The sequence below is a fragment of the Sphingobium sp. JS3065 genome, from assembly GCF_026427355.1.
Classification (GTDB): Bacteria; Pseudomonadota; Alphaproteobacteria; order Sphingomonadales; family Sphingomonadaceae; genus Sphingobium.
In genome coordinates this window covers 2,771,275-2,828,945 of the sequence record NZ_CP102664.1, presented here as the reverse complement: position 1 = coordinate 2,828,945, position 57,671 = coordinate 2,771,275, and the positions used below count along the sequence as shown (strand labels likewise).

Sequence of the window (57,671 nt, the reverse complement as noted above, 5' to 3'; positions counted from 1 at the left end):
ATATCGGCAGCGAGGCGCGGGTGAAGGAAGTGGTCGACGCGGCCAAATCCAACGGCTGCTCGATCCGCATCGGGGTCAACGCCGGCAGCCTCGAAAAGGATCTGCTCGAAAAATATGGCGAGCCTTGCCCGGAAGCGCTGGTCGAAAGCGCGCTCGACCATATCAAGCTGCTCCAGGACCAGGATTTCCACGACTATAAGGTGGCGGTGAAGGCCAGCGACGTGTTCCTGGCCGTGGCCGCCTATATGCAGCTTGCCGAAGCGGTGGATTGCCCGCTGCATCTGGGCATTACCGAAGCGGGCGGCCTGATCGGCGGCACGGTGAAGAGCGCCATCGGCATCGGCAACCTGCTCTGGGCCGGGATCGGCGACACGATCCGCGTCTCCCTCTCCGCCGAGCCGGAAGAGGAAGTGCGGGTCGGTTACGAGATATTGAAGTCGCTGGGCATCCGCACCCGCGGCGTGAAGGTCATTTCCTGCCCCAGTTGCGCCCGCCAGGGCTTCGACGTAATCCGCACCGTGCAGGCGCTGGAGGAACGGCTCCAGCATATCCACACGCCCTTGTCGCTCTCTGTGCTCGGCTGCGTGGTGAACGGCCCCGGCGAAGCGCGGGAGACCGACATCGGCCTGACCGGCGGTGGCGCGGGCAAGCATATGGTCTATCTCTCCGGCCTGACCGATCATACGATTCAGGACGAAGGGATGATCGACCATATCGTTCAACTGGTGGAGGCCAAGGCGGCGGAGATCGAGGCGGCCACCACCGACGCCGGCAAGGCGGAAGCGGCGGAATAAGCCGCTTTCCTTCCATGGATACGCCCCGCTCCTTCGCCATCCCCTTCGCGGTCTGTTGCCTGGGGGTCGCGCTGTTTTCCGTGATGGATGCGGCGATGAAGGGTTTGAGCCTCTCCATCGGCCTGTTCAACGCGCTGTTCTGGCGCGCGCTGGCGGGCAGCCTGCTGGGGCTGGGGCTGATGCTGCTGACGCGGCAGCGCTGGCCGAACCGGGCCGTGCTGCGGCTGCACCTGCTGCGCGGCGCGGTCGTCGCGGTGATGGCCAGCCTGTTCTTCTGGGCGATCATGCGGTTGCCGCTGGCCGAAGCCATCGCCCTGTCCTTCATCGCGCCGCTGGTCGCGCTCTATCTCGCCGCCCTGCTGCTGAAGGAAAAGATCGGGCGGCAGGCCATCGGCGCATCGCTGCTGGGGCTGGTCGGCGTGGCGGTGATCCTGTTCGGGCGCTTGCAGGGCGATTATGACGCGAATGCGCTGCTGGGCGCGGGCGCGGTGCTGGTTTCGGCGGTGCTGTTCGCCTGGAATCTCATCCTCCAGCGGCAACAGGCGCAACTGGCCTCTCCCATAGAGGTCGCCTTCTTCCAGCATATCGTGATGCTGGGCGTGTTCGCGCTCTTTGCCGGGGCCGCCCGATGGATGCCGGTCGTGCCGCAGGTCGGGTCATGGGCGTTGATCGTCCTTTCCGCGACCCTGGCCTTCACCTCGCTGGCCGCGCTCGCCTGGGCCTATGCGCGGGCAGAGGCGCAGCTTCTGATTCCGGTGGAATATACCGCCTTCCTCTGGGCCGCGATCATCGGCTGGCTGGTCTTTGGCGACCGGTTGGCCCTGACGACGGTCATTGGCGCGCTGCTGATCGTCGCGGGCTGCCTGATCACGGCCCGCACCGGTTCGGCCGAAGCGGCCCATGTCGAACCGTCCGTCGCCTGAAGGGAAAGACATGCCCGCCACCATCCGCGATGCCGCTCCTGCCGACATCGCGACAATTCACGACTTCATTCTTGCACTGGCCGACTATGAAAAGCTGTCGCATAAGGTGAAGGCGCGACCGCGCCTCTATCTGGAGGATCTGTTCGTCATTCCCGAAGCGCTCAGCGCCCTCGCGTCAGCGCATCCTGTATGCTGACCCCCAGCAGGACGGCGGTGAAGGCGCTTAAAGCGACGACGACAAGGGCGGGATAGAAGGTTGCGATCATGGCGAAGTCTCCTTTCGGACGGCTTTTGCGCCGACCCGCCGTTCATCGACATAAGGAATGTTACGGAGTCGACGGGACGAGCCGAAGGGCGGGACTCTTGACGGGGACTCCCCGCCCGGCGCATTGTCCCCGCACGGAACATTTAGGGGACAAGGACTTGCCATGGCTGTCAGCCGCGGAGCCAAGCACACGCCGGAGTGGCGCGAAATGCTGAAACGCAGCCTGATCCGCAGCGGTGCGCTGATCGGATCGATCGCGTTGATCCTGGCGACCCTGTTCCTCGCTCTGGCGCTGCTCAGCTATCAGCCGAGCGATCCGTCGATGAACACGGTGGCGGGCGACCATGTGCAGAATATCATGCAGGCGCCCGGCGCATGGGTGGCGGATTTCCTGCTCTGGCTGCTGGGCGTGCCGGTGGCGCTGGTGCTGCCGCTGATGGCGATCACGGCGCGGCGGCTGTGGGGCGATCAGGATATGAGCGGGTGGAAGGCGCAGTTCGGCAAATGCTTCGCCGGCATCGCGCTGATCGGCATCGCCCTGGCGCTGTTCCAGACCAATCCGCTGGTCGGCCTGCCCGCCGGATGGGGCGGCATCATCGCGCTGGCGACGGCCAAGGGCGTCATGAGCCTGACCGCGCAGGCCCCCGCCGCGCAAGGGTGGATCACCGGCATCTTGATCGCGCTCACGCTGATCGCGGGCATTGTCTGCTGGTATCGCAGCCTGGCGCTGGAAAAGCCGATCATCGCATTGCGCAGGCCCTCGCTGCCCCGTCTGGCCTTGCCGAAACCCGCTTTCGCCCTGGCCGGGCCCGCGCCGGTCGTCGATGCGGATGAGGAGGACGATGTTTTCGAGCGCGTCGCAACGCCGCGCAAGACCGTCAGCAACGAACCCAAGCCGCCGATCAACATCCAGACGCCCAAGCCCGCCCCGGTGCAGCGCTCCATGGCGCCGGTCAGCCAGGATGACCTGTTCGGCAACAGCTCCCTGCCCTCGCCCGACCTGCTGAATCCGATTCCCGCCAGCCAGGGCGCGAAGATCGACAAGGCCGCGCTGGAACGCAATGCGCGTCTGCTGGAGAGCGTGCTCGACGATTTCCATGTGAAGGGCAATATCGTCGAGGTCCGACCCGGCCCGGTCGTCACCATGTATGAACTGGAACCCGCGCCGGGCATCAAGGCGAGCCGCGTCATCGCGCTGGCCGACGACATCGCCCGCAACATGTCGGCGCTCTCCGCCCGCGTGGCGACGATTCCGGGGCGCACGGTGATCGGCATCGAACTGCCCAACGCGAACCGGGAGGGCGTGTCTTTCCGCGAACTCATAATCAGCGAGCAGTTCGGGCACGAAGCGACCCTGCCGATCATCCTGGGCAAGAATATATCGGGCGAACCGATCATCGCCGATCTGGCGCCCATGCCGCATCTGCTGATCGCGGGCACCACCGGTTCGGGCAAGTCGGTCGGCCTCAACGCCATGATCCTGTCGCTGCTCTATCGCATGACGCCGGATCAGTTGCGCCTGATCATGATCGATCCGAAGATGCTGGAACTGTCGACCTATGACGACATCCCGCATCTGCTGTCCCCGGTTGTGACCGAGCCTGCCAAGGCGATCCGCGCGCTCAAATGGGCGGTGGAGCAGATGGAGGATCGCTATCGCATGATGGCGTCGATCTCCGTCCGCAATCTGGCCAATTACAATGAGAAAGTCCGCGCCGCGAAGGCCAAGGGCAAGCCCCTCGGCCGCCGCGTCCAGACCGGCTACGATCCCGAAACCGGCAAGCCGATCTATGAGGAGGAGCAGCTCGATTTCCAGCCGCTGCCGCAGATCGTGGTGGTGGTGGACGAACTGGCCGACCTGATGATGACGGCGGGCAAGGAAGTCGAATTCCTGATCCAGCGGCTTGCGCAAAAGGCGCGCGCCGCGGGCATCCACCTGATCCTCGCGACGCAGCGTCCCTCGGTCGACGTCATCACCGGCGTCATCAAGGCGAACCTGCCGACCCGCATCAGCTTCTTCGTGACGTCGAAGATCGACAGCCGCACCATTTTGGGCGAGCAGGGCGCCGAGCAGCTATTGGGCAAGGGCGACATGCTCTATATGCACGGCGGCAAGGGGCTGATGCGCGTCCACGGACCTTTCGTGTCCGACGATGAGGTGCGGGTGGTGGCGGATCACTGGCGCGCCCAGGGCCAGCCCGACTATATCGCCGCCGTCACCGAGGAACCGGAGGAAGGCAGCTTTGCACTGGACGGCGTCGACCTGGGCGACGACAGCCCGGATGCGCAGCTTTTCCGCAAGGCCTGCCAGCTCGTCTTCGAAAATCAGAAGGCGTCGACCAGTTGGCTCCAGCGGCAATTGCGCATCGGCTATAACAGCGCCGCCCGCCTGATCGAGCAGATGGAGGAGCAGGGGCTGGTGGGTCCGCCCAACCATGTCGGCCGTCGCGAAGTGCTGCGCGACGAGAGCGGCAACCCGCTTTGACGCAAGGGGCTTGAAAAAATTTCATTTGGCCTGATGCGAAAAAGTCACTGCCCATTTTGCTCTGAAACGGAATTTTGCGTGGCGCCTTGGGCTGTTGCATCCCCGTAAAAGCCCGGCCGCCCCGCAAAAATCCATGATTTCCGGGCATGATTGCGTTTCGTGCAATCGTCATTCGGTTCTTCGCATTTGCAGCGAGGATCGATTTGGCCGAAGAAGGCCCTGCCTTTCAGGCATCCTCTCCTAAAAACTTTCAGGCTGGTCTTCGGATCAGCCTTTTTTTTGTCCTCGCACCGGTCTAAGCAGAAGCCGCTTACCGCAGCGCCTAAAAAATAAACTTGGGAGAGGGGCCGCCGGAAAGACCGGCACTGGCGAAGCGGAAGCAGAGGGGGATTGAGCGGCCATGCCGCTCTCCCCCTTCCCGTTTCCGGATTGGACTCCATTGCCTTGGCGGAACGAGTGGGTTCACAGCGGGTTCAAGCCCTGCCACCTAAGCTCCTCATCCTGAACAACCGGAGATGACTGCATGAAGCGCATCCTTGCGCCCCTCACCCTGACGCTGGCCGCCGTGCCGGTCCTCGTGCCGATGATCCCGGCGGCCGCGCAGGCGGACCGGTCCGACCTGTCGAAGGTGAACGCCTATATCCGCGCCGTCACCACCATGACCGCCGACTTCGCCCAGACCGACCGCAACGGCCAGACGCTGACCGGCCAGCTTACCATCAAACAGCCGGGCAAGATCCGCTTCCAATATCAGAAGGGCGTACCGCTGCTGATCGTGGGCGACGGCAAGGCGCTGACCATGATCGATTATGAAGTGCGGCAGGTGCAGCGCTGGCCGATCGGCAATTCGCCGCTGGGCGCGCTGATCGACCCGTCGAAGGACTTGTCGAAATTCGGCAAGGTGATCCAGACCGGCGATCCGACCGTGCTGAGCGTTCAGGCGCGCGACCCCAGGCGGCCGGAATATGGCACCATCACCATGATCTTCAAACGCGATGCGGGCAGCCCGGCGGGCTTGCAGCTTTACGGTTGGGTGGCGCTGGATTCGCAGAATAACCGGACGGCGGTGAAGCTTTCCAACCAGCGTTACGGCGTGGCGGTGGCCGATTCCGCCTTCCGCTGGACCGATCCCCGGCCCAAGGGGCGGGCGGCCGGCGGTTAAGCGGGCCACAGACGCGACGGGCCGAGAAGTTTTCAAAACCGTTCATCTGAGGCTCATATCGCGAACCCTAGAAAGAACTCCACGGCGAGAGACGAAACCGGGATTTCCCCCCTGTTACCCGGAAGCCCGCTCCCGCCGCAAAGCGCTTCAAGGGCGCGATCGAGGCCCCCGTTCCATGCCCCCGGAGCGGGGGTCTTTTTGTTTGGGCGAGGATTAGGCCCAGGGAGGGCTGCAAATAGCGGCTTTCTGCGCTTCCGGTACTCACGACCTTTAAGGTCGCTGCGCGCCGGTTCTCGAATTCCACTATTTTCGCTCCACCCTGGGCCTAATCCCCGCCCAAACGGTCCGTTCTTGTCGCCCTTGCGTAGGAGGGCGGAGGGTCTTAGTGGATCAGCATGTCCCAGACACTCAGCATCGCCTCGTGGAATATCAACAGTGTCCGTGCCCGGCTCGATATCGTGGAGCGCTTCCTGACGGAGGAAGCGCCCGACATCCTCTGTCTTCAGGAAACCAAGGTGGTGAACGAGATTTTCCCCGCCGCGATGTTCCGGCAACTGGGCTATGTCCATCAGGTGCTGAATGGACAGCGGATGCACCATGGCGTGGCGATCATGTCCAAGGTGCCGATTCATGAGGACGACCGGTTCGACTGGCAGGCCAATGGCGAAGCGCGCCATGTCGGCGTGCGGCTGGACAATGGGGTCAGGATCGAAAATGTCTATGTCCCGGCTGGCGGCGACATCGCAGACCGGGAGGTGAATCCGAAATTCGGGCAGAAGCTCGATTTCCTGGAGCGCATGATCCAATGGTCCTCTGGGCTGGAGGACAAGCCGACCATATTGACCGGCGATTTCAACATCGCGCCGATGGAATGCGATGTGTGGAGCCACAAGCAGTTGCTGAACGTGGTCAGCCATACGCCCATCGAGTGCGAGATATTGGCGCGGTTGCAGGCGTCGAATGACTGGGTCGATATCGGCCGCCATTTCTATCCCGCGCCGCAGCGGCTTTATACCTGGTGGAGCTATCGCGCCAAGGACTGGGCGGAATCGGATCGCGGTCGGCGGCTGGACCATATGTGGATGACCAGGGATGTGGCGGGCAAGGCGATCGGCCATCGCGTGGTCGAACCGGCGCGCAACTGGGGCAAGCCGTCCGACCATATCCCGATCGTCACGGAATTCGCCTTCTGATGGGCGCGCGCGCTGCCGCTCGCGCCATCGACGCGCTACGCCGGGGCTGGCCGGTGCGGGTCCGGGCCGCCGACGGCGCGCTGCGGCTGATGGCGGTGGAAGGGGCGGATGCGGTGACGCTTGCGGGTTTCGACCCGGCGGCGAAGGCCGACATACTGATCTCCGCGGCACGGGCGCAGACGCTGAAACTTGCCAACCAGTTGGCGGCTGCCGATCCCGACATGCCGGTGCTGGTGGCGCGGGCGCCGTGGATCGACACCGATGTCGCGACGGCGATGTCCGACCCGGTTCTGGACCTGGCCTCGCCCCTCAAAGGCCCGTTCATGGCGAAGCCGCTGGCCGCGCCGCTGGCGGCCAAGGCGGCGCTGCGGCTGGCGCGGCTCGCGGGCATATTGCCCGCCTATTTCGCCACGGTCGACGGCGAAGTCGAGGCGGAGGTCGGCGCCGCCGATGTCGACGCCTATGACGATGCCGTGCATCTGGATATCGCGACGCGGGCGAGGCTGCCGGTATCGGCCAGCGAAACCGCGGAGATCATCGCCTTCCGCAGCCCGGACGAACCACGCGAGCATGTGGCGCTGATCGTCGGCCAGCGCGATTCGTCGCCGCCGGTGATCCGCCTGCACAGCGAATGCCTGACCGGGGATGTTCTGGGGTCGCTGAAATGCGATTGCGGGCCGCAATTGCACGAAGCGCTGCACCAGATCGCGGATTCCACCTGGGGCATATTGCTCTATCTGCGGCAGGAAGGGCGGGGCATCGGCCTCGTCAACAAGCTGCGCGCCTATGCCTTGCAGGATCAGGGTTTCGATACGGTCGACGCCAATGTGCGGCTGGGTTTCGCCATCGACGCCCGCGATTTTTCGGTCGCGGCGCGGATGCTGGACCTGCTCGGCGTGGGCGAGGTGCGGCTGCTCACCAACAATCCCAACAAGGTGACGGGGCTGGAAGCGGCGGGAATCAAGGTGGCGGAACGGCTGCCGATCATCCTGCCCGCCAATCCGCATAATGAACGCTATCTGGCCACCAAGCGCGACCGGACCGGGCATCAGCTATGAACGTCGTCCGCGTCGATGCAGGCGCGGGACGTCTCTCCTTCGGTGCAATCGAGATGGCCTGCACCGTCGGTCGCGGCGGTTCCTGCGCGGCGGCGGACAAGCGGGAAGGGGACGGCTGCACGCCGCTGGGGATCTGGCCGATCCGGGGCGCGTTGCTGCGGCCGGGCAAGGTGGAGGCGGCGGGCATCCGTCTGCCATGGCGCTGGGTGCGGGACGGGGATGGCTGGTCCGACGATGTGGCCGATCCGGCCTATAACCGGCCCGTGCATCTGCCGCGTGCCTTCTCCGCCGAAAATCTGCTGCGCGACGACGATGCCTATGATGTGATCGTCGTTCTGGGCCATAACGACGCGCCGCCGGTGCCGGGGCAGGGGAGCGCGATCTTCTTCCACCTGTCCGAAGGGAGACCCACCGCCGGATGCGTGGCGGTGGAGCGGGCGGATATGCTGCGCCTGTTGCCGTTGCTGGTGCCGGGCGACGTGATGGAGATCGTTTAGAGCAACATGCTCCTGCGATGCGTTCAAGCCCGCTCCAGTTCCGCCACTTCGCCTCCCGCCGCTTCCAGAAGCCGCCGTTCCAGCGTTTGCAGCCGCGCCTTGCTCTCGATCTTTCCGGCCAGCAGGTCGGTGACGTAGAAAGTGTCCACCGCCCGCTCGCCATAGGTGGCGACATGGGCGCTGTGCACCGTCACCTTCGACTGGAACAGCGCATTGGCCAGGCTGAACAGCAACGCCGGGCGATCCCGCGCATTCACCTCTATCACGGTGAAGCGGTTGGACGCCTTGTTATCGATCAGCACATTGGGTTGGATGCGGAAGGTTTCGGCGCGGGTGCGGGGCAGGGGGCGCGCCTCCAGCTTGGTGATCATGCGATGCCGGTTGGCCAGTGAATCCTCGATCGCCTTGCGGATGCGCGTCAATTGCTCCGGGCTGTGGAAAGCGCCGCCTAGCGGGTCCTGCACCAGGAAATTGTCGATGGCGACGCCGTCCCGCGTGGTGTGGATGCGCGCGTCGATGATGTTGCCGCCCGCCAGATGGATCGCGCCCGCGATCCGGTAGAACAGGCCCGGATGGTCGGCGGCATAGACCGTCACCAGCGTCGCGCCGCGCTGCGGATAATATTGCGCGGCGATGGAGAGGGGGGAATCGCCCGCCTCCAATATATGCTGCGCATTGTGGATGAGGATATCCTCCGGCTCCGCGATCCAGTAGCTTTCGGGCAGGCGCCTGCTCAGCTTGGCGAAATCCGCCTCCGACAGGCCGAGCGCCTGGCGCAGCCCGTGCTGCTTGGCCGTGACCCGCTCGCCGCGGCCCTTCTGCTTGTGGCCAAGGCGCAGCAACTCCTCGGCGGACTCATAAAGATCGCCCAGCAACTGGCGCTTCCAGCTATTCCAGACGCCAGGCCCCACGGCGCGGATGTCGACCACGGTCAGGCACAGCAGCAGCCTCAGCCGCTCCGGACTCTGCACCACGTCCACGAAGTCGAGGATCGTCTTGTAATCGGCCAGGTCGCGCTTGAAGGCGGTGGCGGACATCAGCAGGTGATGCAGCACCAGCCAGGACACGGTTTCCGTCTCCGCCGGGGTCAGGCCCAGGCGCGGGCAGAGATGCTCCGCCACTTCCGCGCCCAATATGCTGTGGTCGCCGCCGCGCCCCTTGGCGATGTCGTGCAGCAGCACCGCGACATAGAGGACGCGGCGCGACACCAGCTTGCCCATCAGGTCCGCCGCCAGCGGATGATCCTGATTCAGCTCGCCCTTCTCGATCCGCGCCAGCAGTCCGACGGCGCGGATCGTATGTTCGTCCACCGTATAATGGTGGTACATGTCGAACTGCATCTGCGCCACGACCCGGCGGAAATCGGGGACGAAGCGGCCGAAGACGGTCGATTCGTTCATCCAGCGCAGCACGGTTTCCGGGTCGCGGGGAGAGGTCAGCACCTCCATGAAGGCGGCGTTGGCGCGTGGATCGCGGCGCACCTTGGCGGTGATCAGGCTGGCGTCGCGGCTGGCGGCGCGCATGGCGCTGGGATGGATGGCGAGACCATGCTTGTCCGCCAGCGCGAAGATTTCCAGCAGGCGCACGGGGTCGTCCTGAAAGAAATCATCGCTCGGCAGCGCCAGCCGCCCGCGATCCAGCACGAAGCCGTCCAGCTTCTTGGGACGCCGGAAGAAACTGGGGATATAGCGCCGCCCGCGTTCCGCCATCTGGTCGTCCAGATGGGCGAGGAACACGGCGGTGAGGTCGCCCACCGTCTTCGCGTTCAGGAAATAATAGCGCATGAACCGCTCGACGCCCGACCGACCGGCGCGCCCGGTGAAATGCATGCGGGTGGCGGTTTCCAATTGCAGGTCGAAGGTCAGCCGATCCTCGGCGCGGCCCGTGATCATGTGCAGGTGGCAACGCACCGCCCAGAGGAAATCCTCCGCCTTCTGGAACTGGCGCAGTTCGATTTCGGTCAGCAGGCCGACATCGACCAGTTCCGCGACCGACTTCACGCGGTTCACATATTTGCCGATCCAGAACAGGGTGTGCAGATCGCGCAGGCCGCCCTTGCCCTCCTTCACATTGGGTTCGACGACATAGCGGCTGTCGCCCATGCGCTTGTGCCGCTCGTCCCGTTCCTCCAGCTTTTCGGTGACGAAGGCGCGGGCCGTGCCCTGCATGATCTCGCTGTCGAAACGCGTGGCCGTCTCCTCATAGAGCGCCCGGTCGCCCCAGATGTAGCGCGCCTCCAGCAGGGCGGTGCGCACGGTCAGGTCCGCCTTCGCCATGCGCATGGTTTCGTCGATCGACCGGCTGCTATGGCCGACCTTCAGCCCCAGATCCCACAGCGAATAGAGCATGGATTCGATCACCTGCTCGGTCCAGCCGGTGGGCTTCCAGGGGGTGATGAAGCCGATGTCGACATCGCTGTGCGGCGCCATCTCGCCCCGGCCATAGCCGCCCACCGCGATCAGCACGATCCGCTCGCCGGTGCTGCGATTGCCCGCCGGGTAGAGATGGTGCGTGGTGGCGTCGTAGAGCAGGCGTAAAATCTGGTCGACCAGGAAAGCGAAGGCAGTGACGGCTTCCCGCCCGCGGGTCGGTTTCTGGCTGAGGCGATGGGCGACATCCTCGCGCCCCGCGTCCAGCGCGTCCTTCAATTCCTTCACGATCAGGCCGCGCAGTTTCATCTGATCGCCGCGATGCTCCTGCGCCAGGGCGTTGATGCGGTCTGAAATGGCGCGCCGGTCGATGATGGCGCGCCTGGAACCCAATTTCGGAAACTGCATGACCATAGGGCTTTTCTAGTCTTCCTGACCGGCTGCCGCCAGTTGCTTGAGGCGGTAGAGTTGATCGAGCGCCTCGCGGGGGGAAAGCGCGTCGGCGTCGATGCCGTTCAGCGCGGCGCGAAGGGGATCGGCCTTTTCCTCCACCTGCGCGGTGGCGGCGGCGAACAGGGGCAGGTCGTCCAGCCCAGCCGCGATGCCGCCGGTCCTGGCCTTGCCCGCTTCGAGGCGGGAGAGGACGTCCTTCGCCCGCTTGAGGACCGCAGGCGGCAGCCCGGCCAGCCGCGCCACGGCCAGACCGTAGCTGCGATCCGCCGGTCCTTCCGCCACCTCGTGCAGCAACACCAGATCGCCCTTCCACTCCCGCGCCCGGACATGGTGGAGCGAGAGCGAGGACAGGGTTTCCGCCAGCCGCGTCAGTTCATGATAGTGCGTCGCGAACAGGCAGCGGCAGCGATTGACCTCATGCACCGCCTCCACCACCGCCCATGCCAGCGCCAGCCCGTCATAGGTCGACGTGCCGCGCCCGACTTCATCCAGGATGACGAAGCTGCGCTCCGTTGCCTGGGCCAGGATGGCGGCGGTCTCCACCATCTCGACCATGAAGGTCGAGCGGCCCTTCGCCAGATTGTCCGATGCGCCGACGCGGCTGAACAATCGGTCGACCAGCGTCAGGGTCGCGGACTGCGCGGGCACATAGGCTCCCGCTTGGGCGAGAATCACGATGATGGCGTTCTGCCGCAGGAAGGTGGACTTGCCGCCCATGTTCGGCCCCGTCACCAGCCATAGCCGGTCCCCGGTCACCAGCCGGCAGTCATTGGCGACGAAAGGCTGACCGTCGCGGCGGAGCGCGTCCTCCACCACCGGATGGCGGCCGCCCATGATTTCCAGGCACGGCCCCTCGCCGTCTTCGGGCAGGAAATGGGGCCGCTGCCAGCCGCCCTCCGCCGCCCGCTCGGCCAGCGCCGCCGCCACGTCGAGCCGGGCGAGGGCGTCCGCGGCGCGGGCGATCTCCGCCTTGCGGGCGAGGGTGGCTTCGATCAGCTCCTCCAGATGCGCGGCCTCGGCCACCAATGCATGAGCGCCTGCCTGCGCGACGCGGCTCGCTTGTTCGTGCAGGTCGACCGAATTGAAGCGCACCACCCCGGCCAGCGTCTGGCGATGGGTGAAGCCGCTGCCGGGCTGCATCAACGGGTCGGCGGCGCGGGCAGGCACCTCGACATGATAGCCCAGAACGCCGTTGTGGCGGATCTTGAGCGAGGCGATGCCCGTCTGCTCGCGATATTTCGCCTCCAGCGCGGCGATGGCGCGGCGGCCATCCCCGGCGAGACGGCGCAGCTCATCCAGCGCCGGGTCATAGCCGTCCGCGATATAACCCCCACTGGCGGTTTCGGTCGGCGGGCTGGGGACGAGGGCGCGGGACAGGCTGTCGACCAGCGCGCCATGGCCATCCAATGAGGGAAGCAATTGGGCCAGCAGCAACGGCTGGTCGGGCAGGCGTCCCAGCCGCTCGCGCAGCAGCCGCGCTTCGCCCAGCCCGTCCCTCAACTGGCCCAGATCGCGCGGACTGCCCCTGCCCATGGCGAGGCGGCCCAGAGCGCGCCCGATGTCCGGCAGAGCGCGCAAAGCCACCCGCAACTGGTCGCGCAGCATGCTATCGTCATGGAACAGTTGAACAAGGCCCAGCCGCGCCTCGATGGCCGCCTGATCCATCAGCGGCGCGGACAGATCCTGCGCCAGCAAGCGCGCGCCCGCGCCGGTGACGGTCCGGTCGACCGCTCCCAACAGGCTGCCCGCCCGCGTGCCGTTCATGGTGGCGGTGATTTCCAGGCTCTCGCGGGTCGCGGCGTCGATGGCGACATGCGCGCCGCTGGCCTTGGCGCTGGGCGGGGCGAGGAAAGGCAGGGTACCCTTGCCCGCATGGTCGAGATAGCTGAGCAGGCCGCCCATGGCCGCCAGTTCGGCGCGGCCGAACTGGCCGAATCCGTCCAGAGTGGCGACCCCGAAGATACGCTTCAGCGCCGCTTCGGCCCGGCTGCCGGAAAAGGCCGATCGGTCGAACGGGTGGGAATCGGGCAGATCAAGGTCCAGCCCGTCCGGCAACACGATCTCGCTCGGCCGCAGGCGCGCCAGTTCGGCGGCCATATCGGCCGCCCGCAAAGTCAGCGTCTCGAAGCGCCCGGTCGAAATGTCTGCGGCGGCCAGGCCATATTCGCCCGCCTCTTCGCCCCCCACCTGCGCCAGCGCCACCAGCATATTGTCGCGCCGGCTGTCGAGCAGCGTCTCCTCGGTCAGCGTGCCCGCCGTCACATAGCGGACGATGGCGCGGGCGACGAGGGATTTGGACCCACGCGCCTTGGCCTGCGCGGGCGTTTCGGTCTGTTCGGCGATGGCGACGCGATGCCCGGCCTTGATCAGCCGCGCCAGATAGGCCTCCGCGCTGTGCACCGGCACGCCGCACATCGGGATCGGCGCGCCGCCATGTTCGCCCCGGCTGGTGAGCGCGATATCGAGCGTGGCCGCCGCCGCCTTCGCATCCTCGAAGAAAAGTTCGAAAAAATCGCCCATGCGGTAAAAGAGCAGGCAGTCCTGCGCCTCCGCCTTGAGAGACAGATATTGCGCCATCATGGGCGTGGCTTGTTGCGTGGATGTGTCGATCGTTCGCGCCATGGCACAGCGGATAGCGTGAACCATCCGTGGAAACCAGAGCTTCGGGAAACAGCTGGAAAATTGCGCTTCTCGCACTTGCCCACAAGATATTCCTGCCGCTAGGGCGGTTCGGCATTCAGCCCATGCGGGCCTGCAAAGCGCGATTTTCTGCGCTTCGGTGCTCACGTACTTGAGTACGCTGCGCTCCGGTGCTCGAAAATCGCCCTTTTCGGCTCCGCCTGAACTGAATGCCGGACCGCCCTACGGGCGAGTTTATTGTTCCAAACAAGGGGTGGGTGCAGCCATGACCGACAAGTCGAATGTGGAATTTTCCGAGCGCGAGGCGCTGTTCTTCCACTCGACGGGACGCCCCGGCAAGATCGAGATCATCGCGTCGAAGCCGATGGCGACCCAGCGCGACCTCAGCCTCGCTTACTCGCCCGGCGTCGCGGTGCCTGTGCGCGCCATCGCGGAAGACCCGACGACCGCCTATGATTATACCGCCAAGGGCAATCTGGTCGCGGTGATCTCCAACGGCACGGCGATCCTGGGCCTGGGCAATCTGGGCGCGCTGGCGTCCAAGCCGGTGATGGAGGGCAAGGCGGTGCTGTTCAAGCGCTTCGCCGACGTCGACAGCATCGACATCGAACTCAAGACCGAGGATGTCGACAAGTTCATCGACGCCGTCGAACTGATGGAGCCGACCTTCGGCGGCATCAACCTGGAAGACATCAAGGCGCCCGAATGCTTCATCATCGAACAGACGCTGAAGGAACGGATGAACATTCCGGTCTTCCATGACGACCAGCACGGAACCGCGATCATCGCGGCGGCGGGCGTCATCAACGCGGCGATGCTGACGGGCCGCGAGATGAAGGACATGAAGGTGGTGGTGAACGGCGCGGGCGCGGCGTCGATCTCCTGCACCGAACTGATCAAGGCGCTGGGCGTCCAGCATGACAATGTCATCATGTGCGACAGCAAGGGCGTGATCTACCAGGGCCGCACAGAGGGCATGAACCAGTGGAAGTCGGCCCATGCGGTCAAGACCGACGCCCGCACCCTGGCCGAAGCGGTCAAGGGCGCCGACGTGTTCCTGGGCCTGTCCGTCGCGGGCGCGATGACGCAGGACATGGTGAAGTCGATGGCCGACAAGCCGATCATCTTCGCCATGGCGAATCCCGACCCGGAAATCGCGCCGCCCGACGCCAAGGCGGTGCGCCCCGACGCCATCGTCGCCACCGGCCGGTCGGACTATCCCAACCAGGTCAACAATGTGCTGGGCTTCCCCTTCATCTTCCGCGGCGCGCTGGACGTGCGGGCGACCGGGATCAACGAGCCGATGAAGCTCGCCGCCGCCAAGGCGATCGCCAACCTCGCGCGCGAACAGGTGCCGGAGGAAGTCGCCAAGGCCTATGGCCGTTCGCACAGCTTCGGGCCGGATTACATCATCCCCGCGCCCTTCGACCCGCGCCTGATGGAGGTCGTGCCGTCCGCCGTCGCCCAGGCGGCGATGGAAACCGGCGTCGCGCAGCGGCCTATCGCGGACATGGCGGCCTATCGCCAGTCGCTCAAAGGCCGGCTCAACCCGACCACTTCGGTCCTCACCACCGCCTATGAGGTGGCGAAGGCCAATCCCAAGCGTGTGGTCTTCGCCGAAGCGGAAGAGGAAGTGGTGCTGCGCGCCGCGATTCAGTTCCGCACGCTGGGCTATGGCATCCCCGTGCTGGTCGGGCGCGCCCATGTTTACGACAAGCTCAAGGAACTGGGCGTGCAGGATCCGGAAAGCTTCGAACTGCACAACAGCGTCAATTCGCCGCTGGTGCCGGATATGGTCGACACGCTCTATGGACGGCTCCAGCGCCGGGGTTATCTGCGCCGCGATTGCGAGCGGATGGTGAACCGCGACCGCAACATCTTCGGTTCGCTGCTGGTCAAGATGGGCCATGCCGACGCGATGATCACCGGCATGACCCGCCCGTTCGGCCAGACCCTGCGCGAGATCAAGCGGGTGATTGACCCGGCGGCGGGCCGCACCCCCTTCGGCATCCATGTGCTGGTGACGAAGGACAAGACGGTATTCCTGGCCGACACGACGGTCAATGAGCGTCCCACGGCGCAGGAACTGGCGGATATTGCGGAGGGCACGGTGGCGGTCGCCCGGCGCATGGGCCATGATCCGCGCGTCGCCTTCCTCTCCTATTCCAATTTCGGCAACCCGCCGGGCGGCTTCCTCGACAATGTCCGCGACGCGGTGAAGATGCTGGAAGAACGCGATGTCGACTTCGAATTCGAAGGTGAAATGACCGCCGATGCGGCGCTCAACCCGACGGTGATGAAGAATTATCCCTTCAGCCGCCTGTCCGGACCGGCCAACATATTGGTGATGCCGGGGCTTCAGTCGGCCAATATCTCGGCCAAGCTGCTGCGCGAACTGGGCGGCGCGACGATGATCGGGCCGATGCTGGTCGGCATGGACAAGTCGGTGCAGATCGCCACCATGGCGTCCAATGCTTCCGAATTGCTGACGCTGGCGGTGCTGGCTTCGGCAGGCGTCGCGGTCTGACGCTGCATGGAAGACACTCGTGCTCCCGCCTGCGGGAGCACGAGTGTCTCGACTATAGGTCAGCAGCGCCGCCAGATCGTCGTCCACCCGATTTGGGAAATATCGGATGGGGGATGATAGGGAAACTTATGGACATATCAGCGGGATTCGCTTGCCATGGTGCGCCAAGTCGAGACAAGAGACTGCGATGATGATCAGTGACGATATTCTTCCTCGTCGGGGGCTGTGCGCATGAGCGAAGCGGTCGCCTTTGACAGTGGCACCTTCCGCCGGGTGCTGGGCCATTATCCCACCGGCGTGTGCGTGGTGACGGCGGTGGAGGACAGCCAGGCGCCGACCGGCATGGTGGTCGGATCTTTCACCTCGGTCTCGCTCGACCCGCCGCTGGTCGCCTTTTTCCCCGCGAAAAATTCGCAAAGCTGGCCCCGGATCGAGAAAGCGGGGAAATTCTGCGTCAACATCCTCGCCAGCGACCAGAAGCCGCTTTGCCAGCAATTCGCGGCCAAGGGCGGTGACGACAAGTTCGCCGGCGTGACCCACCATGTCTCCGCCAATGGATCGCCGATCCTGGACGGCGTGGTGGCCTGGATCGACTGCCAGCTCGAAGCCGTGCATGAGGCGGGCGATCATTATATCGTGCTGGGCCGGGTGATCGCGCTGGAAGTGGAGACGCCGGGCAAGCCGCTGCTCTTCTTCCAGGGCGGCTATGGCGAATTCGCCCATTTGAACTGACGGTCAGAAGAAGCTGCTCGAATCCACGCCCGCCAGCGTGTTGACGCCAAGCAGCAGCACGCTTTGTTCGAAAGCCCCATCGCCATTGGCGTCGTAGAAAACCCAGCCATCGGTCGTTCCGGCGACGAAGGTCACATGATTGACCCCGGCGGTCGGGTTGGCGGCGGCCAGCGCGTCGGCAAAATTGTTGGTGGCGATCGCCCTCTCTGCATAATCGGCGGCCGGCAGGCTGCCGTTCAGGAAGTCGAGATCGATGCGGTCGCCCTCGCTGGTCTTGAAATCGGTGATCCGGTCATAGCTCGCGGTGTTGAGCGTCGTGTCGCCGCGGTTGAAGATGAACATGTCCGCCTCGGTCCCGCCGGTCAGCGCGTCCTTGCCCGCGCCGCCGATCAGCATGTCGCTGCCTGCGCCGCCCTTCAGCGTGTCGCCCGCCGCGCCGCCATCCAGCAGGTCGTTGCCCGCGCCGCCGTCCAGGCTGTCCTGCCCATCCTCGCCATAGAGCCGGTCGTCGCCGCCATTGCCCAGCATGGTGTCGTTGCCTGAACCGCCCCAGAGGCCGTTCTGGCCGCCATTGCCGGTGATGCTGTTGGCGAGGTCATTGCCGGTGCCGTCGATAGCGTCGGAGCCGGTCAGCACCAGCTTCTCGATCTCCGCCGCCAGCCTGTAGCTGACGGAGGCGTTGACCTGATCGGTGCCTTCGCCCGCCAGTTCGAAGATCAGGTCGTCATTGGCGCCGTTGCCGTCATCGGACCAGCTATCGACGATATAGTTGTCGTTGCCCAGCCCCCCGGTCATGCTGTCGGCGCCCGTGCCGCCATCCAGATAATCGTCGCCCGCGCCGCCGGTCAGCACATCATTGCCGTCGCCGCCGAACAGATTGTCATTGTCATCCCCGCCTTCCAGCCTGTCGGCGCCGCCCATGCCGTAGAGGATGTCCGCGCCCAGACCGCCCGACAGCAGGTTCGCCGCGTCGTTGCCGGTGATGCTGTTGGCAAGGTCGTTGCCGAAGCCGTTGATCGTCGCCGCGCCCGTCAGGGTCAATTTCTCGACATTGGCGGCCAGGCGATAGCTGACCGAGGCATTGACCAGATCGCTGCCGCCGCCCGCCAGTTCGACGACCTGATCGTCATTCCCGGCAAAGCCGTCGTCCGAAAAGGTGTCGACGTAGAAAATATCGTTGCCCGCGCCGCCATCCATATAATCCGCGCCCGCGCCGCCATCGATCGTGTCGTTGCCCGCCAGTGCATGGATGGTGTCGTTGAGCGCGGTCGTCTGATAGGCGAGCACGGTCGTCGTCGGGTTGATGAGGTTGTTGCCGGAGGAGCCGGTGATGGTCTTCCCGCCCTCCACCACGTCGGTAATGGTGATGGACAGCAACTGGTCGTCGGCATTGCTGCCGTCGGTCGCGCGGACCGTCACCTGATAAATGCCGTCGCCATCGGCATCGAGCCGGTTTTCAAAATCGGGCGGATTGATGAAGGACAGCGCGCCCGTCACTGCGTCGATGGTGAACAGCGCCGCGTCCGCTCCGCCCGATATGGCAAAGCCGGGCGTCGTGCCGTCGGCGTCGGTGGCGGTCACGACCGTCACGGCCCCGGCATTTTCCGCCATGACGATCGCCGCCGAAGCGCCCCCGCCATTGGAGGTGATGACCGGCGCATTGTCGTTGAGGTTGGTGACGGTGATCGCCAGGGTCTGCGCGACGATGCTGGCGCCGTCGCTGGCGCTGACGATCACATTGTAGATGCGGTCGCCATCGCTGTCGCCGGGCGCTTCATAATCGGGCGCGGTCTGGAAGCTCAGCGCGCCGGTCGCCGCGTCGATGGTGAACAGCGCCGCGTCCGCGCCGCCGCTGATGCTGTAGCTGAGCGCGGTTCCATCGGCGTCGCTGGCCTGCACCATGGCGGCGATCAGGCTGTTCTCCGCCACCGACAAGGTCGCGGAAGCCGCCCCGCCATAGGATGTCAGCACGGGCGCATTGTCGTTGAGGTTGGCGATGGTGACGGACAGCGTCTGCTGGTCGCTGTTGGTGCCGTCGCTGGCCTGCACGATCACGTCATAGACATTGTCGTGATCCGCGTCGGTGGGCGCTTCATGGTCGGGCGCGGTCTGGAAGCTGAGCGCTCCGGTCGTCGCATCGATGGCGAACAGCGCGGCGTCCGCCCCACCGACAATCGAATAGAGGATCGACGGCCCGTCGGCGTCCGTCGCCGTCACGCCGGTAACCGCGGTCGCATTCTCATCGACCGTGATCGCCGCCGAAGCGCCCCCGCCATTGGAGGTGATGACCGGCGCAAAACCGTCCGGCACGTCGCGCACGGTCACGGACAGCGTCTGCATGTCCACCCCGCCATTGCCGTCATTGGCGGCGACGGTCAGTTGATAGACATTGTCGCCATCGGCATCGGCCGGACTCTCGAAATTGGGCGGGACGATGAAGCGCAACTCGCCCGTCGCGGCATCGATGGCGAACAGCGCGGCATCGTCGCCGCCGACGATGGAAAAGCCCACGGTCTGCCCGGCGTCGGGATCGGTCGCGGCGACGGTGGTGACCGCCGTGCCGTTCTCATCGATGGCCAGCGCCGCGCTCGCGCCGCCGCCGTTCGATGTAATGACCGGCGGCGCGTTGAGTGCCGTCGAGGGCGTCGTCATGTCCGCGAACTGGAAGAACTCGACATTGCGGATCGTCTTGCTGCCTTCGGGCGATCCGGCGCGCTGGTCGACCGCGATGAAGCTGCCGTCGGTTTGCAGCGTGAAGGCATAGTCCATCCGGTTGCCGGAAAAGACGATGGTGTCGATATCGGCGCTGCCGTCGATCACGTCGCTGCCCGCGCCCGCCAGGATGGTGTCGTTACCGGCGCCGCCATGCATATAGTCGTTGCCGGTGCCGCCATCGATCAGGTCGTCGCCCGTGCCGCCATATAATTCGTCATTGCCCGCGCCGCCATAGAGCCGGTCGTTGCCCGCATCGCCGTTCAGCGTGTCGTTGCTGTTGGTGTCGTCATCGTCGCCATAAAGCGTGTCGTTGCCGCTCCCGCCCGACAGATTGTCGCCGCCCGCCTGACCGTAGAGGATATCGTCGTCATCGCCGCCGGTCATCTTGTCGCTGCCGCGGCCGCCATAGAGGATGTCGTTGCCCGTGCCGCCGTCGATCGTGTCGTCCCCGGCGATGCCGTTGAAGCCCAGATCGTCGCCATAGAGCAGGTCGTCGCCCGCTCCGCCCGATATGGTGTCGCTGCCGCGCCAGCCGAAGATGATGTCGTTGCCGCCGTCGCCCTGCAGATTGTCCTTGCCCGCGCCGCCGATGATGACGTCATTGCCCAGCCCCGCCTGGACCAATACGTCCTTCGCATAGTCGATGCCGCCCGCGCCGTGCGCCGTCAGGTCTATGATGTCGTCGCCGTCGCCCAGCCAGAACTGCTCGATATTGTCGAAACTGCCGAAACCGCCGGAAATCGCGCCATTATTGTAGAAGATCGCGTCGGCCAGATTGGACCCGTAGATGACGTCGGTTCCCGCGCCGCCCATCAGCATGTCCATGGAAATCTGGATATTCGTCGCGGTCAGTTGATAGGCCGGACCGCTGCCGGTGAGGATTCCGGAGTTCCAGACGAGCTGCGCCAGCACCGCGTCGGGGCGCACCATATCCAGATTGGCGAGGCGGGTGAAGGCGAAGAACTGGTCCTTTTCATTGCCCGCCACGATGGTCTGGCTACCCACCACGTTGAAGAAATTTGCCATGCCCGCCCCCTGTCCAGCATCCTCTTGAAAGGTCGCAAAGCTGTAGCTGCAAATAGCGCGGGAGCGGCGGGGGCATAGGGATAACGCCTACTTCATCGGGAGTGCGCCGATGGGTGTAGCGGCGTTCATTCGTCCTCTCTTCTTACTCGGCAGCACATGGCCGCAGCGCTTCGTAGATGGCGCTGACCTGGGCGGCATGGGCGGCTTCGCTGAAGCGGCGGCGCGCATCGGCCTGCGCCGCCAGCGCCATCGGACGGGCGTCGTCCAGGCCTTCGCAAGCCCGCGCCAAAGCGTCTGCATCGTCCGGTTCGACCAATATTCCGGCTCCCCCCTCCAGCGCCTCGATATTGCCGCCGGATCGCGCCGCGACGATCGGCGTGCCGACCAGCATCGCCTCCACCAGGGTCCGCCCGAACGGCTCTCCCACGGCGGGCACGACAAGCTGGTCGCAGGCCGCGATCCAGAAGGGACCGGGCGTGCGATAGCCCATCAACCTCACCTGATCCTCCACGCTCCTGTCCAGGATTCGCCTGCGCAGGGCGACGTCCATGGTGGGCAGGCGCGCCGCGCCGAACATCAGCCCCATGACCGGGCGCGCGGTCATCGCCCGCAACCGCGCGATCATGTCGACGAACAGCAAGGGCCGCTTCCTCGGCACGAAGGCGCCGAAATAGCCCAGCAGCAGCGTGTCCGGCGTGACCCCCAATTCGCGGACCAGCGCGTCGCGGGCGCTGGCCCGGTCCACCTCCAGTCCGGTGTCGAAGGGACTGTGCACCACCGAAGCCCGGCTCCGCGCCGACCATAGCCCCTCAGGCGGCAGCGCGAAGGACGACACCGTCAGCACCCGATGGGCGAGGGCGGGGGCCAGCAGGCGCAGGCCCAGCGCCCGGGGGTCGCCGCGATGGTGCCAGATCAGCTTCGCCCCGGCCAGCCGCGCCGCCAGCGCCCAATTGGCGCTGCTCCGCCCGTCATTGACATGGACGATGTCGATCCGGTTGCGCCGCAGGAAGCGCATGCGGGGCAGCACGCCGGTCAGCGTCCGCCCGAATTTCCGCAGGGTAAAGGCCTCGCCCGGCACGAACAGGCCGCGGGCGGCGGGATCGTCCAACGGTTCATGCGCCGCGAAGAAATTGGCGATCATGCCGCCGGGCACTTCGGTCACGACGATCGGCCGGTAGAGCGCCGGGTCGAGATGCTCCACCAGCCCGCGCACCGAAATATGGCTGCCGCCGATGCTGTCGCCGGAAAAGGGAAAGCAGATGCGCAGGCGATTGTCCTTCACCGCATCTTCGGGTTTCAGCCGGGGCAGGGGCGCGTTCATCCCGCACTCCCATCCATCAATTCGCGGGAGCGCTGATCGAGAAATTGGTCGAGATTGGCCACGCCGTCCCGATCTCCATCGCCCCAGGGATCGGCCTTGCGCGGGTCGCCGCCATGCTGCGCCTCCCATCTGTCGTCCATGCCGTCGCCGTCCGCGTCGGGATAGGGCGCGCCGGGCGCGGGTTCGTCTATAAGGCCGGGCTGCTTGACGATATGGCCCTTGCGCTCGCGCACCTGATGGACGATCCGCCGGTCGAACGGGTCGCGGGGGAAAGCGCCCGCTTCTTCCAGCACCGCTTCATAGGCCGCGTCCGCCGGTTCCGCCGCGATGGTGGTGGGGCAGGGGGGCTTGTCCACCTTCGCCTGCTCCATCAGCGGGGAGATAGGGACGAAATCGCCGACGAAGCGGTTGTCGGCCAGATAGACTTTGGCGATTCCCTTCGACCCCATGACGTTGCGCGCCACGCCGACCGCGTCGGGCCGGGTGTTCTTCCCCGCGATGAAGCTGTTGCCGATCAGCGAGACGGGCACGCCGCCGAAACTCTCCCAGATCTCGGCGAATTCCGACTGGCCGTTATAGAGGATGTTGTTGATCACTTCCGCGCAGGAACCGGGCGGAAAGTTCAGGTCCGGGTTGCGGTCGCCATTATGGGCGCAGATATTGCCGATGAAGCTCAGATGCTGCGGCCCCTTGGGATCGCTCGCCAGCAGCGCGCATTTGTCATGCTTGGGTATCCCCTCCGCGAAGATGCTGTTGCTGATCGTGATCCAGTCATTGTCGCCATAGCCGTTGATCAGCTCGTCCCGCGCCCAGCTTGCGCTGACATGGTCGATGATGACCTGGCGGCTGTTTTCGATGGTGAAGCTGTCCTCCGACCCGCGATGCGTGCCGGTGCGGTCGTTGCGCACGCGGATGTGGCGGATGACGATGTCGTGGCTGTCCTTGATCAGGATCGGCGTGCGCCCTTCCGCGCCCCCCGCATGGGTGATGACGATCCCCCCGCCCGGCGCGGTCTGCCCGGCGATGGTCAGCCAGGGATGGGCGATCACCGGTGGACGGCTGGTGAAGCGGATCACCCCGCTCACCCGGAACACGCACACCCGCGGTCCGGAGGCGTCGATGCAGGCGCGCAAGCTGCCCGGCCCGCTGTCGGCCAGCGTATCGACGGCGATGATCCGCCCGCCGCGCCCGCCCTTGGCCGCCGCGCCATAGCCCACCGCGCCCGGAAAGGCGGGTTCGCCCTTCACCGGCTGCGCCCGCGACTCGCTGCCTGCGCCCGAACAGCCCGCCATGACGACGGGCACTATGATCCCGACCAGCAGCCACCTCATGACGGATCCCCGCTGCGCAGCGGATAGCCGTAACGGCGCAGCAAGGGCGCGCACAAAAGGGTGAACAGCTTCCGCTTCCATCCCGGCATGTCCCGTTTCCATTTGTCGTCGCCCCGGATGGTGAGCGATTTCCGCATCCGGTGCCGGCTCCCCGCGACCTGATGGCGTGGTTCGAACGGGGCAAGGCGGGCGGCGGGCAGATGCGGCGCTTCCCCCACCAGCGCGACGATCCGCCCAATTTCCCGGCGCGGATCGTCCACGAAATCCTCATAACGCACGCGGATGGCGCGTCCCGGCCCGACCCGGCGGCACAGCATTTCCGCCGCCAGATTCACCATGGACCAGCGCAGCGCCGTGTAAAGCAGCGGCTTTGGCCGCAATTCGCGCTGCACGCCCTTTTCGACGCTGCGCCTATGCCCCTTCATCAGCGACCAGGCGACTCCGCGCCCGTCGCGCACCACATGCACGACATGCAGGTCGATGCCAGGCATCGCCGCCAGCGCGAAGGCGCGCCCCGGCAGCTTCGATGAATCCACCAATATCGGCCGCCCCGACACCATCGCCATGCCGCGCAGCAATTTCAGCGTGCTGCGCCGATGATCCCGCCATCCCGGCCACCGCAACCACCGCCCCGGCGCGACCAGCCCCTCGGTCCATTCCTGCGCCCGGCGATAGCCCGCCAGAAACCCCTTCCGCTCGCCCTGGGTCCAGCGCGCCACGATCGCCCTCCATTCCGGGCAGTCCCGCACCCGCGCCCCGCAGGCGCAATATTCGTCCCTGTCCCACACGTGCCGCGCCAGCGTCGTAACCTCGCCCGCGCCCATGATCGCCGGATGCTCGCCCAGCGCGATGTCCAGCAGGGTCGTCCCGCTCCGCCCATAGCCCGCCACATAGATCAGCTTGATCGTCGCCTGCCCGGCGGCGGGTGCGGCGGCTTCGATGGTCCGATCCGCGATCGAGGGCGTTTCGGCATCGTGCAGGGGCAGGATCGCATCCGTCACCAGGGTCATCCTTGTCGCACGAAGCGCCCAGCCGGTCCGGCGGCGCCCTGCGCATTTATCCCGTCAGTCCCACGGGCATTTCAACGGAACACAAGGCTGATCCACCGGCAAATTCGGATAGGCCCGCTGGCTGGAATCGTCCCCGGCCTCGTCCCGAAGGGCGTTTGCGCACCGCCCGCGCCAGGCGCAGCCTCCTGTCCCGTGACGACTCTCGCCAGCCCTGCTTCGCTCGCCCCGGCGGTTCCCATCCGGCCGGACGTCTTCGCCCCGCATGAGGCGCTCTGGGACAGGATCGCGCGCTATTGCCTGCTGATCGCGATTTTCCTCAGCGGCTGGGGCCTGCTGCGCGTGGGGCAGATCAACCTCACCTTCTCCGATCTCTTTTTCCTGATCAGCTTCGTGATTTCCGGGCTGCGCGGGCGGCTCAGCGTCACGCCCTTCCGCTCCCTCACCCCCTTCTGGCTCACCGGGCTGGTCATGATGCTGGGGGGGCTGTTCGTCGGATCGGTGATCAACGGCGATCCGCTGCGTTGGGTGAATATCGCCCTGCAATATACGGTCGCCTTCCTCTTCATCCCCATCCTGCTGATGCAGCAGGAGGAAAAGACGGTCCGCATCGCGCCGTTGATCTTCATGCTGGGCATCACCTGTTCGGAGGCGATCGGCATCACCGCCAGCTTCTTCCTCACCTTCAACGACACGCTGCATTGGCTGGGCGACGGGTTCATCACCGGCAATGGACGCCTGGGATCGATGGCGGGCCAGCCCAATCCCAACGGCGCGGTCGTCGCCTTTTCGCTGCCGATGCTGCTCTATTCGATGCGCCACCGGCTGATCGGCGGGCTGGGCGGCGTCGCCTGCCTGGTCGTGCTGCTCTGGGGGCTGATGCTCAGCGCTTCCTTCACCGGGTTCGCCGCGTCCCTGCTGGCGATCTTCACGACGCTGCTGCTGATGGGGGTGCGCTACATATTGCGGCTGGGCATGGCGGTGGCGGTGGCCGCCGGCCTGTTCCTGGCCAGCGGCGCGCCGTTGCCCAAGGCCTTTCAGGAACGAGTCGGCAATGCGGTGGAAAGCGGCGACATCGATCAGGCGGGCACCTTCATCAACCGGTCCCAACTCATGCAGGAGGCCTGGAGCTTTGCCGAGGAAAACACGATCATCGGCATGGGCGTGGACCGCTATCGCGAACTGTCCGCCTATGACAATCCGGTCCATAACCTCTTCCTGCTGATCTGGAACGAAGGGGGCGCCATCGCCTTTTGCGGGCTTATCCTGCTGTTGACGCTGATCTGCCTGCTGGCGGCGACCGGCCTGCGCGTCAGCCGAGACAAGGGCGCGATGGCGGCGGCGGTGGTGCTGGTGTTCCTGATCTACACCATGTCCTATCCCCACATGTATTCCCGCATGTGGGTGATGCCGGTCATGATCGCGTTGGCCGCCACCTATACGCAGCGCCGCCCCGCCCGGTCCGATGCTGTGCGGCTGATCTACGCCAGGCCGGTGGGTCCGCGGCAATTGCCGGAATTTTAGGACGGTATTTCGATCAGGCCGATCCGATCAGCAACGTCACATCGTCCGTGCGGGGATTGGCGGCCTGATCCGGCTGGATTCGTTCCTCATGCAATACCCGGTGCAGCACATGCCGCACGCCATAGGCCTGCGTCGCCATGCTGCCGGGAAAAACCGCCAGCGCGGCGCGATCTATCGGCAGGTCGATCCATCGCCCATCGGCGAAGATCTGCGTCAGCATATGATCCCGCTGGCCGCAAAGGGCGGAAAAATAACGATAGTCGAAATGCGCGCCCTCGATCAGCCTTTGTCCCGGCGCGATGTCCCGGCTGCGGTCGCGGGCCAGCGCCATGCGGTTGAGGCCGCGCACCAGCCGTCCGATGCCGGGCGCGTCCGCCAGCAGGCCGTAAAGATCGGACAATCCGCGTGGGCTGAGCATCCCCGCCGCCTGCCACCGCCGTTCGTCCAGCGCGCAGCCCGCCCGTCCCCACCGCCCCAGCGAATTGCGGGCAAGAGCGTCCAGCCGCGCGAAATCGGCGGCGCTTTCCTGATATTTCAGCCGCTGCACCACGACCTGGAAATGCTGGAACGGCGTCCCTTCGGGCGCCAGCGCGGCCATCAATCGCCCGCCAATCGCCCAGCATTGATCCAGCAGCGCCTGGCGTGGCGTATATTGCTGGTTCCCCTGCACGAAATAAGCCGGCTGCACGGTGACGTGCCCTTCCCCGTCGCTGCGCGACAGGGCCATTTTGCGCGCGATATAGCCATGGCGGCCGGGCTGGAAATAGAAGAGGTCGCCCAGGCTGGAGGTGATGTCGCCGCTGCCATGATAGTTGCGCGCAATGTCGATCAACGGCGCTTCCCACGGCATCTGTTCGGTCGAATCCTCCAGCAGCCCATGCCACAGTTCGGCTACGATCTCCGGACAGCGCACCAGCACCGCGGCATGACCGGCGCCGAACAGCCGGGCCAGCGAACCCGGTTCCAGATTCCGATACGCCAGTTCCGCGATCATTGGATGCTCCCCCTGTGCGGAGCGTTCTCATCCATGATCGACTCTCGCTCAATGGCGCGGAATGGACGATCCGGAATAGTCAGATACGCATCAGAAATGTTTAGGCAGGGTCGGGCCTAATCCTTCATCCGAAGTGTTAGCACCTATGCGCACCGCCCGGCCCCGATGCGCTTTTGCTCTGGCACGCCACAACCCGCAATATCGCCCGGATCGGAGAACGGCCTTTCGCATGGGCCGCGCTCACGCGCCTTCGCGATGCGACATGGGAGATTATCATGGCGTCCGCACAGTTGACACTGATCGATGGCGTCGCGCCGGGCGGCGGCGCGGAAAAGCCGCGCGACCTGTCCTTCGAACTGCAACAGATGTCGGCGCGTCAGATATGGTTCCTGCTGCGGCGGCACATGAAGCTGGTGGCGGCCATCGTCATCAGTTGCGTGGCGGTGGTGCTGATCGTCCAGTTGCAACTGCCCAACCGTTATGAAGCGACCGCGACGGTGCAGGTGGAACTGAACGATTCCACCGGTTCCAACCAGGCCGACGCCACCCGAAACCAGCAGCGCGTCGCCAATGAGGCGCGCATGTACCGGTCGCAGGCGTTGGCCGAACAAGTGGTGCGCGACCTCAATCTCAACCGCAATCCGGCCTTCACCCATAATGTGCCGATGACGGTGCAGCAGGCGGCGGCGCAACTCGCCAAGACCACCCGCGTCGCCAGTTCCACCGATTCCGACTTCATCGACATCACCGTCCAGTCGCGCAAGGCGGAACTGGCCTCCCGCATTGCCAACCGCTTCGTCGACAGCCTGCGCAAGATGCGCTCGCAACGCCGCCAGACCTGGCGCGACGGCCTCAGCGTCGCGCTCGACAAGGAAACCGCCCGCCTCGCCCATGAGGTGGAACTGGCCGAGCGCGCCGTCGCCGATTTCCGCCGCAAGCATCTGATGCCCATGGGGGCTGGCAGCGCGGAGGATTATCAGCAGATGAACCGCATCGCCGTGGAGGCCGCCTCCACCGCCGCGATGAGCAGCGCGATGCACGCGCAGGCCGCCGGCGTCAGCCGCGCCGCCAGCATGCGCACGGTCGCGGGGGCGACCTCCCCCGCGCTCGACAATCTGCAGAAGCAATATGACGACCTGTTCCGCCAGCGCTCCGAAATCTCCGTCCAGATGGGGGCGAACCATCCGCAGATGCAGGCCCTCTCCGCGCAGATCGCGCAGGTGAGCAAGGCGCTCGTCCAGGAACGCGCCGCCGTCGTCGCGACCCAGCAGACGAAGAATGCCACCGATGCCGGGCGCGAACGGGCGCTGGCGCTGGCGGAGGCGAGCGCCGCCTCGGCCCGTGCGGGGCAACTTCAGTCGAAGCTCAACGCGATCACCGGGGCGGCCTTCCGCAACAACGCCAACCTGGTCGACCTTTCCATCCTCGACCGGCGGGCGGAGGTGGCGCGCCAAGCCTATCTCACCACCGCGCAGCGCGCTCAGACGGTGCAGTCCGAATTGCAGACCACCGGCGTCAATTCGGCCTTAGTGTCCGCCGCCGCCGTGCCGCTCCAGCCGGTGGCGCCCGCGCCCAAGAAAATGGCGCTGGCCGCCTTCGTCGGTTCTTCGGTGCTGGCTTTCCTGATCGTGCTGGGGATCGAGATGTTCGACAACCGGCTGCGCAGCGGGGACCAGCTCCGCCGCCTCTTCGGCCTGCGGACGCTGGCGATGTTGCCGAAGCTGGAGGAATCGATCGGCGCCACGATCGAGGAAAATCCGGTGTCCACCCAGCCGCAATCGCTGTTCGCCGAAGTCGCCCGCAACCTGGCCAGCGAGATCGAAGAACTGCCGCACCAGGGCGCCAGCCAGCGGGTGTTGGTGACGTCACCGCTGCCCGGCGACGGCAAGTCCAGCGTCGCGCTGACGCTGGCGGCGGCCGCCGCCTCCATGGGTCGCCGCGCCATCGTGGTCGATCTGGACCTGCGCCGCCCCGGACCCAGCATATTGCGCTCGATCCAGGACGGCGCCGACACGCCGGACCTGATCGAGGTGCTGACCTATGCGGCCGAAAGCCGCAGGCTCATCGCCCAGCCCGAACGCCATGTGGAACATGACGCTGCGGAGGGCGCGGCACCCACCGCCCTGATGCCGGTGGTGCTCAGCACCCGCGAACAGATCCGCAATCCGGCCGCCGTGGTGCAGGGGTGGCAGGTCGCCCGCCTGCTGGACGATCTGCGCGACCGCTTCGACCTGATCGTCATCAACGCCCCCGCCATCCTGGCCGTGCGCGATGCGCGAACCCTCTCTTCCCTGGCCGATTCGACCCTGATGGTCGTGCGCTGGGGGCATACGACTGTCGAACAGTTGCGCGCCTCGCTCCAGATGGTGAACAATCAGGTGGTCGGGGCCGTCTTCAACCAGGTCGATTATGAGGACCATGCCCGTCGCGGCTATGGCGACGCGGTCCAGTTCTACATGGGATCGGCCGCTTATTATTCCGACGGTTTCCCGGCCCGGCAAAGTTGGGCGGACCGGGTCCGTCACGCCTTCACGCGCAAGGCCGCATGAGCGGCCCGCCGCCATCGCAGGAGGCGTCTTCGCCTCCTATTCGTTTCGAAAGCGTAATAGTGGAAGAGGATGCCCCCCGCCTCAATCTGTTGATCCTCGACGGGAGTTCGCTTCGCCGGGCCTGCATCGCCGTCGCGCTGGAGACGCCGGACACCCGGATATTGCAGCAATCGAGCCTGATCCGGCCGGAAACCGGCGAGCTGCCCGACATTGTGCTGTTCCAGACCGGCGATTCCGAACTGGAAAGCGACGCTCTGCCGTCGCAGATCGTCCAGGCGAAGCGGCTATGGCCCGCCGCCGCGGTCCTGGTGGTCGCCGACCATGGCGATGAAGCGCTGATGCAGACGGCGATCGCGGCGGGCGCGCAGGCCTTGCTGCGCTCCAGCACCGATATCGCCACCATGCGGCGCGTGCTCCTCCTGCTCAAGGAGGGGTTGGCTATCTATCCGGCGTCTCTCGCCGCGATTTTGCAGGCGCGCCTGCCCGGCGCGCCGGACAGCCTTGGCGAACGGGTCGCGGCGGCCGTGGACAAATTCAAATTGCTGACCAAGCGGCAACGCGATGTGTTGCGTCTGCTCGCGCAGGGGGCCTCCAACAAGGATATCGCCCAGCAGTTGAACATCAGCGAAAGCACGGTCAAGGTCCATGTGCGGGCGATCATGGCGGTCAACGGCGCTTCCAACCGCACGCAGATCGTCGCGCATCTGTTGAAAGGGGCCGGCGGCGGGGATTAGGCCGTCCCTGGCCGGACCCTGGCCCGCCTGAGCCAGCTTACGTCCAGCAGCACGGCGGTCACCAGGCCCAACAGGACATGCGCGATATTTCCGCCGATCGCGCCATAGCGCGGCACGGCATAGGCCGCGACCGCCACGAACAGCGCCGTGCCGAAGCCGGAGATCGCCAGCACTTTCCAGCTCTGGTTCATCGCCAGCATGGCCGACCGCGACGGGGCGGCGTGCAGCATCAGCATCACCGCCACCAACTGGGTCAGCAGCAGGATATAGGTTTCCGAATAGGCCGCGCCCGGACCCACCCGAATGAGCAGCGGCCCGAATGCCCAGGCCCCCGCCAGCATGGCGAAGCCCACCGCCGCCAGCGCCCCCTGCACCTGCAGCGTGGCGGCGCGGAAATTGCGGACATTTCCGTTCGCCCACATCCGCGCGACGTCCGGATAGACGACGGCCTGCACCTGCGCGCCGACCTGGGTCGCTACCTTGGCGATCCGCTTGGCGAGATAATAGACTGCCGCCGCCGAACTGCCCGCCACCGCGCCGACGAACAGCGAGTCCGCCTCCGTGGTGATGACGCGCAGGGTCAGCGACAGGTTGGTCGAGCAGGCGAAGCCGAAGAAGCCAGGGAAATCCTTCACCAGCCCTTTCAGCCGGGCATGGAACGGATTGGGTATCCCCATCTGCCGCAGGGCGCGGAATCCGACCCAGAAGACCAGCGCCGATCCCAGCGCCTGGGAAACCGTCCACGCCGCCATGAAGCCGATCACGCCCGCATCCGTCACCATGCAGACAAAGGCGAGCAGGATGCGCAACACATTGCCCGCGACCTGCGCATAGGCCAGCATCTTGAACTGGCCGGACAGGCGCAATGCGGCCGTCGGCACGCCCGCGACGTTGAACAGGGTCGCGACCGAATAGATCGCCACCAGTTCCAGATGCAGGGGCTGAAGGCCGAAGAGCGGCCCGAACAGCAATGCCAGGCCGATCGCGCTGGCGGCGGCCACCGCCGCCGCGCCCATGTCCAGCATCAGGCCGTAACAGTAAAGCCGCTGCAGGCGCCGGGGCGAACCCTTCGATTCTTCCTCCACGGCGAAGCGGATCAGCGGCTGCCAGGATTCGAAGCGCAGGATGCGCTCCACCACGCGATTATAGGACAGGACCAGCACCATGACGCCATAGGTCGCCGGTCCCAGGGATCGGGCCGCCATCGCCACGCTGACCAGCATGATCAGCGCGTTCAGGAAATTGCCCGACAGTAAATGTCCCACCGCGATCAGCCGGCCGCGGGTTCCCTTGACCAGGAAGCCACCGAACCGGCCGCGCAGCATCGGCAAGGCGCGTGCGGCCAGCACGCCCTTCATATCATATGCCATGACGATGCCCCATTGGGGTCGTGAAGATCAGGCGTGGCTGGCCACGCCCGCCAATTCCAGAACCGGCAGACGGGCCGGGTGGGGGATGGCGACGGGCAGTTCAGGTTCGACCTCCGTCACGCGCCCGCGCATGCCGTGATTGGCCGCCCAGATCGCCGCCTGGGTTCTGTTCTTGACGCGCAGCTTGCGCAGCACGGCCTTCACATGGACCTTCACGGTCGCTTCGCTGATACCCATCCGTTTGGAAATGACCTTGTTGGGGCATCCCATGATCAGCCAGCGCAGGATTTCCAGTTCCCGGTCCGACAGGCAGGCGGCGTCCACCGGCCGTTCGACTTCCATCGCGTCGGTCAGGCTGGGCCGCGATTGCAGCTCGTCCGCCAGTTGCGGCGGCAGGACACGTTCGCCCATGGCCACCAGCCGCAGAGTCGCCACCAGCCGGTCGCAGGATATCTCCTTGACGATATAGGCCAGCGCTCCAAGCCGGAACGCCTTCAGCATGATCTGGAAATCGAACCTGTCGGACAACAGGACGAGATAGGAACAGGGAAAACGTTTCTGCAAAACCGACAGCGTTTCGATATCCATCGCTTCCGTACCGGCATCGACCAGCAACAGGGATGGTCCCATATCCTCTTCCGGCACGTCAACTTGTTGGAGTGCCATGGCAATATTGGGATATTGGGTTACGCGGAAATCCCTCTCTATCAGGATGCGGCTAAGCCCCTCCCGAACGATTGCATTACCGCACAACAGACGCACATTGACTGGGTATGACATTGGGTGGTCCCCTCATGATCTCTTCCACCCCCATAAGCAGGCCCCAAATGGGATGTAGAAGACCAGTAATAAAATGCCTGTAGTGCGACCCTTTCTTTTCGTTTCAACGACTTATCATTACCATATTTGTGCAGCCGAAGTCCCGCAATGTACAATGGAAATTTGGGGTTGCCGCAATGAGATATTAACATGTTGTTAAGCTGCTAAATTTTTTCGGCTGTTAATATGTGATGCTGCACATGCGGCGACATTCCATACTACTTTGGGCGTATCGCTAAGGATATAAAAAGAGATATTTTACGCGGATTCACCTTTTGGGTGATTCGCAAGAAAGCTGATCCATGTTAGTGGATTTGCCGAATAAGAACAAAGGCTTCAGCGGCCTGGCGATGGGCCGTCGCCCCCCTCAGAACCGCCAGCGCGCGAATGGCTTCCAGCGACCGTTCATCGGGGCTGGGCTTCACCTGGGTCTGGAACATCCCGAAGGCGGCGATCTTCCTGTCGAGGGTCGCGCCGATATCCACGAATATGTTCGGGATGAAGGCCGGGGTGACGCCGGGGGCCAGCCAGTTCGTCTCCGACAGCGTTTCATAGGCCAGGACGCAACTGGGGCTGCTGCCGCTGCGCGGCCGGGCGTGGACCAGGGCGGCGTTGAAGACGATCTGGTGATCGAGGTGAATGTCGCCGATGAAGGGAATCAGCAGAAGATCGGGTTCGATCCGCGACAGCGCCGACGACAGGGCATGGTTGAGTTCACTTCGCGGGATCTGGTCCAGCCCGGCGGCGGGGAAATCCAGGAACTGGGTGCCGGTCACGCCGATCATGTCATGCGCCCGCAGCGTTTCGGCACGGATTCTCTCCACCAGCGCCTCGTCGAACAGGGGGGGCTGGCCGCGGGTGACGACGATCACATGCACCTCCGCCCCTGCGGCCGCGGCCCGCGCCATGGTGCCGCCGCAGCCCAATATCTCGTCATCCGGGTGCGGCGCGACCACTGCGACGCGGCGGGCGTTGAACGGCGGCGACATGGGCTATTCCCCTAAAATGGCGTGGAGTTTGGGCGGCTTGTCGATGCCGCTCCACCGGGTGACGGTCAGAGCGGTCGACTGGCCGCAGAGCAGGGTGAAACTGTCTGCCGCGCGCAGGATGACCTGCCCCGGCCGGGCGGCATGACGATCCCCCATGTCCGACAGCGCCGCCGCCCAGATGCGCAGGTCCGCGCCGTTCGACCGGGTGAAGGCGCCCGGATAGGGATGGCCCGTCGCCCGGATCAGCCGGAATATGTCCGTCGCGGACTGCCGCCAGTCGATCAGCCCGTCCATCGGCGTCCGGCGCGCCGCCCAGGTCGCGCAGCTTTCGTCCTGCGCCATGCGCGGCATTTCCCCGGCGGCCAGCCGGTCCAGCGAACGGTCCAGCATGATGGCCAGCGCCCGCATATGCTTGGCATAGAGCGATGCTGCCGTTTCCATCGGCGCGACATGGAAATATTGCTGGTCGACGATGGCCCCCGTGTCCGTGCCCGCATCGATCCAGAACAGGGTTCCGGCGGTGATCGGCTCCTGCTGCAATATCGTCCAGGGAATGGCCGCCCGCCCGCGCAGCCGGGGCAGGGCGGCGGGATGATAGCCGACGACCCGGTCGGGAAAGATGTCGCGAAAGGCGGCCCCGCAAATCTGCGACCAGCCCATGACGAAGGCGATGTCGGCGCCCGCGTCCCGGATGGCGGACAGGGCGTCCTCGCGGTTGATATTGTCGACATGGATGATGCGGCAGCCTTGCTCCAGGGCGGCTGGACGCAGGTCGACATAATCCGAATGGCGGGTGGCGTGGGCGGGATCGAGCGTGACGATCGCGGCGACCTCCCATCCCGGATGGCGCACGATCGCGTCGAAGGCGATCCGGGTGGTTTCAACCGCCCCGATGAGGAGGGCGCGCTTCGTCGGCATGCCAGTCGATCCTTTTTTCGCCCCCGATCACGACCAGCAGCGTGCGGGCGATGATCCACGCATCCAGGCGGGCGCTGCGGTTGCGGACATAGCGGAGGTCGAAGCGCAGCTTTTCCTCCACGGTGAGCAGGGTGTTGCCGCTGACCTGGGCCAGGCCGGTCAGGCCAGGGCGCACGAGGCCGCGCTCCACGCCGTCACGTCCCATGGCGCTGACGGTGTGGGGCAGCAGCGGGCGCGGCCCGACGAAATCCATCTCGCCGCGCGCGATGTTGATCAGTTCGGGCAGTTCGTCCAGGCGCGACCGGCGCAGGAACCGCCCCAGCGCCGTGACCCTCTGCTCGTCGGGCAACAAGGCGCCCTGTCCGTCGCGCAAGTCGCGCATGGTGCGGAATTTGATCATGGCGAAGGGCTGGCCGCCCCGGCCGCTGCGGAACTGGCGGAATATCATGGGCCACCCCATGCCGATCAGCACCAGGGCCGAAAGCAGCAGCAGCAGGGGGGACAGCAGGCCGAGAAGGGCGATCGCCGCCAGGCCCGCCGGACGGAGAAAGGCGATCATGCGCGCTCCGGCACCAGCAGGGCGGGCGAAGGCGTCGGGACGGGCGTGGGCATGCCGACGCCGCCCAATTGCATGACATCCAGCAGCATCGCATTCACCTTGTCGACGTCATAGATGTCGACCGCCGTTCGCCGCGCAGCCTTGGCCATGGCCGCCATGCGTGCCGGATCGGCGATCAGCCGCTCCATCGCCACCGCCAGGGCGGGTGCGTCGCGTGGCGGGACCAGCAGGCCGTTGACGCCGTTCCGGATCGGCTCGCGGCAACCGGGCATGTCGGTGGTGATGACCGGGCGTCCGGTCGCCAGCGCTTCCAGGATCGTGCGCGGCAGGCCTTCGCGATAGAAGGACGGCAGCACGAAGGCATGGGCCGAAGCGATGAAGGGCCGCACGTCGCGGGTTTCGGGCAGGAACTCGATCAGCCCGTCCCTGCGCCACTGGTCCAGATCGGCGGCGGTGTAGCCGGTGGGATTCTCCGTCTCCGGCCGGGTCAGCAGCAGGAATCGCGCGTCGGGGCGGCGGGCGCGGACGATCCGCGCCGCCTCCACATATTCGCCCACGCCCTTGTCGCGCATCAGGCGGCCCATCATCAGGAAGGTGAAGGGGCCTTCGGGCAAGGGGCGCTCCGCGAAATGCCGGATGTCGATGCCGGAACCGGGCACCTGCATCACCCTTTGCGCGGGGGAGACGATCCCGTTGTCCCGCATGACGCGATGATCGTCGCCGTTGAACAGGAAGATGCATCGCGCCCGGGCCACGCCGATCCGGTAAAGCCGCGACACGACGGTCCGCAGCCAGGGGCGGCTGTCGGCTTCCTCGCTGAAGACATAGCCAAGACCGCTCATGATCGCGAAATAGCGCGCCCGGCTCCACAGGCGCGTGGCCAGCCCGCCATAGATGATCGGCTTCTGCGTATAGGCGACGACGACATCGGGCCGCTCCGCCCGCATCAGCCGCCGGTAATGCAGCAGGGTGCGAACGTCATGCAGCGGGTTGGTGCCCGCCCGCGCCATGGGCGTCCGGCGGAAACGCGCGCCCATCTGCGCCAGCTTCGCCAGCACTTCGGGTTCTTCATCGGGGGCGCAGGCGACGACGTCATGCCCTTCCCCGATCATCCGGGCGATCAGCGCGCCGCGAAAATTGATCAGCGACCAGGACAGGCTGGAGAGGATCACGACTTTCATGGCGCCAACTCCCTGCCCGTGTTCAAATTTGATCGCGTTCCAGCCGGAGATATCACAGCCCGTCCCACGCCCTGGCGGTGCATCGGTAGATTACCCCTTTGAGGCAGGGCGTATCCCCTCCGCGCTCCGCATGGCGCGGCGGCGGCATGATGGCGCCCGCGATATAGCCATAAGGGGAGAGCATCCGCATCGGGCGGGCCGCGCATGGGATAAAGGATGATGTCCGGTCGACCGATTACCGGGAAGCCCCCGTTTCGATAGCCTTATGCCTACCGTCGGTTGCGGCGGCATGCAGGGTGGCGCCTTCAGGCAACCCTCTTCCCCCGCAACCGGCGGACCAAAGGAGACAAGCGGATGCCGAATATCGCGCCAGCCAGGCAGGACGGGACGGAAGCCGTTGCGGAAACGCCGTTCCTGCGACTGGACGCAGCCATACGCGCCTTCGCGGCGCGGGGGGCGGCGCGTTTCCAGGCGATCAGGCTGGCCGTCATCCTGATGCTGGACGCGCTGATCATGCTGGGCAGCTTCATGCTCTCCCGCCTGATCCTGTCCGATCTGCCGATGCCCCAGACGCTGTTCGACCCCTGGTTCATGGGCATGTTCGTCGGCGTGAACCTGGCGGTGCTGCTGGTCATCGGCACCTATCGGCAAAGCTGGCGCTTCCTGTCGATCGGGGACGCGCTGTCGCTGTCGATCAGCCTGCTCGCCAGCAGTTGGCTCATCTGGATGATCACCGCCGGGCTGATCGTGCCGCAGAAGATGATGCGCGGGGTGATGACCGTCTTCCTGACGGTGGATGTGCCGTTGACCGTCGCCGCGCTGCTGGCGGCGCGCGCGCTGCGCCGGGCGTTCTTCAAGCATGCGCGGTCCGCCCGCCTGCGCCGGACCGTGAAGGCGCATCGCCGCATCCTGCTGCTGGGCGAACTGGACTGGGCGCGGGTCATGGCGGACCTTGTGCCCACCGATGCCGGTTCGGGGCTGGAGATCGTCGGCGTCATTTCCTTCGACGGGCATGATCGGCGGTTGAATGTCGGCGGCCTGCCGATATTGGGACAACCCGACATGCTGCCCCGGATCGTCGCGGACCTAGACCGCGTGGGCAAGCGCCCGGTCAGCCTGGTCGTGCAGGAAAGCAGCGAACGGCTGGACCGGCAACAGATATTGCGCATCGCAAATCTGGCCGAGCAGGAAAATCTGGTCGTCTCGCGCTTTCGCAATCCCTGGACCAGCGCCCAATCCATGGACGGCGACCGCATGGCGATAGAGAAGATGCCGCTGGCCGAATTGCTGGGGCGGCCGGAAATCACGGTGCAGCACAGCTATCTGGAGCGTGTCGTCACCGGGGCGCGGATCATGGTGACGGGCGCGGGCGGCACCATCGGCGGCGAACTGGTGCGCCAGCTTGCCTATTATTCGCCGGCAGAGATCGTGCTGCTCGATCACAGCGAATATAATCTCTACGCCATAGAGATGGAGGTGCGGGAGAAATTCCCCCATGTCCGCTTCCATGCCGAACTCTGCTCGATCCGCCAGCGCCCCGCGCTGTGGCAGGTGTTCGAACGGCGGCGGCCGGAGATCGTCTTTCACGCCGCCGCCCTGAAACATGTGCCGATGGTGGAGGCCAATCCCTGCGCCGGGGTGCATACGAACATATTGGGCACGCGCAACGTCGCGGATGCGGTCTGCGAATTCGAAGCCCGCGCCATGATCCAGATATCGACCGACAAGGCGGTGAATCCCGTCGGCCTGATGGGCGCGACCAAGCGGCTGGGCGAGCTTTATTGCCAGGCGCTCGACCTGATCGGCAGTTGCGATCCGGACAGCCCGCGCTTCCTGACGGTGCGTTTCGGCAATGTGCTGGGGTCCAGCGGGTCGCTGATCCCGCTGTTCCAGCAGCAACTGGCGAATGGCAAGCCGCTGACCGTCACCCATCCGGATATCGAACGCTTCTTCATGACGGTGCAGGAGGCGGTGCTGCTGATCCTGCAAAGCAGCGCGCGCGCACTGGAGACGGATTCGGAGCGTGGCACCATCTTCGTCCTCGACATGGGCGAGCCGGTGAAGATCGTGGAGATCGCCCGCCGCGTCATCCGGATGGCGGGGCTGCGCCCGGAGATCGACGTGCCGATCAAGTTCATCGGCTTGCGCCCCGGCGAAAAGCTGTTCGAGGAATTGTTCGACACGTCCGAGGACAAGATCGAAAGCGCCATCCCAGGCATTTTCGAGGCCATGCCCTCGCCCATTCCGCTGGAGATGCTGGTGGAGGGTTTCGGGCAACTGGCCCGGCTGATCGCGGCGGGGGATGCGGACGAACTGGTCCGGCTGACCCATGAGATGGTCGCCGCATCGGCCAGTTCGCGCTGGGCGGAGATATTGCGGCGGCTGGCGGCGGAAAGTTCCGACACGCTGTTCATCATGCCGCGCCCGGCGGAAAGCCAGGCCGCCCTGCCGACCGGCCTGCCGCGCGATGTCGCCTGATTTCCAGGCCTGATTTCCGGGGGAACCATGATGCAATCCGCACCCGCCCAAGCCGCCCTCCCTCCGCGCCCCAGCCCGCTCGACGATCCCACATTGCGCTGGCCCCAGCATGAGGCGGATGAGGTCGCGGCTGTCATGCATGTGCTGGAAAGCGGCCGGGTCAATTCGATGGTCCATGGCGACCAGACCCGCCGGTTCGAGGTGGAGTTCGCGGCCTTTTGCGATATGCCCCATGGCGTCGCCGTCAGTAATGGGACGGTGGCGCTGGAACTGGCGCTGCGGGCGCTGGGCATCGGGCCGGGGGATGAGGTGATCCTGCCCTCGCGCAGCTTCTTCGCCAGCGCGGCCTGCATCGTCGCGGTGGGGGCGACGCCGGTCTTTGCCGATATCGATCCGGTCAGCAACGCCATCGATCCGGAATCGGTCCGCCGCATGCTGTCGCCGCGCAGCCGGGCGATATTGTGCGTGCATCTCGCCGGATGGCCCTGCGACATGGATGCGCTTCGGGCGCTGGCCGACGAAAAGGGGCTGTGGCTGGTCGAGGATTGCGCGCAGGCGCATGGGGCGACCTGGCATGGCCGTCCGGTCGGCGGCCTGGGCGATGCCGCCGCCTTTTCCTTCTGCACCGACAAGATCATGTCTACCGGTGGGGAAGGGGGCATGCTGCTGCTGCGCGACGAGGCCCATTGGAAGCGGGCCTGGGCCTATAAGGACCATGGCAAGAATCCGGACAAATTCTTCGCGCCCGCGACCGCCAGCGGCTTCCGCTATCTGCACGACAGTTTCGGCAGCAATTGGCGGATGACCGAAATGCAGGCCGCCATCGGCCGGGCGCAGCTTGCCAAGCTGCCCGGCTGGATCGCCCGGCGGCGGCGCAACGCGGAGGTGCTGATGCGCCTGCTGCGCGCCGATTCGGCTGTGGAGGTGTCGGAGATTCCGGATCATGTCGGCCATGCCTTCTACCGGCTCTACGTCACCATCGCCGCCAGCCGGCTGGGCGAAGCGGGAACCGCCCCCATCATCGACGGCATGGCGCGCATGGGCATGCCGGTCGGCAGCGGCTCCTGCGCCGACATGACGCGGGAAGCGGCCTTTGCCGGCATCGATGTGCGCCGGGACGGCATGCTGCCCGTGGCGCAGGATATGGGCCGCCGCAGCATCGCCTTCCCGGTCGATCATCTGCTGGACGAAGGCGACATGCACCGGCTCGCCAACTGCCTGGAGATCGCGATGGCGGAGCAGGATTACCGCCGAAAGGGGATATGAGACGATGAGCAACGACCGCCTGCCGCATTTCGTCATCATCGGCGCCGTCAAGGGCGCGACGACCTGGATCCACAACCAGCTTCAGGACAATCCGGCCATCTACCTGCCCGCGCCGGAACCGCATTTCTTCAGCCAGGATTATGACCTCGGCCTGGATCATTATCGCGGTTTCTTTGATGGGGCGCGGCCCGATCAGATGCTGGGGGAGAAATCCGCCGATTATTTCGCCCATCCCGCCGCCGCCGCGCGTCTCGCGGCCGCTTTGCCCAAGGCGCGGCTGGTGGTGCAGTTACGCAACCCGGTCGACCGCGCCTATTCGGATTACAAGATGCTGTTCCGGCGCGGCACGGTGACGGAGGGGCCGGAACATTATCTGGGCGGATGCCCCAACGATCAGCCGCGCTTTCTGGAGGATGGCCTCTATGCCCGGCATCTGCGCCGCTGGCTCGACCATTTCGATGCGGATCAGATCAAGGTGCTGCTGTTCGAGGATGTGAAGGCCGCGCCCGAAGCGACCGTCGCGATCGTCAGCGACCATATCGGCGCGCCCTGCCATTATTCGACGCAGGTGGGGTCCGATCCGCGCAACGACAGCAGCGAACGCTTCCTGCCCCTGCCGGTGCGCACCGCGCTCGCTCCGTTGAAGGAGGCGGTGCGCCCGCTGCGCGGCAATGCCGTCTTCGAACGGGTGCGCGGGGTGTTCGCCCGGCAGATCGCCTATCCGCCGCTTGCCCCGGCGCTGCGCCAGCGCATGGTCGACTATTATGCGCGGGACATGGCCGATCTGGAAAATCTGATCGGCCGGGATCTCAGCCATTGGCGGCGGGACCGGCGGCTGGCGGCTTAGAAGGCCTCTCTCCTTCGAATCATCCCCAAAGCGCCCGGCCTCTTGTCCCTATTTGCCCGCTGCCGATCCGTTATTGCCCGCCCTTGAATCAGCCGAAGGGCTTAAACTTCCGCTCAACCAATTGAGAGGGGACGCACATGCGCAACCGGCTTTATCATGGTCTTTTCCTTGGCCTTTTCGCCCTGACTACGGCCTGTTCGAGCGGGCTTTCGGGCCTCGCCAGCCTGCCGCCCGCGCCGACGGTCGCCTATCGCCTGGGCGCGGGGGACGAGGTGCGGGTGATGATTCCGGGCCTCGCCGGGACCGATTCCGGCGACAGCAGCTATACGATCAACGATCGCGGCCAGATTTCCCTGCCGGTGCTGGGCGACGTCGACGCAGGCGGCAAGACGGTTCCGGAATTGCAGGCCAGCATCGCCCGGCAACTGACCCAGCGCCAGTTGCTGAACGCGCCCACGGTCAGCGTCCAGCCGCTGAAGCTGCGCCCCTTCTATGTGCTGGGTGAGGTCAAAAGCCCCGGCGAATATCAATATCGCGCGGGCATGTCGGTGCTGGCGGCGGTGTCCGTCGCGGGCGGCTATACCTTCCGCGCCGAACAGGGCAGCGTCGCCATCACCCGCATGGTCGATGGCCGGCAGGTCGTCGGGCGGGCGGGCGAACGCGACATGATCCAGCCCGGCGACACGGTGCGCATCTATGAGAAGTGGTTCTGATGCGCGGTCTGGCTTCGGGGGGAGCGGCCGCCATATTGCTGTTGGCGGCGGCTGACGCCCATGCGCAGGATCTGGACTCCACTGATCCCATGCAAGGCGCGCCCGCCGCACTGTTCGAACCGACGCCGCTGACGCTGGGCAGTGCGACGGTCAGGATCGGCGGCAGCGCCCGGCTGGAATATGACAGCAATATCTATGCCCAGGCTTTTGGCGAGAAGGATGATTTCAGGCTTCAGTTCCGTCCCTATGTCGACCTGCTCCGCAAGGGCAGCGCACTGGAACTGACCGCCCGGGCGGAGGGGGATTTCCGCAGATATTTCCAATATGACAAGGAAAATGCGGAGGGCGGGCGCGTGTCCGCCGGGCTGAACTGGAACCCGTCAGCCGCGGACCGGCTGAACGTCGCCGCCAGTTGGCAGCATCTCATAGAGGATCGGGGCGAGCCGGAGGGCAACACCCTGCCCAGTATCGGCCCGCGTGAACTGAATATGGTGGATGGCGACCTGTCCTATCTGCATCAGGGTTCGCGTATCGGATTTTTGTTCAAGGCGACCGGCGCGCGGATGCGCTACACCCGCGTCATCGACGAGGAACGCGATCTGGACGCGGTCGGCGGCCTTGCGCGGGTGATGATGCGCGTTTCGCCGCTGGCGAGCCTTTTCGTGGAGGGGGTCGCGGCGCATCGCAACTTCCGGCTGGCTCCGACGCCGGGCCAGTTCAACCGCGATGCGTCGACCTATGGCGGCCGGATCGGCATCGCCATCGATCCGGGCGGCACGCTGCGCGGCGATGCCGCGGTGGGCGTCTATCGCCTGGACGCCAAGGACAAGCTGATCGAATCGCAAACCCGCATGTCGGTGCAGATCGGCCTGGCCTACGCCCCTCGGCCCCGCACCACCATCACGCTGGATGGTTTCATCGGCAATGTCGCCACCTACCGGACCGGGGTGCAGTCCCGTGAGGACATGCGCTTCCGGCTGGGGATCAACCAGGAAATCCGCCATAATCTGAATGGTCGGCTGGGCATTCTCTACCGCCGCAGCAAATATTTCGGCACTGACGACACCGACAATCTCTATGGCCTCACCGGCGAGCTGGAATATGCCGTCAACCGCCGCGTCGCCATCGCGGCGACGGCGCGCTTTTCCAAACGCGACAGCAGCGTCGCGCTGGACGAATTCGACCGCATTCGCGGGGGCCTGGAACTGCGCATCCATTATTGACGCGCAGTCGTGCCGGGGCGGGACGGCACTGATCCAAAGGGCCGCCCCCTAACCCCTTCGCGCAATAGACTTGAGACGCCTCGGCAAGGACACTGAACGGCGTAACGGCGTGATATATCGAAGGACTCCGCCCCCATGCTGGTAAGAGCATCCAGGCCGCCCATGCTCGCCTTCGTCCTGCCGGGGCTGGGCGCGGGCGGGTCTGAACATATCGTCAGCCTGCTCTGCAACCATTTCGCAGCGCAGGGCTGGGTCATCGCCCTGATCGTGTTCGAGGAGCCGTCGGCGCCCTCCTATTACGCCTATCATCCCGATGTGCGGATCATCCGGCTGGGCATGAAGTCGCGCCGCCGCTCCGCTGCGACCGGCGCGCTGGCGATGCTGCGGCGGCGGAGGCTGCTGAAGCGCGCGCTGCAAGAGGTTCGGCCCGAACTGGTCGTGAGCTTCCTGACGCGCACCAACATATTGTCGCTGCTGGCCGCCCGGACGCTCGGCATTCCGGTGATCGTGTCGGAACGCAACAATCCCGCGCTCCAGGCGGTGGGACCGGTCTGGAGCAGGCTGCGGCGGATGACCTATCCGCGAGCGGCGGGCCTGATCACCATGACGCAGGGGGCGATGGACTGGTTCCAGGCGGCGATGGATGTGAAGGGCTGGGTGATCCCCAATCCCGTGCCGCCTGCCGTCATGGGCGCGGAAGCCAGGCCCGGCGGCCGCACCATCGGCGCTGTCGGGCGGCTGGTGCCGCAAAAGGGCTTCGATCTGCTGCTGGACGCCTTTGCCCGGGTGGCCGGGCGCATCCCCGACTGGACCCTGACGATCTGGGGCGAGGGGCCGGAACGGGGCGCGCTGGAACGGCAATGCGCGCACCTGGGCCTGACGGAGCGGGTCAGCCTGCCCGGCGTGACGGAGAAGCCGGGCGAATGGGTTCCGCAATCCGACCTGTTCGTCCTGTCGTCGCGCTTCGAAGGCTGGGGCATCGTGGTGGGGGAGGCGATGGGCGCGGGGCTGCCGGTCATCTCCTTCGACTGCCAATGGGGTCCGGCCGAAATGATCGAGCATGGCAAAAGCGGCCTGCTGGTGCCCGTCGGCGAAGTGGCGGCGCTGGGCGAGGCGATTGCCGCGCTTTGCGCCGACGAAGCCCGGCGCCAGGCCCTGGGGGCCGGGGCGCGGGAACGGATGGCGCAGTTCGGCCATGATCAGGTGCTTGCCCGCTGGCAGTCGGTCATCGCCAGCGTCCTCGACCATCATCGCGTGAGGGCAGGATCATGAACATGATGTCGCTGAAGGGCTTTGCGCGGGCGATGCGGCGGCGGTTGCGGGACGAACCGCATCTGCGCCTGGCGGCGGCGCGGGCCGACGCTTTCCTCGTATCCTACCCCAAGAGCGGGCGAACCTGGCTGCGCTATCTGCTCTCCTGCTATTTCGCGGAGAGCGCGGGGCTGGGTTTCGAGCCTGACCTTACCAGCACCTTCCGCGTCCTGCCCAATTTCGACCGCGATCCGGTGCGCGGAATCGACGCCTTCGTCGGGCGGACCCGCGATGCGGGCATGCCGCTGATCCTGGTCAGCCATCTGCCCTATCGGGAACGGCTGTTCCTCGACCGGCCGGTGCTGTTCCTGGTCCGCGATCCCCGCGACGTGATCGTGTCCGCCTATTTCCATGCGACCCGGCACAAGAAGAGCTTTTCCGGCGACATGGCCGCCTTTCTGGATGAGCCGAAATATGGAATGGCGGCGCTGACCGGCTATCTGAACGGCTGGGCGGCGGGGCTGGAAGGGCGCCCGCATCACCTCATCAGCTATGAACATATGCTGGGCGAGCCGATGCCGACCGTCGCGGCCATCCTTGCTTTCCTGGGCGTGGAGCCGCGGCCCGCCATCCTCGCCCGCGCCGTCGCGGCGGCGCAGTTCGACCGGATGCGCGACAAGGAGCGCGACGGCGGCATTCCCGGCCATGATTATGACCGCAACGACGACCAGAGCCTGCGCATGCGCAGCGGCAAGGCGGGCGGCTTCGCCGAGTGGCTAAGCCCCGGCCAGGCCGATCTGGTTCTGGAGCGGTGCCGCACGGATTTGTCGCCGCGTGCCCTTTCCCTGCTGGCTGCCACCGGCGTCGATCTGTGACATGCGCATCTGTTCCATCCTCACCAGCTTCACTTCCGGCGGTGCGGAAATGCTGGTCTGCAATCTGGCGGAAGCCTTTGCCGGGGCGGGGCATGAGGCGGCTGTCATAGCCCTCAGCGATGCGGCGCAGGTGGGCAATGCGCCCGGCACCGAAGCGGCGATGATGGGTCGGGTGCGGCGGGGCGGCGCGAAGGCCCTTTCCCTGGGCCTGGCCAATCGCAACGACTGGCTGGGCGGGGCGCTGGCGTTGCGCCGGGCGCTGCGGACGATCCAGCCGGACGTGATCCATGCCCACAGCGCCCGCGCCCTGTTTCCCATCGCGATCGCCATGCCCCGCGTGCCGGTGGTGCTGACTCATCATAATAGCCGCCTGTCCTTCCCCCCTGCGGCGTTCGCGCTCTTCAACCGCATCGTCGACAGCTATGTCGCGATCAGCGACCAGTGCGAGGCGCTGTTGCGCGGCCATGCGCGCAAGCCCATCCGCATGATCCTGAACGCGGCCAGCACCCGGTTCCAGGCGCGGGAGCCGCGCGGGGCCGCCGGACGCGATCCCATGATCCTCGCCGTCGGGACGGTGTCGGCGCAGAAGGATTATCCGACCCTGTTGCGCGCCGCGCGCCCCTTGACCGAAGCATTGGCGGCGCAGGGCCGAACCGCCCGCATCTGCATCGCAGGCGGGGGGCCGGAGTTCGACCGGCTTCGGATGGAGGCGCTGGACGCGCCGGTCGAACTGCTGGGCGCCCGCGACGATGTCGACGCGCTGATGCGGCAGGCGGATCTGTTCGTGAACTGCTCCCTCTGGGAGGGTTTTCCCATCGCGATGATCGAAGCGGCGATGAGCGGCCTGCCCATCATCGCGACGGCGGTGGCGGGCAATCGCGAAATGGTGATGCCGGGCGTCAATGGCGTGCTTGTCCCGCCATCCGACCCCGCCGCGCTGGCGCAGGCGGTCGTGGAGACGCTGAGCGACGATGCCCGCTATGCCGCGCTGTCGCGGGGCGCGCTGAAGGCCGCCCGGCGCTTTTCCATCGAAGGGTGCGCGGCGGCGCATCTCGACCTTTATCGGGAATTGGTCGACGCTCGCCGTCCACGCTTCGCCATAGCTCCTCTGGCCCGTTCGGTGTCGCCATGCGAATAGCGGTATTGACCGATATCCATGCCGCCAGCGACCCGCTGCAACTCGCGCTTACCGCTGCGCGGCGGGAGGGGTTCGACCGGATGCTGATCCTGGGCGACCTGCTGACCTATGGCGTGCAGCCGCTGGAGACGCTGGAACTGGTGCAGGGCGCGGCGGCCCGCGACGGGGCGATCCTGATCAGCGGCAATCACGATATCCTCTATCAGGGATCGCCGGCGGCGGAGGCCTATCACGCTGAACTGCCCGACTGGCTGCGCGAGAGCGTCGACTGGACCGCCGCCCATATCCCGCCCGGCTGCATGACGGCGTTCGACTGGCGGGAAAGCTGGTCGCACGGGCCGCTGTTCGCCGCCCATGCCAATCCCTTCGATTTCGGCGACTGGCGCTATATCCGTTCGGTGCAGGAGGCGGAGGAGGCGGCCGCCACGGTGGCGGCGCGGGGTTTCCTCTACGGCCTGTTCGGCCATGTGCACCGGCATCGCCGCTATGATTGCGCCGCCGCCACCATCTTCACCCTCGCCGCGCTCGGCCAGCCCCGCGACGATGGGGACCGGACGCCGAAATGGGCGATGATAGAGATTAGGGGAGAGAGTGTGACCATCGAAAGCCGCGACATCGATTTCGATCCGGAGGACCAGATGCTCGCCATCCGCGCCACCACCCTGTCCGCCGCCACGCAGGAGCGGCTCTGCCGGTTCTTCGCATGAAGATTCTGGTGACAGGCGCGGGCGCCGTCCTGGGGCAGGGCATCATCAAGTCGCTGCGGCAATCGCCTTTGGAATGCAGCGTGATCGCCGCAGATCCCAATCCGCTTTCCTCCGGCCTCTATTGGGCGGACGCGGCCTATCGCCTGCCCTTCGCCGACGACCCGGCCTTTGGCGACCGCATCCATCAGTTGCTGGACCGGGAACGGCCGGACATGGTGCTGGTCGGAACCGATGTCGAATTGTCCTGGTTCGCCGCCGAACGGCACCGGCTGGAGGCGCTGTTCGGGACGCATGTGCTGGTCAGCGATCCCCGCGTGGTTGCTATCGCCGACGACAAGCTGGAGACGGCGCGCTTCTTCGAAAGCGTCGGCCTGCCGCACCCCGCCTCGGCCGCTGGCGAAGATGAGGCGGCGGTAGAGGCGCTGATCGAAACGGTCGGATTTCCGCTGGTGGTGAAGCCGCGCATCGGCGCCCGCTCGGTCGGGGTGTCGCTGGTCCATGACCGCGCCGGACTGGCATCGGCGCTGGAGGGGCGCAGCGGGCTGGTCGTGCAGCAATGCGTGGGCGATGCCGATTGCGAATATACCGCCAGCACGCTCGTCTTCGATGGGGAAGTGCAGGCGTCCATCGTGATGCGCCGCGACCTGCGCGACGGCAACACCTACCGGGCCTATACCGGCGATTATCCGGACCTCAACGAACAGGTGCGGACGCTTGGCCGGGCGCTGCAACCCCATGGCCCCGCCAATTTCCAGTTCCGCACGGACGCCGATGGCATCCCCCGCGTGTTCGAGATCAACGCGCGCTTTTCCGGCACGACTCCGCTGCGCGCCATGGCGGGCTTCAACGAGGTGGAGATGTGCGTGCGGAAGCTGCTCCACGGCACGCCACTGGTGCAGCCGCCGATCCGGTCCGGGGTGATCCTGCGCTATCTGGACGAAATGTTCGTGCCGCAGGAACGGATCGACGCGGTGCGATGAGCGCCGTCTCGCCGCTGTTGGCCATGACCGGCGGTTCGGGCTTTGTCGGCCGCCATTTCGCGACGGCGGCGCGCCGGGCTGGCTGGCGCATCCGCCATCTCGGCCGCCGTCGGCCTGTCGGAGCGGTGGATGAATGGGCGTTTCTCGACCTGTCGGATGTGGGGGAGGTGGCGCTGACCGGCTGCGCGGCGCTGGTCCATCTTGCCGCGCACATTCCCGCCGATCATGGCGACCTGGATGAAGCGGAACGCTGCTGGCGGATCAACGCGCTCGGCACGCTGAAGCTGGTCGATGCCGCGATTCGGGCAGGCGTGGGGCGGATCATGCTGGCGAGCAGCGCCAATGCCTATGCGCCGGCTCCCGATCCGCCGGACGAGCATGCGCCGCTCTTCCCGCGCAGCCGGGGCTATTATCTGGGATCGAAGGTCGCCCAGGAAATCTATGCGTCGGAACGCTGCCGGGGGCAGGATGTGCTGCTCCAGACGTTGCGGCTGGCTTCGGTCTATGGGCCGGATCAGCGAAGCGGCGCTGTCGGCGCGATGGCGAGCGCCGCCGCAAGCGGAAGGGCGATCCGCGTCCATGGCAGCGGCGCGTTCGGGGCAGATCTGGTCCATGTCGACGATGTGGCGCAGGCGATGCTGCTGCTGTTGGCGAGCGAGGGGGCCGGGCCTTTCAATGTCGGCAGCGGGGTTCGCACGACGATTGCGGAACTGGCGCGATTGCTGTCCGGGCAGACGGGCGCGCCGGTTTTTCATGAGACTGGGGCGGATGGGGAGGATTGGGGCTTTCCGGCCCTGAATATCGATCGGTTGCGGGCATTGGGCTATCGGCCGATGCCCTTGGCCGATGGCTTGCTCATGACGTCGTAAGGGGGTGCAAGCCCCCGCCGCCGGGCGTTCGGCGCTCCCGCCCTCGCGGGAACGGGCATCGAAAACCCTTAGCTGCCGTTCGGGCCGCCGGTGTTGCTGCCGCCGCCACCGCCGCCCATGCCACCTGCGCCGACCGCGCCGATATTGCCGAAAATCTCGTCGAACAGGCTGCGATGGCGGCCCAGCGTCGGCGTCTTGTCGCCGGAGGGGGAAATTTTCGCGACCTGCTCCAGCCCCATGCGGTCCACCGCCACGACGTTGCCCGCCGCATCGAAACGGACATGCAGCACTGTCTGTGCCACCGGCTTGGGATTGGAAAAGGCCAGTGCGCGCATGTCCCGCGACACATAATACCAGTCCTGGTCGCCGAACTGCGCGACGAAGGTCGGCCGGCCCAGCGTGCCTTCCACCGATGCGCGGTTGTCGATGCCCGGCTGCACCGAATCGACCAGCAGCTTGTCGACCTGATAGCCCTGATGGGTGCGGATGCGGGTGCAGCCCGACGCGCCCAGCAGCAGCGCGCAAAGGCCCGCGCCAAGCAGGATCCGCCCGCTGCGGGATTGGCGGCTGAACTGGCGCATGAACTTCTCCTGCGGGGGCATGCCCCGGACCTTGCCGAAAAACAAAGCCGCCATTGCATCGGGCGGCTGGCCGATCAATATGGAAATGCGCGAGCCTCGGCAAGGGGCCGCCTTTCGGTTCAGCCAGGAAACTATTTCGTCATGCCCAGCATCTTCCAGCGTCTGTTCGCGCAAAGCGACCCCAAGGACGCGATGCGCACCCTCTATAACGCCGTCGTTGCGGAGGGACGCCAGCCCCATTGGTATGTGGAGGGGCAGGTTCCCGATACGATGGACGGCCGTTTCGACATGATCGTCGCCATCATGGCCCAGGCGCTGATGCGGCTGGAGGCGCTGGGCGCCGCCCAGGAAAGCGTCTGGCTGACCGAGTTGTTCGTCGACGACATGGATGGCCAGTTGCGGCAGGAAGGAATCGGCGATGTCGTCGTCGGCAAGCATATCGGCCGCATGGTGAGCGCCCTGGGGGGGCGTCTGGCGGCCTATCGCGCGGCGTTGACCGGGGAAGCGGACCTTGGCGAAGCGATTGCGCGCAATCTCCATCGCGGCGAAGCGCCGTCCGCCGATGCGCTGGCCCATGTTGAATCGCATCTGCGCGCGCGCTGGATCAGGCTTGGCTGCATCAGCCGCGACGCGCTGATGGCGGGAGACCTTGGATGAGCGCCGCTCCCGAATTTTCGCGGCCCGTGCGGATCGATCAGCTTGCCCGCCATGCGCAGCCGGTGACGATCGCCGCCGATGCCGCCGAACGCGATGCGCTGGCCAAACGCTTCCACCTGCTCGCCCTTGACCGGCTGGAGGCGGATTATGCGCTGAACGAGGAAAATGGCGCGATTTTCGCCAGGGGGCGGGTGCGGGCCGCGCTGGCCCAGCCCTGCGTCGCGACCGGCGTGGCGGTGCCTGAAAAGGTCGATACCGATTTCCTCCTGCGCTTCGTCAAGGAGGGCGCGGAGGAGCCGGAAGGCGATGAGTTGGAACTGGACGCCGATGATTGCGACACCATCGGTTATGACGGCCTGGTCATCGACATGGGCGAAGCGGTTGCCGAGACGGTGGCGCTGGCCATGACGCCCTATCCCCGCTCCCCGAAAGCGGACGCCGTTCTGCGCGAAGCGGGCGTGCTGAGCGAGGAGCAGGCCAGCCCCTTCGCCGCGCTGCTGTCGCTCAAGGACAAGAAATGAGGCTGGCGCGGGCGGTGCTGGCGGCCACCTTGTTGTGGAGCGCCATGCCCGCCTTTTCGGCCGAAACCGCCACGCTGATCGGGGAAAGACGCGCCCGCGCCGAATGGGCCAAGGCGGAAAACCGCAAATTCTGCGCGCCGCTCGCCCTTGCCCGGCCCGGCGATCCGGAGGGGACGCCTCGCGCGGCCAGCTTCGGCGGTGGCTGGGGCGTTGCCTTCGATCTGCCGGGCCTGCGCAGCGCCTATGGCTTTGCCGGAACCGGCCTGCTGCCTGAAGACAAGGCCGATGCGCGGACCCGGCGTCGCAGGCTGGCGGCCCAATGGCCCTATATGCGTGAATTGACCCGCCTGCCCGCGCCGTCCTTCGCCGGTTACGGGCAGGAAGGCGCGCAGGCCTATCCCGCCGCAGATTCGGGCGGCAAGGGGCTGCATTCCCTCGCCTATGTGCGAATCGGCGGACAGCGCTGCACCTATAATGTGTGGAGCCGGATCAGCCGCGCCCATCTGGAATGGCTGCTCGACAATCTGCGCCTGCTGCGGCGCTGAGGGCTGCCTTCCGTTCCGCCCTGTGGCATAAGCACCGCCCATGGATACCCCGCCGCGCAAGATCATCCATATCGACATGGATGCCTTTTATGCGTCGGTCGAACAGCGCGACGATCCCGCGCTGCGGGGCAAGCCGCTGGCGGTGGGCGGCGGCGGTCCGCGTGGCGTGGTCGCCACGGCCAGCTATGAAGCGCGCAAATATGGCGTCCGCTCCGCCATGCCCGGCGCCAGGGCGCGGCGGCTCTGCCCGGACCTGCTGTTCGTCCGCCCCCGGTTCGAGGTTTATCGCGCCGTGTCGGCCCAGGTGCGGGAAATATTCTCCCGCTTCACCGACATCATCCAGCCGCTCTCGCTGGACGAAGCCTATCTGGACGTCACGTCGAACAAGCCCGGCATCGCTTCGGCCACGCGCATAGCAGAGGAAATCCGCCGCATGATCCGGGAGGAAACCGGCCTCACCGCATCGGCGGGCGTCTCCTACAACAAGCTGATCGCCAAGCTGGCGTCGGACCAGAACAAGCCCGACGGCATCTGCGTCGTCCGGCCGGAGGAAGGCGCGGCCTTCATCGCGAAGATGCCGGTGCGGCGCATCCATGGCGTGGGGCCGGTCACGGCGAAGCGGATGCAGGCATTGGGTATCGAGACGGGCGCGGATCTGCGGACTCGCGATCTCGCCTTTCTCCAGCATCATTTCGGCAGTGCGGCCCAATTCTACTATCGCGCATCGCGGGGCGAGGATGACCGCCCGGTGCATGATCGGCAGGAACGCAAATCGGTGAGCGTGGAGGATACTTTCTTCGACGATCTGATGACGGAGGATGCGCTGATCGCCGAAATCGACCGGATCGCGGAGAATCTCTGGGGCCGGATCGAAAAGAGCGGCGCCTATGGCCGGACGGTCGTTCTCAAAATCAAGTTCGCCGATTTCAGGATCATCACGCGATCGAAGAGCTTCGGCGGCCCGGTGCGCTCGCCCGATATGCTGGCACAGACGGGCCGGGCGCTGCTACGGGCGCAACTGCCGCTACGCATGGGCGCGCGGCTGCTGGGCCTCGGTGTGCATAATCTGGATCATGAGGAAGATGGCGAAGAGGCGGGCGAACAGCTCCGCCTCCTGCTGTGATGGTTCAGAAGGGCAACCAGTTCCGCTTTTCGGTGAACTTCATGTAACCGGCATTGACGCCCAGCCGGTAACCGACGCCCAGCCGGATCGGGATCAGCACCACGCTGCCCCAGCGCAGATAGCTGGCGGTGAAGCCGCCCACCAGATAGGCCGTCCCTTCCGCCGCCGGGAAGCGATGATAAAGATCCTGCGAATCATACAGGTTATAGACCAGCACGAAGGTATTGGCCGCGTTGCCGCCCACGTCGAAACCGATGGACGGACCGGTCCAGTAGACTTCCCGCTTGCCCTCGACCTTGTGATTGAGCGTGCCCGAGCCATAGCGCAGGCCGACCACGAACGCGCCCGAAGCCTCCCGACCGGCGATATAGGCGTTGGGGCGGCCCTGATCCTTCAGGATTTTCTCGATGATGCCGGCCAGCCCTTCCGCGCCCTTGCCGAACACGCCTTCGGCCGCGCCGATCAGATCGTCCTGCTGGTAGGAATCGCCGGGGGCGATCGCCGCAGGGGGAGAATTGGCTGTCACCGGCGCGCCGGTTGCGGTGGAACCCGTGCTGGCGGGGGGCGGATTATAGGCCGCGCCATTGTCGGCCGGGACGCTGCTGCCCGGCTGGACGGCGGGATCGACGCCGGGATCGGTGGGGGTGCCGCCCTGTTGCGGAACGGGCGCCAGATCGGAATCGATCGCGCTGTTGGGATCGACGGTGCGCACCTGCGCCGCGACCGGCGTCAGCGCCATGCCGGCCAAGGCGACCGCCAGAGCGCCTGCCCTTGTCGCGCGGCCCGAAACCCGCCCCAAAAACCCCATCATGCCCGCTACTCCCCAAAAGGCCCGCACTTCAACCATATTTCAGATTATCGGGGAACAAGCTGAAACGACAATGAACGAACGGCGACCCGAGTCGATTCCGCGCCAGTCCGAATCCTCTTTTCGAAATAAGCGCGATTTTTCTCCGCCGCGGACCGTTGCCATGCATGAAACCCGCCGCTATAGGCCGACATCTAGCCACTGCTTACCTCATCCGGTGGGCAAATCCGTGCGGAGACGTGGGTGAGTGGCTGAAACCAGCGGTTTGCTAAACCGTCGTAGCCTTAAGGGGCTACCGAGGGTTCGAATCCCTCCGTCTCCGCCACCTTTCTTTCTTCATGCCGCCAGATTTGAGGCCATAGACCCTGGAAAAGGGGCATTGCCTGCGTGCGATTGGTCCGCATTGGGTCGCGGGGAATATGCGTCGTCGGTACGCCGCTTCCTGGCCGCGGCAATGCAAAGCGATCAACTGGCAGCCGCGTCAACGACACTCTCCGTCACGACGAATCCAGCAAGCGAATCGTGAATTTAGGCGAAAAAAGAAATGTTACATTGTGATGACATTTATTACAGCGTTGAAATTACAGAATAATTAATTTTTTTACCCACTTCAACTTCCTGGCCCGCTTTGTCATCATCATGAAATATTACGCGCTATTGTGAAAAGTTTTTATCAGGAGAGATTGGATGGTGAAGGTTTCGACGATTGTCGGTTGCGCCCTGGCCTTCGCTGTACCGGGAGTGGCATCGGCCGCTTCGAACGAGGTCGTCGTAGTAGGGGTTCCTGACGGCGGTTTGGCCGCAACATCGCTGATGGCGAAGAATTTCGAGCTCGCCGCCCGCCGTCTCAGCGCCCCTCGCCCCGACGCGGCCAATGATCCTGCCCGGCTGATCAATCTCGGCAATGCCTATGCCGGTCTCGGCCGCCTGGCCAGCGCGCGCGAGGCCTATCGGTCGGCGCGTTTTGCGCCTGACACGATGTTGGTGCTCGCGAACAGCGAAGAGGTCTCATCGCGGGTCGTCGCCCGCCGCGCGCTGAAAAGGCTGGAAGCAAGCTACGCGATGCGTTGACCGGCCACGCAGGGATTCCTTGAAAAGCAGGCGCGGTCCATCGGGGCGGCGCCTGTTTCGTCCAGGGCGTGTCCGGCGTGGACGCCCAATGTCTTCAAACTGTCATTTCAACGTCTCCGATATGTCATCAATTAGACAACGGACTGTCACCCGGCGCGCCTAGTTGCGGCGCCTGAGGGCGACAGGGGGCGTTGTCCGATTCGAGTTCCCCTTGCGCTCCGCACTTCATCTTAAGCCGGCATCAGGCCGGAGCGGAGACGACATGGCCAAGACTAACCGTTTCACCACGATCCTGATGGCAGGGGTTGCCTGCGCCGCGCTGAGCGCTTGCGGCGCCGACGATATTGCTTCGCCTGGCGAAGGCACGATCGTCCTGCCCGGCACGCCGACGCCCACGCCTGGCACCCCGACCCCGACGCCGGGTACGGGCGGCAACGTGACCGCGGCGGCCAACTGCCCCAACATCGCCGGTCCCAACCAGCTCACGAACCCGACCGCCACGCCGACCATCGCCGACAAGCGCGGCAACAGTTGGCGCGTATGTCAGTTGCCGTCGCGTTTCACCCAGACGACGACCCTGCCGAAGGTTACGGGCGTAATCTATTCGCTGCCCGGCCGTGTGGACGTGGGCACTGACCAGGGCGCCGCGAGCACCAACACCGATGTCACGCTGAACATCGACGCGGGCGTGGTCTTCTATGCCTCCACCGGCAATGCGTTCCTGGCGGTCAATCGCGGGAACAAGATCAACGCCGTCGGCACTGCTTCGGCGCCGATCATCTTCACCAGCGAAAGCAATGTGAAGGGCGACGCAACCGACCAGACCTCGCAGCAGTGGGGCGGCGTCGTGCTGCTTGGCCGCGCGAAGATCACCGATTGCCTCGCGCCTGCGGCGGCGCCCGGCACCACGGCATGCGAACGCGACACCGAAGGCGCGAGCAACGCGCTTTATGGCGGCGCCAACGACGCGGACAATTCGGGCCGCATGAGCTATGTGCAGATTCGCTATTCGGGCTTCGTGCTGTCGGGTTCCAGCGAACTGCAGGGCCTGACCCCTTCGGGCGTCGGCACCGGTACTCAGCTCGACCACATCCAGGTCCATAACAGCTCTGACGACGGCATCGAGATTTTCGGCGGGTCCGTCCACCCGCGCTATCTGGTGCTGACCGGCAATGAGGACGACAATCTCGACACCGACATCGGCTTTCGCGGCACCGTTCAATATCTGCTGAGCGTCCAGCGCGAAGGCAATAATATCGGTGACAGCTTCCTTGAAACCGACTCCAACGGCGGTTCGGCTTCGAACAATGGCGAAGACGCCTTGCCGCGCCAGTATCTGAAGGTCGCCAATTTCACCTATATCAACCGCTCGACCAACGGTTCGAACGGTTCGGCCATGCTGCTGCGCGGCGGTGCGGACTTGACGCTGGTCAACGGCCTGATCGTCAGCCCGACCCAGACCTGTCTGCGCATCGACGGCGCCACCACCGTTCGCGACGCCGACACGGCGCTGCAGGATGCCGGCAAGCCGCGCTACATCTCGGTTTCGATGCAGTGCCTGCCCGCGACGCCGTACAAGGGCAATAATGGCGTGACCGCAGCGGTCGTCCAGTCGATCTTCGAAGCCGGGCCGAACAGCACGATCAGCTACACGCCGTCGCTGACCAGCCTGTTCATCAATGGCGCGACGGAGACGGCTCGCCCCGCGACCGACCCGAAGACCATCGACGCCGCCTTCACCACCACCAACTATGTGGGCGCGGTGAAGGACAGCACGGACAACTGGTATGCCGGCTGGACCTGCAACTCGGTAACCGCAACCTTCGGCACCGGCAGCGGCAACTGCACCGACATCCCGACGACCTGATCGGCACCTGACCTCAACAGGGGCGGGGGAGCGGCAGAGACGCTTCCCCGCCTTCTTTGCAAAGATTTTTCCCAAGGGGGACAATAGCCATGTCGAAGCCGCTCAGCCTGGCTCGCCTGCTGCTCATTTCATCCGCGTTATCCGCTCCCGCGGTGATGGCGCAAACTGCAATCGATTCGGCCCCGGCCTCGGGCGTGCCGAGCGCTTCGGAAGCCGCCGACGCGCAGACCGGCAGCGTCGACGTGTCGATCCCCGGTTCGGACATCGTCGTGACGGGCCGCCGCACGAACAACATCTCGCAGGCCGCGCCGCAGGTGGTGAACGTCCTGTCCGCCGCCGACATCAAGCGCACCGGGGAGGGCGACATCGCCGGTTCGCTCCAGCGCGTCACCGGCCTGTCGGTCGCTTCGGGCGGCTTCGTCTATGTGCGCGGCCTTGGCGACCGCTATTCGCTGGCGCTGCTGAACGGTTCGCCGCTGCCGAGTCCAGAGCCGCTCAAGCGCGTCGTGCCGCTCGATATTTTCCCCACCAGCGTCATCGCGTCGACCCTGGTGCAAAAAACCTATTCGCCCAACTTCCCCGGCGAGTTCGGCGGCGGCGTTATCAACCTGACCACCAAGGCGATCCCGGTGGAGAGCTATCTGGAGTTCGGGATCGGCAGCTCCGCCAATACGGAGACGTCGGGCCAACTTGGCTATACCCATTATGGCAGCAAGTCCGACTGGACCGGCTTCGACGACGGCACGCGCGACGTGCCGCCGCTGCTGCGGCAGGCGATAGGCGGCGGCACGCCCTTCCCGAACATCGATCGCGCCGATTTGCGGGCGATCGCCATGCAGTTCCAGAACAGCAACACATCGGTCCTTCAGCGGACCAACAGCCTGCCGTTCAACTTCTCCGGATCGCTGAACGGCGGCACGGCCTTCGATATCGGCAGCGACGCGCGCGTCGGCATCATCGCCACCGCTTCCTACAGCAACAAGTGGCGCACGCGCGACAATCTGCAACAGGCCTCGCTGGATGTCGCCGCGGGCGCGGGCAAGAATTATCAGCAGATCAGCACCGACAATCAGGTGACGGTCAATGGCCTGCTGGGCGTGGGCGCTGAATGGGGCGACCAGAAGCTGCGCTGGACCAACGTCTATATCCGCGACACGCTGAAGCGCAGCGCGCTGGCGATCGGGCAGAATGACGGCCAGATCCAGGGCGCCGACTATATGGCGCAGCAGACCGGCTGGTATGAGCGCCAACTGATCGACACGCAGATGACCGGCGAATTCAAGCTGGGCGATGCCAGCCTGGACGTGCGTGGCGGCTATGCCAATTCCCAGCGGGAGGCGCCCTACGAACGCGACTTCGAATATGTTCGCACCAACAACCCGATCGACCTGGTGGGCGATCGCTTCGTCAACGCGCTGAATCGCCAGCGCGGCGATGCGGCGATCACGTTCAGCGACCTGAACGAAGACCTGTGGTCGGCCGGCTGGGATCTGAGCTATAAATTCTCGCCCGACCTTTCGGCGACGATCGGCTATGCGTTCACCGATACCAAGCGCACCTCGTCCCGCTATGAGCTGCATTTCGACGCGACCAACCTGCCGGTCGGCGCTCAGCAGATGCGGCCGGACTATCTGCTGTCGGATGCCGCGATCCTGCTCTACGACATCGGCCTGCTGGAATTTTCCGGCAACTATCCGGTCTATGATGCGGCGCTGCGGACCCATGCCGGCTATGCTCAGGTGAAGGCGTCGCTGTTCCCCGGCCTCTCCTTCGACGCGGGCGTCCGCTATGAGAAGGGGCGTCAGTCGGTCACGGGTGTCGATGTTTACAACACCGGCATCACGCCGTTCAACCAGATCCGCCAGGAGTATTGGCTGCCGGCGGCCACGATCACCCTCGAAGCGGCCAAGGGCCTGCAGTTCCGCGTCAGCGGTTCCAAGACGATCGCGCGCCCGCAGTTCCGCGAACTGATCGCCCAGCCCTTCCTCGACACCGAATCCAACCGCTTCTATCGCG

General features: G+C 65.6%; 45 protein-coding genes, 1 tRNA gene and 1 pseudogene (2 of these 47 only partly in view). 32 read left to right on the top strand and 15 right to left on the bottom strand.

Features of this window, described 5'->3' with window-relative positions; all coding sequences use genetic code 11:
- The 8 genes and pseudogenes from ispG to NUH86_RS13795 form a co-directional block, all read left to right on the top strand.
- Positions 1-794: the 3' portion of a flavodoxin-dependent (E)-4-hydroxy-3-methylbut-2-enyl-diphosphate synthase gene (ispG, locus tag NUH86_RS13830; protein ID WP_267250032.1), read on the top strand. 352 nt of this gene lie to the left of the window's left edge; only the last 794 of its 1,146 coding nucleotides appear in the window; the start codon falls outside the window, past its left edge; it ends in the stop codon at positions 792-794.
- Between the two features lie 14 nt (positions 795-808).
- A complete protein-coding gene (locus NUH86_RS13825; RefSeq protein ID WP_267250031.1) occupies positions 809-1,717 on the top strand; it encodes a DMT family transporter in 909 nt (302 codons plus the stop codon).
- 10 nt (positions 1,718-1,727) lie between these two features.
- A pseudogene (locus NUH86_RS13820) lies at positions 1,728-1,877 on the top strand (N-acetyltransferase); the annotation flags it as partial.
- A gap of 268 nt (positions 1,878-2,145) precedes the next feature.
- Positions 2,146-4,467, top strand: a complete 2,322-nt coding sequence (locus NUH86_RS13815; protein ID WP_267250030.1) for an FtsK/SpoIIIE family DNA translocase — start codon at positions 2,146-2,148, stop codon at positions 4,465-4,467.
- Between the two features lie 523 nt (positions 4,468-4,990).
- A complete protein-coding gene (locus NUH86_RS13810) occupies positions 4,991-5,629 on the top strand; it encodes a LolA family protein (protein WP_267250029.1) in 639 nt (212 codons plus the stop codon).
- A gap of 395 nt (positions 5,630-6,024) precedes the next feature.
- The gene (xth, locus tag NUH86_RS13805; protein ID WP_267250028.1) at positions 6,025-6,822 is read left to right on the top strand and encodes an exodeoxyribonuclease III; all 798 of its coding nucleotides are present in this window, start codon (positions 6,025-6,027) and stop codon (positions 6,820-6,822) included.
- Positions 6,822-7,880 carry a GTP cyclohydrolase II gene (gene ribA / locus NUH86_RS13800; protein WP_267250027.1) on the top strand — a complete coding sequence of 353 codons (1,059 nt, stop codon included), beginning with the start codon at positions 6,822-6,824 and terminating at the stop codon, positions 7,878-7,880. Before xth ends, ribA begins: the two co-directional genes overlap by 1 nt.
- Positions 7,877-8,377 carry a L,D-transpeptidase family protein gene (locus NUH86_RS13795; protein ID WP_267250026.1) on the top strand — a complete coding sequence of 167 codons (501 nt, stop codon included), beginning with the start codon at positions 7,877-7,879 and terminating at the stop codon, positions 8,375-8,377. Before ribA ends, NUH86_RS13795 begins: the two co-directional genes overlap by 4 nt.
- A gap of 23 nt (positions 8,378-8,400) precedes the next feature.
- On the opposite strand, the gene NUH86_RS13790 is transcribed toward NUH86_RS13795, so the two are convergent.
- Positions 8,401-11,160 carry a [protein-PII] uridylyltransferase gene (locus NUH86_RS13790; protein ID WP_267250025.1) on the bottom strand — a complete coding sequence of 920 codons (2,760 nt, stop codon included), beginning with the start codon at positions 11,158-11,160 and terminating at the stop codon, positions 8,401-8,403.
- Between the two features lie 9 nt (positions 11,161-11,169).
- Entirely contained in the window at positions 11,170-13,821 is a 2,652-nt protein-coding gene (gene mutS / locus NUH86_RS13785; RefSeq protein ID WP_267250024.1) for a DNA mismatch repair protein MutS, read from the bottom strand.
- A 283-nt stretch (positions 13,822-14,104) separates the two neighbouring features.
- On the opposite strand from mutS, the gene NUH86_RS13780 reads away from it, so the two are divergent.
- Both NUH86_RS13780 and NUH86_RS13775 read left to right on the top strand, forming a co-directional pair.
- Entirely contained in the window at positions 14,105-16,366 is a 2,262-nt protein-coding gene (locus NUH86_RS13780; protein WP_267250023.1) for an NADP-dependent malic enzyme, read from the top strand.
- Between the two features lie 231 nt (positions 16,367-16,597).
- Complete coding sequence (locus tag NUH86_RS13775; RefSeq protein ID WP_267250022.1) at positions 16,598-17,098, top strand: flavin reductase family protein; 501 nt, start codon at positions 16,598-16,600, stop codon at positions 17,096-17,098.
- Positions 17,099-17,101: 3 nt separating this feature from the next.
- On the opposite strand, the gene NUH86_RS24740 is transcribed toward NUH86_RS13775, so the two are convergent.
- From NUH86_RS24740 to NUH86_RS13745, 4 genes are all read right to left on the bottom strand, one after another.
- Positions 17,102-20,839 (bottom strand): cadherin domain-containing protein, encoded by a 3,738-nt coding sequence (locus NUH86_RS24740; protein ID WP_323748990.1) that lies wholly within the window; start codon positions 20,837-20,839, stop codon positions 17,102-17,104.
- A gap of 142 nt (positions 20,840-20,981) precedes the next feature.
- A complete protein-coding gene (locus tag NUH86_RS13755; protein ID WP_267250021.1) occupies positions 20,982-22,160 on the bottom strand; it encodes a glycosyltransferase family 4 protein in 1,179 nt (392 codons plus the stop codon).
- Complete coding sequence (locus NUH86_RS13750) at positions 22,157-23,491, bottom strand: pectate lyase family protein (protein WP_267250020.1); 1,335 nt, start codon at positions 23,489-23,491, stop codon at positions 22,157-22,159. The genes NUH86_RS13755 and NUH86_RS13750 overlap by 4 nt, the downstream gene beginning before the upstream one ends.
- Entirely contained in the window at positions 23,488-24,501 is a 1,014-nt protein-coding gene (locus NUH86_RS13745) for a sulfotransferase family protein (RefSeq protein ID WP_267250019.1), read from the bottom strand. Before NUH86_RS13745 ends, NUH86_RS13750 begins: the two co-directional genes overlap by 4 nt.
- A 192-nt stretch (positions 24,502-24,693) precedes the next feature.
- Here NUH86_RS13745 and NUH86_RS13740 point away from each other — a divergent pair, with 192 nt between their 5' ends.
- Complete coding sequence (locus NUH86_RS13740; RefSeq protein WP_267250018.1) at positions 24,694-26,022, top strand: O-antigen ligase family protein; 1,329 nt, start codon at positions 24,694-24,696, stop codon at positions 26,020-26,022.
- A gap of 13 nt (positions 26,023-26,035) precedes the next feature.
- Here NUH86_RS13740 and NUH86_RS13735 read toward each other — a convergent pair whose 3' ends face one another.
- On the bottom strand, positions 26,036-27,016 hold the full coding sequence (locus NUH86_RS13735) for a 2OG-Fe(II) oxygenase family protein (protein ID WP_267250017.1): 981 nt from the start codon (positions 27,014-27,016) through the stop codon (positions 26,036-26,038).
- 275 nt (positions 27,017-27,291) lie between these two features.
- Here NUH86_RS13735 and NUH86_RS13730 point away from each other — a divergent pair, with 275 nt between their 5' ends.
- Both NUH86_RS13730 and NUH86_RS13725 read left to right on the top strand, forming a co-directional pair.
- On the top strand, positions 27,292-29,565 hold the full coding sequence (locus NUH86_RS13730) for a GumC family protein (RefSeq protein ID WP_267250016.1): 2,274 nt from the start codon (positions 27,292-27,294) through the stop codon (positions 29,563-29,565).
- Positions 29,562-30,299, top strand: coding sequence for a response regulator transcription factor (locus tag NUH86_RS13725; protein WP_267250015.1), 738 nt, complete (start codon positions 29,562-29,564; stop codon positions 30,297-30,299). Before NUH86_RS13730 ends, NUH86_RS13725 begins: the two co-directional genes overlap by 4 nt.
- Here NUH86_RS13725 and NUH86_RS13720 read toward each other — a convergent pair.
- The 6 genes from NUH86_RS13720 to NUH86_RS13695 form a co-directional block, all read right to left on the bottom strand.
- Positions 30,296-31,669, bottom strand: coding sequence for a lipopolysaccharide biosynthesis protein (locus NUH86_RS13720; protein ID WP_267250014.1), 1,374 nt, complete (start codon positions 31,667-31,669; stop codon positions 30,296-30,298). The genes NUH86_RS13725 and NUH86_RS13720 overlap by 4 nt on opposite strands.
- Positions 31,670-31,696: 27 nt before the next feature.
- On the bottom strand, positions 31,697-32,449 hold the full coding sequence (locus NUH86_RS13715; RefSeq protein WP_267250013.1) for a LuxR C-terminal-related transcriptional regulator: 753 nt from the start codon (positions 32,447-32,449) through the stop codon (positions 31,697-31,699).
- Between the two features lie 344 nt (positions 32,450-32,793).
- A complete protein-coding gene (locus NUH86_RS13710; RefSeq protein ID WP_267250012.1) occupies positions 32,794-33,477 on the bottom strand; it encodes a PIG-L deacetylase family protein in 684 nt (227 codons plus the stop codon).
- Positions 33,478-33,480: 3 nt separating this feature from the next.
- Positions 33,481-34,395 (bottom strand): formyltransferase family protein, encoded by a 915-nt coding sequence (locus NUH86_RS13705; protein ID WP_267250011.1) that lies wholly within the window; start codon positions 34,393-34,395, stop codon positions 33,481-33,483.
- Complete coding sequence (locus tag NUH86_RS13700; RefSeq protein WP_267250010.1) at positions 34,358-34,954, bottom strand: sugar transferase; 597 nt, start codon at positions 34,952-34,954, stop codon at positions 34,358-34,360. Before NUH86_RS13700 ends, NUH86_RS13705 begins: the two co-directional genes overlap by 38 nt.
- Complete coding sequence (locus NUH86_RS13695) at positions 34,951-36,135, bottom strand: glycosyltransferase family 4 protein (protein ID WP_267250009.1); 1,185 nt, start codon at positions 36,133-36,135, stop codon at positions 34,951-34,953. Before NUH86_RS13695 ends, NUH86_RS13700 begins: the two co-directional genes overlap by 4 nt.
- A gap of 354 nt (positions 36,136-36,489) precedes the next feature.
- Between NUH86_RS13695 and NUH86_RS13690 the strand changes: the two genes are divergently transcribed.
- The 11 genes from NUH86_RS13690 (at position 36,490) to NUH86_RS13640 (ending at position 48,482) form a co-directional block, all read left to right on the top strand.
- Complete coding sequence (locus tag NUH86_RS13690) at positions 36,490-38,613, top strand: polysaccharide biosynthesis protein (RefSeq protein WP_267250008.1); 2,124 nt, start codon at positions 36,490-36,492, stop codon at positions 38,611-38,613.
- 27 nt (positions 38,614-38,640) lie between these two features.
- Positions 38,641-39,879, top strand: coding sequence for a DegT/DnrJ/EryC1/StrS family aminotransferase (locus NUH86_RS13685; protein ID WP_267250007.1), 1,239 nt, complete (start codon positions 38,641-38,643; stop codon positions 39,877-39,879).
- A 4-nt stretch (positions 39,880-39,883) separates the two neighbouring features.
- Positions 39,884-40,726 carry a sulfotransferase gene (locus tag NUH86_RS13680; RefSeq protein ID WP_267250006.1) on the top strand — a complete coding sequence of 281 codons (843 nt, stop codon included), beginning with the start codon at positions 39,884-39,886 and terminating at the stop codon, positions 40,724-40,726.
- Positions 40,727-40,863: 137 nt separating this feature from the next.
- On the top strand, positions 40,864-41,439 hold the full coding sequence (locus NUH86_RS13675) for a polysaccharide biosynthesis/export family protein (RefSeq protein ID WP_267250005.1): 576 nt from the start codon (positions 40,864-40,866) through the stop codon (positions 41,437-41,439).
- The gene (locus NUH86_RS13670; protein ID WP_267250004.1) at positions 41,439-42,662 is read left to right on the top strand and encodes an outer membrane beta-barrel protein; all 1,224 of its coding nucleotides are present in this window, start codon (positions 41,439-41,441) and stop codon (positions 42,660-42,662) included. Before NUH86_RS13675 ends, NUH86_RS13670 begins: the two co-directional genes overlap by 1 nt.
- Before the next feature lie 135 nt (positions 42,663-42,797).
- Complete coding sequence (locus NUH86_RS13665; RefSeq protein ID WP_267250003.1) at positions 42,798-43,934, top strand: glycosyltransferase family 4 protein; 1,137 nt, start codon at positions 42,798-42,800, stop codon at positions 43,932-43,934.
- Positions 43,931-44,788 (top strand): sulfotransferase domain-containing protein, encoded by an 858-nt coding sequence (locus NUH86_RS13660; RefSeq protein WP_267250002.1) that lies wholly within the window; start codon positions 43,931-43,933, stop codon positions 44,786-44,788. Before NUH86_RS13665 ends, NUH86_RS13660 begins: the two co-directional genes overlap by 4 nt.
- Before the next feature lies 1 nt (position 44,789).
- Entirely contained in the window at positions 44,790-45,926 is a 1,137-nt protein-coding gene (locus NUH86_RS13655) for a glycosyltransferase family 4 protein (protein ID WP_267250001.1), read from the top strand.
- A gap of 5 nt (positions 45,927-45,931) precedes the next feature.
- Positions 45,932-46,633 carry a metallophosphoesterase family protein gene (locus tag NUH86_RS13650; RefSeq protein WP_267250000.1) on the top strand — a complete coding sequence of 234 codons (702 nt, stop codon included), beginning with the start codon at positions 45,932-45,934 and terminating at the stop codon, positions 46,631-46,633.
- A complete protein-coding gene (locus tag NUH86_RS13645; RefSeq protein ID WP_267249999.1) occupies positions 46,630-47,613 on the top strand; it encodes an ATP-grasp domain-containing protein in 984 nt (327 codons plus the stop codon). Before NUH86_RS13650 ends, NUH86_RS13645 begins: the two co-directional genes overlap by 4 nt.
- Positions 47,610-48,482, top strand: a complete 873-nt coding sequence (locus NUH86_RS13640) for an NAD-dependent epimerase/dehydratase family protein (protein WP_267249998.1) — start codon at positions 47,610-47,612, stop codon at positions 48,480-48,482. The genes NUH86_RS13645 and NUH86_RS13640 overlap by 4 nt, the downstream gene beginning before the upstream one ends.
- 68 nt (positions 48,483-48,550) lie before the next feature.
- On the opposite strand, the gene NUH86_RS13635 is transcribed toward NUH86_RS13640, so the two are convergent.
- Positions 48,551-49,117, bottom strand: a complete 567-nt coding sequence (locus tag NUH86_RS13635) for an outer membrane protein assembly factor BamE (protein ID WP_267249997.1) — start codon at positions 49,115-49,117, stop codon at positions 48,551-48,553.
- An 87-nt stretch (positions 49,118-49,204) separates the two neighbouring features.
- Between NUH86_RS13635 and NUH86_RS13630 the strand changes: the two genes are divergently transcribed.
- The 4 genes from NUH86_RS13630 to dinB are packed head-to-tail and all read left to right on the top strand — an operon-like array spanning position 49,205 to position 51,909.
- The gene (locus NUH86_RS13630) at positions 49,205-49,720 is read left to right on the top strand and encodes a ubiquinol-cytochrome C chaperone family protein (protein WP_267249996.1); all 516 of its coding nucleotides are present in this window, start codon (positions 49,205-49,207) and stop codon (positions 49,718-49,720) included.
- On the top strand, positions 49,717-50,241 hold the full coding sequence (locus tag NUH86_RS13625) for a YceD family protein (RefSeq protein WP_267249995.1): 525 nt from the start codon (positions 49,717-49,719) through the stop codon (positions 50,239-50,241). The genes NUH86_RS13630 and NUH86_RS13625 overlap by 4 nt, the downstream gene beginning before the upstream one ends.
- Entirely contained in the window at positions 50,238-50,786 is a 549-nt protein-coding gene (locus tag NUH86_RS13620; protein ID WP_267249994.1) for a hypothetical protein, read from the top strand. Before NUH86_RS13625 ends, NUH86_RS13620 begins: the two co-directional genes overlap by 4 nt.
- 40 nt (positions 50,787-50,826) lie before the next feature.
- Entirely contained in the window at positions 50,827-51,909 is a 1,083-nt protein-coding gene (dinB, locus tag NUH86_RS13615; protein ID WP_267249993.1) for a DNA polymerase IV, read from the top strand.
- 4 nt (positions 51,910-51,913) lie between these two features.
- Here the strand turns inward: dinB and NUH86_RS13610 are convergent, their stop codons facing one another.
- Entirely contained in the window at positions 51,914-52,720 is an 807-nt protein-coding gene (locus tag NUH86_RS13610; RefSeq protein WP_267249992.1) for a DUF1134 domain-containing protein, read from the bottom strand.
- 230 nt (positions 52,721-52,950) lie between these two features.
- Here NUH86_RS13610 and NUH86_RS13605 point away from each other — a divergent pair.
- The 4 genes from NUH86_RS13605 to NUH86_RS13590 all read left to right on the top strand — a co-directional run.
- Positions 52,951-53,042 (top strand) — tRNA-Ser (locus NUH86_RS13605).
- 362 nt (positions 53,043-53,404) lie between these two features.
- Complete coding sequence (locus NUH86_RS13600; protein WP_267249991.1) at positions 53,405-53,788, top strand: tetratricopeptide repeat protein; 384 nt, start codon at positions 53,405-53,407, stop codon at positions 53,786-53,788.
- Positions 53,789-54,050: 262 nt separating this feature from the next.
- Positions 54,051-55,655, top strand: coding sequence for a hypothetical protein (locus tag NUH86_RS13595; protein ID WP_267249990.1), 1,605 nt, complete (start codon positions 54,051-54,053; stop codon positions 55,653-55,655).
- An 89-nt stretch (positions 55,656-55,744) separates the two neighbouring features.
- Positions 55,745-57,671 carry the 5' portion of a TonB-dependent receptor domain-containing protein gene (locus tag NUH86_RS13590; protein ID WP_267249989.1) on the top strand. It continues 743 nt past the right edge of the window, so 1,927 of the gene's 2,670 nt are visible here — the first part of the coding sequence; it begins with the start codon at positions 55,745-55,747; its stop codon lies off the right edge, out of view.

Bases quoted from the DNA above. Each gene is read 5' to 3' on its own strand.
- NUH86_RS13700 (WP_267250010.1), bottom strand. From the start codon at position 34,954: ATGATCGCCTTTCTCCGTCCGGCGGGCCTGGCGGCGATCGCCCTTCTC.
- NUH86_RS13725 (WP_267250015.1), top strand. From the start codon at position 29,562: ATGAGCGGCCCGCCGCCATCGCAGGAGGCGTCTTCGCCTCCTATTCGT.
- NUH86_RS13720 (WP_267250014.1), bottom strand. From the start codon at position 31,669: ATGGCATATGATATGAAGGGCGTGCTGGCCGCACGCGCCTTGCCGATG.
- xth (WP_267250028.1), top strand. From the start codon at position 6,025: ATGTCCCAGACACTCAGCATCGCCTCGTGGAATATCAACAGTGTCCGT.
- NUH86_RS13660 (WP_267250002.1), top strand. From the start codon at position 43,931: ATGAACATGATGTCGCTGAAGGGCTTTGCGCGGGCGATGCGGCGGCGG.
- NUH86_RS13815 (WP_267250030.1), top strand. From the start codon at position 2,146: ATGGCTGTCAGCCGCGGAGCCAAGCACACGCCGGAGTGGCGCGAAATG.
- NUH86_RS13825 (WP_267250031.1), top strand. From the start codon at position 809: ATGGATACGCCCCGCTCCTTCGCCATCCCCTTCGCGGTCTGTTGCCTG.
- NUH86_RS13610 (WP_267249992.1), bottom strand. From the start codon at position 52,720: ATGATGGGGTTTTTGGGGCGGGTTTCGGGCCGCGCGACAAGGGCAGGC.
- NUH86_RS24740 (WP_323748990.1), bottom strand. From the start codon at position 20,839: ATGGCAAATTTCTTCAACGTGGTGGGTAGCCAGACCATCGTGGCGGGC.
- NUH86_RS13705 (WP_267250011.1), bottom strand. From the start codon at position 34,395: ATGCCGACGAAGCGCGCCCTCCTCATCGGGGCGGTTGAAACCACCCGG.
- NUH86_RS13645 (WP_267249999.1), top strand. From the start codon at position 46,630: ATGAAGATTCTGGTGACAGGCGCGGGCGCCGTCCTGGGGCAGGGCATC.
- NUH86_RS13685 (WP_267250007.1), top strand. From the start codon at position 38,641: ATGATGCAATCCGCACCCGCCCAAGCCGCCCTCCCTCCGCGCCCCAGC.
- NUH86_RS13680 (WP_267250006.1), top strand. From the start codon at position 39,884: ATGAGCAACGACCGCCTGCCGCATTTCGTCATCATCGGCGCCGTCAAG.
- NUH86_RS13745 (WP_267250019.1), bottom strand. From the start codon at position 24,501: ATGACCCTGGTGACGGATGCGATCCTGCCCCTGCACGATGCCGAAACG.
- NUH86_RS13620 (WP_267249994.1), top strand. From the start codon at position 50,238: ATGAGGCTGGCGCGGGCGGTGCTGGCGGCCACCTTGTTGTGGAGCGCC.
- ribA (WP_267250027.1), top strand. From the start codon at position 6,822: ATGGGCGCGCGCGCTGCCGCTCGCGCCATCGACGCGCTACGCCGGGGC.
- NUH86_RS13695 (WP_267250009.1), bottom strand. From the start codon at position 36,135: ATGAAAGTCGTGATCCTCTCCAGCCTGTCCTGGTCGCTGATCAATTTT.
- NUH86_RS13690 (WP_267250008.1), top strand. From the start codon at position 36,490: ATGCCGAATATCGCGCCAGCCAGGCAGGACGGGACGGAAGCCGTTGCG.
- NUH86_RS13625 (WP_267249995.1), top strand. From the start codon at position 49,717: ATGAGCGCCGCTCCCGAATTTTCGCGGCCCGTGCGGATCGATCAGCTT.
- NUH86_RS13750 (WP_267250020.1), bottom strand. From the start codon at position 23,491: ATGAGGTGGCTGCTGGTCGGGATCATAGTGCCCGTCGTCATGGCGGGC.
- NUH86_RS13810 (WP_267250029.1), top strand. From the start codon at position 4,991: ATGAAGCGCATCCTTGCGCCCCTCACCCTGACGCTGGCCGCCGTGCCG.
- NUH86_RS13710 (WP_267250012.1), bottom strand. From the start codon at position 33,477: ATGTCGCCGCCGTTCAACGCCCGCCGCGTCGCAGTGGTCGCGCCGCAC.
- NUH86_RS13795 (WP_267250026.1), top strand. From the start codon at position 7,877: ATGAACGTCGTCCGCGTCGATGCAGGCGCGGGACGTCTCTCCTTCGGT.
- NUH86_RS13780 (WP_267250023.1), top strand. From the start codon at position 14,105: ATGACCGACAAGTCGAATGTGGAATTTTCCGAGCGCGAGGCGCTGTTC.
- NUH86_RS13635 (WP_267249997.1), bottom strand. From the start codon at position 49,117: ATGGCGGCTTTGTTTTTCGGCAAGGTCCGGGGCATGCCCCCGCAGGAG.
- NUH86_RS13630 (WP_267249996.1), top strand. From the start codon at position 49,205: ATGCCCAGCATCTTCCAGCGTCTGTTCGCGCAAAGCGACCCCAAGGAC.
- dinB (WP_267249993.1), top strand. From the start codon at position 50,827: ATGGATACCCCGCCGCGCAAGATCATCCATATCGACATGGATGCCTTT.
- mutS (WP_267250024.1), bottom strand. From the start codon at position 13,821: ATGGCGCGAACGATCGACACATCCACGCAACAAGCCACGCCCATGATG.
- NUH86_RS13790 (WP_267250025.1), bottom strand. From the start codon at position 11,160: ATGGTCATGCAGTTTCCGAAATTGGGTTCCAGGCGCGCCATCATCGAC.
- NUH86_RS13665 (WP_267250003.1), top strand. From the start codon at position 42,798: ATGCTGGTAAGAGCATCCAGGCCGCCCATGCTCGCCTTCGTCCTGCCG.
- NUH86_RS13655 (WP_267250001.1), top strand. From the start codon at position 44,790: ATGCGCATCTGTTCCATCCTCACCAGCTTCACTTCCGGCGGTGCGGAA.
- NUH86_RS13775 (WP_267250022.1), top strand. From the start codon at position 16,598: ATGAGCGAAGCGGTCGCCTTTGACAGTGGCACCTTCCGCCGGGTGCTG.
- NUH86_RS13675 (WP_267250005.1), top strand. From the start codon at position 40,864: ATGCGCAACCGGCTTTATCATGGTCTTTTCCTTGGCCTTTTCGCCCTG.
- NUH86_RS13735 (WP_267250017.1), bottom strand. From the start codon at position 27,016: ATGATCGCGGAACTGGCGTATCGGAATCTGGAACCGGGTTCGCTGGCC.
- NUH86_RS13715 (WP_267250013.1), bottom strand. From the start codon at position 32,449: ATGTCATACCCAGTCAATGTGCGTCTGTTGTGCGGTAATGCAATCGTT.
- NUH86_RS13755 (WP_267250021.1), bottom strand. From the start codon at position 22,160: ATGAACGCGCCCCTGCCCCGGCTGAAACCCGAAGATGCGGTGAAGGAC.
- NUH86_RS13730 (WP_267250016.1), top strand. From the start codon at position 27,292: ATGGCGTCCGCACAGTTGACACTGATCGATGGCGTCGCGCCGGGCGGC.
- NUH86_RS13595 (WP_267249990.1), top strand. From the start codon at position 54,051: ATGGCCAAGACTAACCGTTTCACCACGATCCTGATGGCAGGGGTTGCC.
- NUH86_RS13670 (WP_267250004.1), top strand. From the start codon at position 41,439: ATGCGCGGTCTGGCTTCGGGGGGAGCGGCCGCCATATTGCTGTTGGCG.
- NUH86_RS13640 (WP_267249998.1), top strand. From the start codon at position 47,610: ATGAGCGCCGTCTCGCCGCTGTTGGCCATGACCGGCGGTTCGGGCTTT.
- NUH86_RS13600 (WP_267249991.1), top strand. From the start codon at position 53,405: ATGGTGAAGGTTTCGACGATTGTCGGTTGCGCCCTGGCCTTCGCTGTA.